Source organism: Marinobacter mobilis (assembly GCF_900106945.1).
In the GTDB taxonomy this organism is placed as follows: domain Bacteria; phylum Pseudomonadota; class Gammaproteobacteria; order Pseudomonadales; family Oleiphilaceae; genus Marinobacter; species Marinobacter mobilis.
Genome location: NZ_FNNE01000013.1, coordinates 1 through 57,671, shown reverse-complemented (window position 1 = coordinate 57,671; position 57,671 = coordinate 1). Strand labels below are relative to the sequence as shown.

The window sequence follows — 57,671 nt, the reverse complement described above, 5'->3', positions numbered from 1 at the left end:
CTCAAGCAACCAGCTGCCAGTTTTATGAACTCCGGCGCATTCTGGGGCAAAAAATTGCCCCAGTCATGCAACCGACACAAGCTTCCTACAAGGCATCGCCGGCTGAGTTCAAAGCAATCTCATATCAGCGTTTCTTCGATACCCAGGCCCAGACCATCTCGAATTCGATCGGTTCCTTGGCTTCACCGTCGTGAATAGTGACCGCCACTGTGGTGTCGCCTTTATCTTCAGTGCGCATGCGCAGCTTCTGTTCCTCGGTGAGGCGGGCCTCAACCCTCATGTCGCCTTTGGCGCGCTTGGTGTACTCGGCCTTGACGGTCTTGATCACCGGAACCTTGTCATCGGGGACGTTCAACCCGACCAGGATACCGGTGGCGGATTCCGCCAGTAGCATGGAGGCCACGGCATGCACACCACCAATGTGATTCTGTACCCGGCGTTTGTTGGCAAGGCTGATCACGCAATGACTGTCGTCCAGGGATTCGATACGAATGCCGGCCGTGCCGGTGAAAGGAATGGCTTTGCCGAAGAACAACGACAACGCACGAGACCGGGCAAAGTCCGGCAATTGGTTAATTTTGCTGACGATTCCTGCAAGACGATTGGTCGCGGCCACGGGATGTACTCTCCATATTTTTGACTGGCTAGCTTATAATCTGGCGCAGGACAATAACCCATTCGTCCATGGAAAGAAACGAAAGGGCAATGACGCCCCCGACAAGGCCGGTCTAAACTGCCAGTTACGCTGCAAAGCGGCCCAAGAGACATCTAATAATCAAAGGGATAAGAATATGAGTGACCTGAAAGCCAAATTCGACGAAGCCGTAAACTATATCCAGACCGCCGAGGGCGACTTCAAACCGTCCAACGAGCTGAAACTGGAGTTTTACGCCCTGTACAAGCAGGCGACAGAAGGCGATGTGAATGGTAAGCGTCCGGGCATGATGGATTTTGTTGGCCGCGCCAAGTACGACGCCTGGGAGCAGGTCAAAGGTCTGTCTTCCGACGAAGCCATGCAGCGTTACATCAACAACCTGGAAACGCTGAAAGGCTGATTCCTACCCTCCCGATAGCGGAACGCCGGCACTGCATCCGCTATCGGGATTCGTGATCTGAGTTTTGCGACATTCAAACGTTTGTCATATCATGCCGGCAACATAACAAGAACAATGTATCCGGAAGACTCTCCATGCACCCGATTGAAGCGTTGGAACATGCGCAGCCAGGCCTGTTTCAGCGAGTAACCCTGGCAATTCATAAACACCAGCTTAATCAGCGAACCGAGCAGACCTATCTGCACTGGATCACGCGTTTTATGCTGTTTCATGACCAGAAAAATGTTGAAACGCTGGAATGCGATGACCGTCAGAAGTTTCTCCATTACCTGAGCGAGCGTATTCAGCTGTCCCGGGCACGGCTGAACCAGGCCCGTCAGGCACTGACCTTTTTCTACGAAGACGTTCTGGAAAAGCCCAAAGCCGCCGCGACCGCGGCTGCCTGAGCAACGCGTTGGCGCTCAGCGTTCAGAGACGCTGGCGCCAAAGCTCCCGTAATTACGGTTGGTGGGAGGCTGGATGGCGTAGGTGTTGCCATGCACCTGACCGGGGATATTGCGGGGATTACTGAACCGGATATCGGCAGGAATTTCCGAACGACCCAGATCGGTACGGTTGTCGCTGGGCTGCAGGGCCAGGGGGTCGAGGTAAAAATCTTCATCCCCACCAGCCACCGGAACACCCGCCGCCGGAGCCGATAACCCACCCTCAATCACTGTGTCAGACAATGATTCCTCAGCCATCGACGCCAGTCCGATGGTGTGAACGGTGGAACGTTCCTGATACCCGAACGCGGGTTCACCCTCAGCCGATTCTTGTGCTGCGGTTACCATCGGCCCAGCCAGGAAGGCCAGCACCACCCCGAACCCCACTGTTTTGTATATGCAGTCCATACCCATCACTCCAGAAGCCCCAACGATCCCGATGGCGTGCGCGCCCGATGTCAGCCACAAACACGACCCGTCGACTCGACGCGACGGTTTTTGGACAGTCTATCGGCAAACCCGGCAGAGTGTTCACTTTATCGCCAGTTTTGTGACGATATTCACTGGGTATTCTGGGCCAACCTGCTGGTTTCAGGGCTGTATGGATGCTGACTGAATGGACCCTCAGTCACCAGCTGAGAGTCGCGTCCAGGTGCACCCGGCTATCGTCCTGAAATCGACCAAAGGTGCCGGTACGATTTCCGCTGAAGATATCGACCCCGCCCGACACCTCCCAGCGGGAGGTTAACCGGTAGCCCGCCGAGAGCTGGGTCAGCGCCTCCCGTTCCTGCACATCGTAAATGGCCAGCAATTCCAGGGTCAGGGTGTCATTCATCTGCTCATTGCGAATCAGCAGCGTCCATTGTTCCCGGTGCCGGTCCAGTCCGGCTTCGGCCTGATGGCGCCAGGTCTGAAACAGCTGGCTGCTGATCAGCAGGTCACCGGACACACTGTAATCCAGCCCCAACACATAGCTGGTTTCACGGGTGCTTTGCCAGCCCTGGTAATCCGCCAGCGCGTAGCGTTTGCGACTTTCGCTGCCCACTTCTCCCCGGAGGGTGATACTGCCAAAAGCCCGGGCTATGGTGGCCCCGAACAGGTGCGAGCGGTTGTAATGAAACGCGGTTGTGCGGGTCTCGGGGTCAATCTGAACCAGAGGGTCATCAACGTTGTGGAACAGGTAGTTGACGGTGATGTCCCAGCCATCCACGAAGGCGCTGGCGCGCACCCCGGCATCGCTCTGATGCCCTGAGCGGGGACGCTCAACCTGAAGCTGACCCTGCCCCTGGAAGGGGTCGTCGAACAGGGCGAAGGTAGCGCCGGGCAACATGGACTCTGTCACGGTACCGTCCGGCACCCAAACCAGCTGCAGGGTCCAGTCCGCCACCGGCGCCTCCACCAGCGCCGACCACAGCGGAATGCGGCGATCTTCCATATCCGGCAGGATAAACTCCCGGTAGGTCAGCGGGTTGATGACATCCAGCACCCGCAGACCATCGGCCTGGCCCCAGACAATCTGCTGGCGCCCGACCCTCACAAAGGCCTGCCCCAGGTAGTGATCCAGATACAGCTCCCGCAACTCCAGGTCCGTCAGGTCGTTGGGAAAGTAAGCGCGGGAATCCCGCGCCCGGAACGGTTGTGACGGCTGCCCCGGGTCCAACCTGTCTTCAATATCCACCCGAACCAGACCCTCAGCGGTCAGTTTGGCGCCGGAGTCGAAGCGCTGCACCCATTGCGGCTGCCAGGTGGCACTGTTCTCCTGCCAGTCGCCACTCGGGTAGCTGTAGGCCGACGCCAGCGTCAGCGTGGAAGACCACTCTGCCGCCGTCGCCGGATTTAGCCAGATCACCGCCACCCCGGCCAGACCTGGCCATCTTGCGATACGCATGTTCAGTAACCCCGCGTCAGGGCGTGAGTTTCAAAGAGCCTGGATGGCACCTCGGCGTGGTAGTCAGTATCGACGAACTGCATGCGGGTAATGTGGCCGGTCTTGTGGTTTTCGGCCTGGATATCCAGCACCGACCAGATGCCGTCAACCTGCTCAATGCGGGTGGCATGAACCGTCTTGAGATCATTACCGGCTTCATCCCAGAACTCCCACAACCGCGGCATCCAGATGGCGGAGTCAATCCGCAACAGAATCCGGCTGTAGCCCAGCTCAGCGGCGATGTCCGGCGTTCGCGGCACGGCTTCCACAACCCAGGTGTGATGGCCGTCTACCAGCTCTTCCCCACGAAGGGAGAAGTCGTAGTCCCGCGCTTCAATCTTGCTTTCCTTCTTGATCTCCTCGTAAGTGAAGTCAGTGCCCAGGAAGTAATCCCCGCGGTCCGACGCGGAGATCCGCCGCACCTTGCGCAGGGCGGGTAAATACAGCCACTGGTCGTCGTCCCGGTCCGCCTCCGGATAATCCCAGGTCAGGAACCCGGTGCCACCGACACTGGCGGGTTCGGTATAGAAGATCACCGTTTTCTTGGTCTCACCTTCATAGCGACGGAACGAGCGGGTTTGTTCCACCCGCTCGTTACCATGACGGTCCGTCAGGGTGAGCACCATGTCACGTCGCACCGTCTCGCCATCCTCACGGGCGTTCATCCGTTCGATGATCGTCATCACTTCCGGCCTTTCCCCAGCGGCATTCGCCAGTTGGATCGAACCGGCAATGGCGACCAGCAAGGCTACCCAGGCTGCGGTTTTCAGGAGGCTGCCGGACTGACCAAACAGGAAGGCCGGACGGAGAACGACCGCCAGGGCCGGTAACAACACCAGGCTGGCGACGAAGGCGATCGACACCGACAACGCCACCAGCAGGCCGAAGTTCACCAGCGGCGGCACCTGGCTGGTCATCAGCACGCCAAACCCCAGCGCCACCGCCAGCAGGTTGTACCACAGCGCCCTGCCGGTGGAGGCGAAGACCACGGTGATGCGCTCAGCCACCGTTGCCCCACCCTGAGCTGACAGTTCCTGCCTCAGCCGATCCAGGGTATGGATGGCGAAATCGACCCCCAGTCCAATGGCAATGGCGGCAAACATCGACGTACCCACACCAAGCCAGATGCCCTTCACAGCCATCACTGCGTAGATCACCAGAATCGCCAGCCCTACCGGCAACGCGGCCATGAAGCCAGCGGTCAATGAGCGGAACAGCAGTGCAGCCATGGCCAGCACCGCGAGGAACGAGATCAGCACACTGCTGAGGTGACTGGCGGCAATCCCGCCAATCCAGTGGTAATCAACATTAACCCGACCACTGAGATTGGCTTTTACCGCCCCGTCGAAATGGCTCTGCAGGTACTGCTCCACCACCGGCACCAGATCACGGGAAATCAGATAGGAGCCCGCCTGCAGGCTGGCACGCACCAACGCGGTCTGACGCGGGGAATCAATCCGGTTTTCGAAATCCGTGGGATCGGCCGACGCGCTGTACAGCAGGAACAGCTGGGCAATCAGGTTACCGTCGTCCGGAATCCGGAAATAGCGTTCGTCATCTTCATTGACCGCCTTGTTCATCTGCTTGATGTAATCAACGATCGACGTGGAGCCCGCAACGCCCGGCTGGGACTCAAGAAACCGTTGCAGCGCCTCAATCTGGCGTAACACGGCGGGATCATAAAGCCCTTCCGGAGTATCGGTCTCAATCACCACGTCCAGGTAATGGCTGCCGTCCATGCGCTGGTTGATTATCTGATCCGCCTGATAGATCGGCTCGTGGTGCTGGAAATTTTCAATCCGCTCCTCATTGACGACCACCCGGGTCGTGCCGACGACCGCCACCAGCATCACCAGTGCCCCAACCAACAGGGTGACCCGGGGCCGACGCAGGCTGGCAAGCGACAGCAGGCGCACGAGCAAAGAAGAGGACTGGCGGGCCGCCGGCGTCTGCAAGCGCCGGCTGGGGCGAAAGCGCAATACCGCCAGCAGCGCGGGAATGACCAGCAGGCTCAGCATCCACGCCACCACCACGGCCAGCGCTCCAAACACCCCGAAGTACTGCAATGGTGGCATGTCATTACTGGGATATAACGCCAGGAAACCTGCGGCGGTGGTCAGGGTGGTCAGGGTAACTGGCCGCCACATCCGCACCATGGTCTGGACTATACGGGCCCGGTGATCGGCAACCGGATTGTCGGAAGCCGGGGGTTCAGACAGGTAGTACTCGGAAAAAATGTGTACCGAATCCGCCACCGCAATACCGATCATGCAGACGATCAGGCCGTTGGTGATGACGTAGAATTCGACCCCCAGCCAGGCCATCACACCCAGGGTGGTTGCCACCGTGCCGGCCACCACCAGATTGGGAATCAGCGCCGCCCGTGGGGTCAGGAACGCCACCACCAGAATGATGGTGATGATCAGCCCTGCCAGCGGATTGAGCCGACGTGCGTCCTGATCGATATAGGACGACAAATACCCGGCAACCGCCCCCTCCCCTGCCACATGGAGCTGAACACCCGCGACAGCCGGTGCCTCTTGCACCAGTGCCATCACCCGCTGATAGGTAGCTTCAGCGTCGTGCTCATCGAGCAGCTCCGCGACGATCAGAGTCGTGGAACTGTCACGGGCAACCAGGCTGCCCTGGTACAGCGGAAAGTGAGCGATGCCCTCACGAATCCAATCCACATGAGCATCGCTCAGGGTGCCATCCAGGAACTTTTCCACCGCCATACCGGCCGCATCGCCCTCGATGTTGGATTCCGTGGCCAGACTGGTAATGCCGTCCGGATCGATATTGGCAACCGTCTTCAACCCTGTCGACAACCAACGTACCAGGGTCAGGGTTTCACTGTGGTAGACCCCGTCCTGGCGATCATCCACCACCGCAATCACGATCGGGTCCTTAAGATTAAAGCGCTCTTCCACGGCAATTCGATAGATCAGTGCGGGATTATCAGCACTGATGTAGGCATCGGCCTGCGTGTTCTTCTGCATACGACCCAGCTGGCTGCCCGCAGCTGCCACCAGCACAAGCGACAAGAGCAGGATCGGCCAGCGCCAGCGGACCACCTGAGTAAAAAACCGTGAGGCAAAGTCGTTGCCTGAATTCATAATTCACCTCCATAAGTGTATTTACACTTTATTAAGTATCAATTACGCCGCTATCGCTGGACAGAACCGCAGGGGTTTCCGATAATCGTGCATATACACTTTAATAGACCAGGGCCACACGTCATGACCGACGCCGCGACAACCTCCCCCGCCCCCATGGACATTGCCAGGCAATGTGCCGCCCTGCACTCGCGAGTGTTCTCCCGCCTGATTACCCGTCATTACAACAGCAGGCTGGCTGACCTTGGCCTGCGCATCACCCAGTTCACCGTGCTCAACGCCATCAAGGTGAGCCCGCCCGAGTCCATTCACCAGCTGGCAGAAACCCTGGGCATGGAGCGCACGTCGCTGCAGCGCACGGTGGAAATGCTGATCAACAAAGGGCTGGTGCAATCCGAGCCCAGCGGCCACAAGCGCTCCCTCGGGCTGACCCTCACCCCGCAGGGGGAAGAGCTCTACCAGCAGGCGGTGCAACGCTGGCAGCAGGCCCACGAAGAGTTCACCCGCCTGGTGGGGCAGGACAACTGGGATGCGGTAGCCGGGCAGCTGCACCAGCTCAGCAAGCAGGTCAAGACGACGCTGTAGCATACTCACCCTCCTCTCGCGGCCACGAAGAACTGTCCACGCAGTTTCCGGCAAACGCGGCCAGCCGCGCGATCACAGCGCTGTCCCGAAGAATGCGGTTATGGCCCAGTCCGCTGGTGTAAATGTGTTCCGACACCGGCAATGACGTCACCAGCTGCTCGGCACAGGTGAAGGGCACCTCCCGATCCTTGCGGTCATGAATCACCAGCGTCGGCACCTGGATCTGCCTGGCCCGCGCCGTTATGTCGAGCGCGGTCAATGGCAGGCCGACGGTCTCCTCCATCTGACGCAGGAAACGGCGCTCCGCCCTGGGGGATAATTTCATGAAGCGTGAAAAGCCTCGCAACAGGCCCTCAAACGTCGCGGGCCCGGACACCAGCGCCAGACGCTGGACACAGCTGTCATTAGAAACCACATAGGCCAGGGTGCCCGCTCCCATGGAGTGACCCACGGCGAGATCAATGGGGGCGTCGATATAATCGAGCGCAGCTTCAATGGCCTCGATAAAGCGGCCCGGATGGGATGCGCCCTGCGCGGAGGGGCCGTGGCCCGGAGGGTGAACCGCATAAAGGGTATAGTCAGCGGCCGGCAGCGCCTTCACCAGGGGCTCGAACAACCCCACACCCGATGACCAGCCATGGACCAGCAACACCCGCTGCGGCCCCCCCTGGCGAACCGACAGGTAACTACCACCGCCCAGATTCACCAACTCTTCGCCAAGGCTGACGCTGCGTTTACGCAACGCCTCCGGTACCCGCGGGGTGGTCATCAGACGGGTCGCCGTGCCCGCCGCCCGGGTCGGCAACAGCCGACTGTATGTTGCAAATGCCAATTGGAACGCCTGCAATCCGATCGCCATCATCGCCTCCAAGTGTATATACACTTTAGTGTCGGATAAAAATGCCGGAACGCCTCTCCAGATTGAGCAGAGAACAGCCCGGCATACCCTTGATACCATTAAAGTGTATATGCACTTTTAGTTTTCAACAAGCCCTGTTTCCGACTCTGATACACTGATCGCCATTTCCCATTCTCCTTTGGCCTGGACAGTCATGCGCGCAAAACTCATCACCCGTGACGGCTTTGAAGCCCTGAAAAAAGAGCTCGATTACCTGTGGCGGGAGCATCGCCCGGAAATCACCAAAAAGGTGCAGTGGGCGGCGAGCCTCGGCGACCGCAGTGAAAACGCCGACTATCAGTACAACAAGAAGCTGCTTCGCCAGATTGACCGACGGGTGCGCTATCTGCGCCGCACCCTGGCCGAACTGACGGTGGTGGACCATGCTCCGGAACAGGATGGTCGGGTGTTTTTCGGGGCCTGGGTGGACATTGAAAACGAAGACGGTGAGGCCAAGCGGTTCCGCATTGTCGGCTACGATGAGATCTTTGACCGCAAGGACTACATCTCCATCGATACCCCCATGGCACGGGCACTGCTGAAGAAACAGGTGGATGACGAAGTGGAAGTGCAGACGCCGAACGGCCCCGCCTACTGGGCCATTACCAACATCGAATACCCCAAGGACACCGGGGCCAATGACGACCATAAAAAAACCCCGTAAAACGGGGCAAGGCTAGCGCTATGCTGGAGGGCACCATGGCATCGACACAGGTCGATACCCGGTTATAGCCATTATCTCCCGCTGCGGTTACTGGCAAGTGGCCGGGTCATTAACGTTTGGACAGGGAGCTTCGGGCGCTGGCAGGAATTAGGTTGTGCACTCTAGATTTTACGACTAACGTCGAACACCCTAAGACTATTAACCGTTTGAATACACTGTCACAGGTACCTGACATGAACACCAAGAAACTCATCGATACTGCCCTCAACGGACTCGACAACCTGGGGTTCCAGCTCGACCAGCTGGGTATTACCGGTAAGGTCAACCGTCACAACCTGGCGGCTTTTGTGATGAACGAGCAGAAGCACCTGGAAGGTGAATGGGATAGCATTCAGGCCCGCATCGACCGTCGCCGGTCACAGGTCGAGGCTCTGGTGAGCAGCGTTGAAACCCGTGCTGATGCGATTCTGAGCCCAGTGCTGGCCCGTATCGAGCAACTGCGCGGCGCGGTTCGCGGCTGATCAGATCTGGGAACGGGGCGCCACCGAGCTGGCGTCACCGTCTCCCGCCGCTTCGGCCTCTGGCCGGGCCGGAGCCGATTTCAGGCGCCGGCTACCCTCCTGAAAGGCAGGCAACACCACTCTGACGGTCAACCCCGGATTGTCAGCACCTGGATTGCGATCACTCAGTTCGATACGGCCCTGGTGAATTTCTGCCACTGCGCTAACCAGACTCAGCCCCAGACCATTGCCTGGCAATGACCGGCTCTTGCCGACCCGATAGAAGCGCTGGAACACATTGTCTTTCTCATCGTCCGGAATGCCGATCCCGCTGTCACTGACCTCAAAGACCGTACCGGCCTCCTCGCGGTAGACAGCCACCCGGATATCGCCACTTTGCGGGGTGTACTTGATGGCGTTGTCGATCAGATTGCTGACCATCTGGAACAACAGGTCACGGTCGCCCTCAATCATCGCCTCATCGTCCAGTGACTGCTCGAAGAACTGGTGTTTGTCCTCCGCCACGGCCTCGTACAGCTCACAGGCATCGCTGACAAGCAGGGCCAGGGATACCGGCTTCATATCGGCAGCGTTACCGCGGGTCTCCAGACGGGCAATACGCAGCAGGGCATTGAACGTTGCCAGCAGCTGGTCTGCCTCAGCCACCGCCCGGCCCGCCTGGTCACGGGCCTCGTCATTATCCACCGACATCAGGGTGGTCTCGAGCTGGTTGCGCAGCCGGGTCAGGGGCGTCCGCAGGTCGTGGGCGATGCTGTCGGAAACATGGCGAATACCTTCCATCAGATAGACGATCCGATCCAGCATCTGGTTGAGGTTCTCCGCCAGCTGGTCGAAATCATCCCCGGTACCACGGGTGGGAATCCGCTGTGACAGGTGACCGTTCATGATCTTGCGGGAGGTGTTGTTGATCACTTCGATGCGACGGGTGGTACTGCGACTGATCATGAAACCACCCAGCAGCGCCAGCCCCAGGGTGATGCCCATGCCCCAGTTAATGGCAATTTCAATCACCCGTTTGAGGGCCGTGAGATCATCAATGTCGCGCCCCACCAGCAGCCGCAAGCCGCCTTGCACCTCGAAAATCCGGGCACGGGCCAGCCGCGGCTGACCAACCCAGCCAACCCGCTCATCCAGGGTGAAATTGATCCAGCCACTCTGCGACTGACTGCCCTCCGGCCATACCGTGAGGTTACCCGCCAGCTTCATGTAGTCTTCGGTGGTCACGAGGTACAGGGATTTGGCGTTCGGCTCCCGCGCAACCCGTTCGCGGATAATGGTGATCAGGCCATTGATACCCCGCCCACGGTATTGTTCCGCAAGTCCGGCGATTTCCGCTTCAATGGTTTCGTCGGTCTGGGCGGCCATAAAGCCGGCGGTACGCCAGTAAATGAATGCCAGCAACAGAAACACCGAGGTGGCAAACACCACCATATAGAGCAGCGCAAGCTGAAACGTCGATGTTCTGAGCTGGCTAAGCAGTTTCACAGGTCAGGCAGATTCCCGAAGCATGTAACCGGCGCCGCGGATGGTCTGCAGCAGGGGGGTTTCAAACTCTTTGTCGATCTTGGCGCGCAAGCGGCTGATATGCACGTCGATGACGTTGGTCTGGGGATCGAAATGGTAGTCCCAGACTTTTTCCAGCAGCATGGTGCGGGTGACAACCTGGCCAGCGTTGCGCATCAGGTATTCCAGCAGGCGGAATTCCCGCGGCTGAACGTCGATGTTCTGTCCGGCCCGCTTGACGGTTCGCGCCAGCAGATCCATTTCCAGATCAGCGACCCGCAATACCGTCTCGGTTTCCGCAGTCTGGCGGTTACGGCGAATCAACGACTCGATCCGCGCCAGCAGCTCGGTGAAGGAAAACGGCTTGGTCAGGTAATCATCACCACCGCCACGCAGCCCTTCGACCCGGTCGTCCACGTCACCCAGGGCGCTGAGAATCAGCACCGGCACCTGGTTTCCGGTGGCCCGTACGGTCTTGATGATCGAGAGGCCATCCATACCCGGTAGCATCCGGTCCACGATCATAATGTCGTAGTCCTCACTGGCCGCCATCATCATGCCTTCCTTGCCCTCCGCCGCATGATCTACGACGAAGTCGGACTCCTTCAGCCCTTTGATCAGGTAACTTGCTACATCCTGATCGTCTTCAATTACCAGAGCTTTCACCTAACAGCCTCCAGATTCAGGAATTTCTGAAAAACAGATGTCTGAAAACAGGGTACGGCCTGCCAGCAGCAACAGCCAGTTAACATCTTGTAAGAGGGTGTCGCCATTGGCGACGGTCAGTGACGATCCGCCCACTCCGCCAGCCAGCCCAGCCCCGCCCCGGTTTCACCGGCGGGCCGGTACTCGGCACTGACCCACCCTTTATAGGATAGGCGATCCAGTGCGGCGAAGACGTTGGTGAAGTTGATTTCTCCCGTGCCCGGCTCGTGGCGGCCCGGATTATCGGCAAACTGAATATGGCCAATCTGGGGCAACAGCTGACCCAGGGTCCGGATCAGGTCACCTTCCATGATCTGCATGTGGTACAGATCGTATTGCAGTTTGACATTGTCGGACCCCACCGCCTCAATCAGCGCCATCACCCGGGCCGAGGTATCAAGCAAGAACCCCGGCATATCCACCCGCGAGTTGATGGCTTCGACACACAGGGTGATACCTTCACGCTGCAGTTGCTCGTTAGCCCAGGTCACATTGGCGACCAGGGTGTCCCAGCCCTGTTGCCACGGCAGCGAAGCCGGCAGCAGCCCGGACAGGCAGTTCAACTGACGGCAATCCAGCGCCTGGGCGTAGCCAATGGCCTGCTCCACGCCTCGACGAAATTCATCAACCCGGTCTGGCAGGCAGGCAATACCCCGCTCTCCACCGTCCCAGTCTCCTGGCGGCAGATTGAAGAGCACCTGAGTCAGCCCCTGCTCCTGCAAGCGGCCTTTCAACTCGTCCCTGCGCCAGGCGTAGGGAAACAGGTACTCGACACCCTCGAAACCAGCGGCGCGAGCAGCGGCAAAGCGATCGAGGAAGTCCACCTCGTTGAACAGCATGGTCAGGTTGGCAGCGAATCTAGGCATGACGTTATTCCTTGCGGCCGGGGCCAATCGAACCCAAACGCGTTCCGTTAAGGTGTTCCAGTTCCAGCAGCAGTCCGCTGTGGTCGACTTCGCTGTGACCATTGGCCACCAGCGACAGATATTCGTTATGCACCTGTTGTGCCAGCGGCAGGGTCAGACCTTCAGCCCGGGCTTCATCGAGGATCATGCGCATGTCCTTGAGCTGGATCCGGGCCGGGGCACCCGGAGCAAAGTCCCGTTCGATCATGCGCTGGCCATGCTGCTCCAGAATCTTGCTGCCGGCAAAGCCCCCCAGCAACGCCTGCCGCACCGCCACCGGATCCGCCCCGCCCTTAGCGGCCAGTAACATGGCCTCAGACACCGCACCAATGGTAATCCCGACGATGGCCTGGTTGGCGAGCTTCGCCAACTGGCCGGCGCCGACCGGACCAATCCGGGTCACCGAGCCCATGGCTTCCAACACCGGCCGCACCTTGTCCAGATGGTCTTCACTGCCGCCCGCCATGATGCTGAGAGTGGCTGCCGCCGCACCACGGGTGCCACCGGATACCGGGGCATCAACAAAGCCTGCACCCCGGGCCGCAGCGCGCTCGGCGAGGCTCCGTGCCAGTGACGGCTGCACCGAACTCATGTCGACAACCACCGCTCCCGGGCGCAGATTGTCGATCCCACCCTGGTTGACCAGCACCTCGTTCACGACCTCACCGTTCTCCAGCATGGTAATGACGACATCCGCCTCACTGACAGCCTCCGCGGGGGTGGTCGCCAGCGCGGCCTGATCGGCAAAAGGCTCACACTTACTGGCGGTGCGATTCCACAGAGTCAGCTCAAAACCGGCCTTGAGCAGGTTGACGGTCATCGGCGCCCCCATCAGGCCAATGCCCAGAAAGGCAACGCGGAGCGGATGTGGTTTTGCGGCAGGGGTTGAGTCGGTCATTGGCCAGATTCTCCAGAGCTCATATCAGATAAGGCATTGTTTCGGTAACTGGTTGGGGCACGGCACATAAAAAAACGCCACCAGCCCATGGGGTCTGATGGCGTTTTACAGGCAGGAAACCGGCTACCCTCAGGCAACCTCGGTCATCTGTACCCGAATCTTCTTCATGGCGTTCTTTTCAAGCTGACGGATACGCTCCGCCGACACGCCATATTTGTCCGCAAGTTCATGCAAGGTGGACTTGCTGTCAGACAGCCAGCGTTCCCGCAGGATGTCCTGGCTGCGCTCGTCCAGATTGCCCAGAGCCTGCATCAGGCGACCGTTGGAATCCTCCGCCCAGTCCGACTGTTCCAGCAGCATCGCGGGATCGGCACGACGATCCTCCAGGTAATGAGCCGGAGCCTGATACGAGGAATCATCATCGTCGTCCATGGGACCATCAAATGAGGTGTCCTGAGATGCCAGGCGCCCTTCCATTTCGCGGACAACCTGCGGCTCCACACCCAGATCCTGGGCGACCGCCTTGAGCTCTTCGTGGTTCAACCAGGCCAGACGTTTTTTCTGGCTGCGCAAGTTGAAGAACAGCTTGCGCTGGGCCTTGGTGGTGGCCACCTTGACGATGCGCCAGTTGCGCAGGATGTACTCGTGGATCTCAGCCTTGATCCAGTGTACCGCAAACGATACCAGGCGCACGCCGTACTCGGGATTGAAGCGCTTGACCGCCTTCATCAGCCCGACGTTGCCTTCCTGGATCAGGTCCGCCTGGGGCAGGCCATAGCCGGAATAGCTGCGAGCGATGTGAATCACAAAACGCAGATGGGAGAGGACCAGTTGACGGGCTGCGTCGACATCACCTTCATAGTGAAGCCGTTCAGCCAGGTCACGTTCTTCATCGGCAGTAAGCACCGGAATCCGGCTTGTAGCCTGAATATAGGCTTCAAGATTAACACCCGGAACCAGTTTGTCTGCCAATTGTAGACTTGTACCCATGCTTTCCCTCCTAGTTAGGGACCTGCAAATATACCAATTCCTGATGAGACCGCCAAGGCCTCGAAAAGTTCCCGACAAACACAAATTAAATGTTTCAAAACAGTCGGTTAACTAAAAATTCGGCACTATTGCCGTTATTAAACCTACTCTGCCTCGTTACAATCGAACATACGGTGTTTCCGTAACGATGGCATCAACTCCCTGCCGGCACCCCCGGCTCAATGGCATCAAGGTGACGCTTTACCGCCACCCAGGCCCCCAGCCACCCCAGCACCATGGCCATCGCCAGCAACGCCAGGGCACCGTCAAAGGGTAACCCACTGAGCGTGAAATTGCTGTGATAAAGTGTCGCCAGGCGCTCAATGGGGCCGCTGAGCCACCACAGCGACAACCCCAGCAAAATCCAGGCGACCACCCCACCCCCGAGACCAAACCAGACCCCGGTGTAAAGGAAGGGACGTCGAACAAAAGCGTCGGTGCCCCCCACCAGCTTCGCCACCAGAATCTCGTCCCGGCGGCTTTCAATAGCCAGACGGATGGTGTTGCCAATCACCAGAACCACCGCGCCACCCAATAACAGGGCCAATACCCAGACGGCCCGCCCCAGCAACTGGGTCAGCACATTGAGTCGCTGCAACCAGCCCAGATCCACCTGTACCCGGGCCACCCCGGTCATCGCCTCCAGCTCAGCCGCCAGCACTTCCACCGCAGCAGCGGTGCGTCCGACTTCCGGCGGGGTCACCAGCAGGGTGTGCGGCAGCGGATTCTCATCAAGGTAATCCAGGGCGTCGGCGAGGCCAGAGGACGCACGGAATTCCGCCAGCGCGGAGTCCCGGTCGATCAGTTCAACACCTTCCACATCGGCCCGGCTCCCCACCTCCAGGCGCAGCCGTTGCGCCTGCTCCAGCGAGACATCATCGGCCAGGTAGGTGGTGATGCGAGCGCTACTCTCCCAGCCGGCACTGACCCCCTGCAGACTGCCCAGCAACAGCAGCAGGGCGACCGGCATGGCCAGCGCAACGCCCATCACCAGCCAGGTCATCAGACTGGCCACCGGGGCATGCCACAGTCGGAGAGCGCTCTCCCGGGCTACCTTGCGGTGGTGGGCCAGGTAACTTCCGGCAACATCACGGACTTCACTGCGGGACTGGGCGCCACCCCGACCCTGACGTGGACGACCAGCATCAGAGGCCATGATTCATCCCTCCTGTCAGCCGACCCTGCTCCAGGGTCAGGGTGCGCCGGCCCATGTCATGGATCAACGAAATATCGTGACTGGCGATCAGCACGGTGACACCGACCTGACTGAACTGCTCGAACAGATGCATGATGTCTGCCGAGAGTTTCGGGTCAAGGTTACCGGTCGGCTCATCCGCCAGCAGCAGGGGCGGCTTGTTGACCACCGCACGGGCGATACCCACCCGTTGCTGTTCACCGCCGGATAACTGCATCGGGTTCATTTTTTCCTTGCTGAGCAAGCCAACCTTGTCCAGTGCCGCCCGGACCCGGCGGCCAACATCCCGCGCAGGCACGCCCATCACTTCCAGCGGCAAGGCGACGTTATCAAATACCGTGCGATCGAACAGCAGCTGGTGGTTCTGAAACACGACCCCGATGTGGCGGCGAATATAGGGCACCTGGCGGCGGGGCATGTTGTTGAGCACCTGCCCACCAACCACCACGTTGCCCGCACTGGGGCGCTCCATCAACATGATGAGTTTCAGCAGCGTACTCTTGCCCGCACCGGAATGGCCGGTCAGGAACGCCAGCTCGCCCCGGTCGAGATGGAAATTCACCTGCTTGAGGGCGGTATGGTCGCTGCCGTAGCGTTTGGTGACCTGCTGAAACTCGATCATGGACGTTGGGTCTCGTTAGTCGGCAAACAGTGCCTCGACAAAGGTTTCCGCATCGAAGCTGCGCAGATCATCTACCTGCTCACCCACACCGATATAACGGATTGGCAACTGCAGCTGACGGGCGATGGCAAACACGATGCCCCCCTTGGCGGTACCATCGAGCTTGGTCAGTGTCACCCCGCTGACGCCGACCGCCTGCTGAAACACGGTGGCCTGGCTGAGCGCGTTCTGACCGGTGCCGGCATCCAGCACCAGCATGACTTCGTGAGGTGCGGACTCGTCCAGCTTCTTCATCACCCGGACCACCTTCTCCAGCTCACTCATCAGGTTGTCCTTGTTCTGCAGACGACCTGCGGTATCAGCGATTACCACATCAACACCCTTGGCCTGGGCCGACTGTACGGCATCGTAGATGACCGAGGCGCTGTCCGCACCGGTATGCTGGGCAACCACCGGCACCTGGTTACGATCGCCCCAGACCTGCAGCTGTTCTACAGCGGCGGCGCGGAAGGTATCGCCCGCGGCCAGCATCACTGAATGACCGTCACGCTGAAAGTGCTTGGCAAGCTTACCGATCGTGGTGGTCTTGCCCACCCCATTCACCCCAACCATCAGGATGACATAGGGCTTTTTGTCAGCATCAATTTTGAGGGGCCGCGCCACCGGGGTCAGAATGCCATCCAGCTCCTCCCGCAGGGCCGCCTGCAGCGCCGCCCCATCCTTGAGCTGGTTACGTTCAAGTTTGTCCGTCAGCGACTCGATGATCTCGGAGGTCGCGGTCACCCCGACATCCGCCATCAGCAGCATGGTTTCAATCTCTTCCAGCAGATCTTCGTCGATCTTCTTGCTGACGGAGAACAGGTCGGCCAGTCCCGCGGTCAGATTGGCCCGGGTTTTTCCGAGACCACTGCGGATTCGCTCAAAGACACTGAGCGCTGGTTCCTCAACCGCTGGCACCTCGGCCACAGCCGCTTCCGCCACCGGCTGTGGCTCGGGCTCCGCTCCGGCCGCTGCTTCCGGGCGCGGCTGCGGCTGTTTCTGCGGCACGGGCTCTGGACGGGGGATGCGCCGGCGGTTGGCGGCAATATCGCCCACAAACAACAACACAAGAAGGGCCAGGAGGCCTATGGAAATCCACTCTGCCGTCATAGTCTTACCATCAGTCTGGAATTGGCGGGGAAAATAAGAAGCGCTCATTCTAGCGGCAGCCAGCGGCAGCGTCCAAACCCATGACGTCTAATCCGCCGCTAACGTCCGTTTCCGCTACAGGCACGGGCCAGTTTTCGTTACCATGGCAGCGCCGGTGCCCGCGCACCGGAGTCTCGAATCCTGCCGTCCGGAGAACCAAATCATGGGCCGAAAACGTCAACCTGCCTCCCGCCCAGCCTCCCCGGCAAGCGGCGAACTGCGCATCATTGGCGGTGACTGGCGCAGCCGCAAGCTGCGTTTTCCCGATGCCGGCGGCGTCCGCCCCACCCCTGCCCGTACCCGTGAAACCCTGTTCAACTGGCTGTCTTTCCACCTGGCCGGACGGCGCTGCCTGGACCTGTTTGCCGGCAGCGGGGTATTGGGGCTGGAAGCGCTGTCCCGCGGTGCCGGAGAAGCGACTTTCGTCGACCACACCCCGGTCCTTGCCCAGGCCCTGCGGGAAAACCTGCGCCTGCTGCGCTGCGACCACGCCAACGTTGTCTGCACAGCGGTGGAGTCGTTTCTCTGCGACTCGCCGGCGCAACCGTATGACATCCTGTTTATGGACCCGCCCTTCCGGCAGGGCTGGTTGCAACGACTGTTCCCGCTGATCGCAGAAAATGCCTGGGTCGCGCCCGGTGGCTGGATCTATGTCGAACACGAAAGTGAGCTAACACCCCCACCGGTGCCCGACAGCTGGCAACTGCACCGGCAGAAAACCGCCGGCCAGGTGACCTACAATCTTTACCGGGTTGACGACCTCGGGGCATAAAAAAACCGCCGGTGTACGGCGGTTTTTTTTATTGAGCGCGTCCGCAGATCAAATCGCTGCCGGGCGCAGGGAGTAGGCCTTGAGATGAGCCGCAAACTCCTCCAGATAGCGGATGCCGCTGGCTTCCGCCTCACGGCACCATTCCATCAGCGCCTGGATCTTGTCCTGGGGCTTGAGGCCGCGACGACGCCACAGCTCCTGCAGTTCCTGGCTCTTGTCATAAATCTGCTTCAGCACCGCATTGTTTTCCAGCACCGTATCCAGATGAGCCTGCTCCTTCGGCTTGATCAGGGAGATCTCCCGTGACAGCAGCTGCTTGAGCTTGCGATAACGGGTCTTAAAGCCTTCTTCCAGTGCCGCCTTCTGCTGACGCAGCACCGGCTCCATTACCTGTTTGCGGTACTGGCGCATGATGTCAAAGCGGTTGTTGGCAATTGCCTGGATGGTTTCCACATCCACGCTCTGCTTGCCCGGAACGAAGTGGGCGATGGGACGATAACCCTTGGGCTTGGCCAGGCCGAACAGCTGGAACAGACGGATATAACCCCAGCCGATATCCACCTCGTACCAGCGACGGGACAGCTTGGACGAATTCGGGTAGGTGTGGTGATTGTTGTGCAGCTCCTCGCCGCCAATCAGGATGCCGATGGGCGAGATATTACGGGCGTTGTCGGCACACTCGAAGTTGCGATAGCCGATGTAGTGGCCGATACCGTTGACCACGCCAGCAGCCCAGACCGGAATCCACATCATCTGTACAGCCCAGATCCAGATCCCATTCACCCCGAACAGGGCCAGGTTAATGACCGCCAGCAAGGTGATCCCCCAGGTCTTGTGAGGGGTGTAGAGCTTGCGCTCAATCCAGTCTTCCGGGGTACGCTGACCGTAACGTTCAAGCGTCTCCGGAGTTGCGGCCTCGGCGTAGAGCTCCGCGCCTTCCAGCACAACTTTGCGGATACCCTTGATCACCGGGCTATGAGGATCTTCTTCCGTTTCGCATTTGGCGTGATGCTTGCGGTGAATGGCGGTCCATTCCTTGGTGTTCTGGGCAGTCGTCAGCCACAGCCAAAAACGGAAGAAGTGCGCCAGCAACGGATGCAGATCCAGGGAATTATGCGCCGAATGACGGTGCAGATAGAGCGTTACACTCACGATCGTGATGTGTGTAAGACCCAGGGTGACCAGAATGAGCTGCATCGCCGACAGGTCGAGAAGACCGTTGTACCACATACCAAATTACCTCAGTGAACCCAATCGGGAACCGGATTCCGGCCCCCTGATTTCGTGCCCCCACTTTAGCTTACAGGTGTACGCCAAACAAGCAGATTCCGGGGTCAAAATTGTTACCATTTACACCTATTAGTAAGATGTCGGCGCCCGGGAATGCCTCACATCACGCTATGGCAGCGGCAAACCCTTATGGTTCCGGCCAATTCCCTTCTGCCGCCACCGTTGACATTCTGTTGCCAAACTCCACAATCAGGCCACCATCCATCCTCAGGAGCTGCCGTGCCCGAGTTACCGGAAGTCGAAACCACCCGCCAGGGCATTGCTCCCCATTGCCAGGGGCAGACTGTGACCCGAGTGGAGGTCCGCAACCCCAACCTGCGCTGGCCGGTACCGGCTGAACTGGCAGCAGGGATGCAGCAACAGCCCATCCTGGCGGTCGAACGCCGCGCCAAGTATCTGCTGCTGTCCTTCCCCACCGGCACTGCCATTGTACACCTCGGCATGTCCGGCAGTCTGCGGGTGATTACCGACGATACCCCGGCGCAGACCCACGACCATGTCGAGGTGGAACTCAGCTCCGGCGTCCGGCTCCGCTACAACGATCCCCGCCGCTTTGGCTGCTGGCTGTGGACAGAAACTCCCGAAAGCCATCCGTTGCTGACCTCGCTCGGCCCGGAACCACTGGCCTCGGAGTTTGACGGCAATTACCTGTTTCACCTGTCCCGTCACCGCAAAACCCCGGTCAAATCCTTCCTTATGGACAATCACGTGGTTGTCGGGGTCGGCAACATCTACGCCAACGAATCCCTGTTCAAGGCCGGCATCCACCCTCGCCGGCCCGCCGGCCGTATTAGCCGTGACCGCTACCAGCGGCTCGCCGAACACGTCAAGGAAACCCTCGCCGCAGCCATTCTTCAAGGCGGCACTACCCTCAAGGACTTCGTCAACAGCGACGGCAAACCGGGTTACTTCGCCCAGTCCCTGCTGGTTTATGGCCGCGGCGGCCAGCCCTGCGAAAGCTGCGGCACCCCCCTCAAGGAAATCCGGATGAACCAGCGAACCACCGTCTACTGCCCCCGCTGCCAGCGCTGACTCTGTGACAGGGGTTGTGAAAATCCGTTTGAAAATACGCAAATATGATTCATAGTTAAGACTACGTTCAAACAGGACCAGTGCCGGGTCATTCCCTAGAGCAAAACCCGGCACATCATGTTGTGCCCGCCCTCGTCAATGGCGGGCAAAGTCAATTCCAGGAGACACATAATGCCCGCAACCCTTTCCCGTATCCTGACCACCACCGTGGCCGTCTGCATGCTCGCCTTTGCGTCCGCTGGTCATGCCAATACCATCAACGATGCGCCGTCAGCCCTGGAAATGACCGCCGACGCTGTCATTGCCCGCCCGCTGCTGCTGGCCACCACCGTTGTGGGGACGGCAGTCTACATCGTTTCCCTGCCCTTCTCGCTGCTCGGCGGTAACGCCGGCGAGGCCGGTGAAGTACTGGTGCTTGGCCCCGCAAAGTCGACCTTTTTACGCTGTCTGGGCTGTGATTCTTCCGGGCGCCGTCAGGGCGGCCCGGCCAACGAGAGCAACTGAAGCCGGTACCGGAACACACCAGCACCGCTCCGCATCCGTACAAACCGGAGTTGCGTCACAGGCAGTTCTGCGGCAGCCTGAAGACATCATGTCTTCAGGCTGTTTTTGTTTATGGTTAACTGGTCGCAACTCGATACACTGTTCCTCGATATGGACGGTACCCTGCTGGACCTTCATTTCGACTCCCATTTCTGGCTCGAACACCTGCCCCTGCGTTACGCTGAACACCACGCGCTGACCCCAGAGCAGGCCCGCGCCAGGCTGCTTCCCATGATCCAGGCCGAACAGGGCACCCTGAACTGGTACTGCACCGATTACTGGAGCGAGCGGCTTAACCTTGATATCACCCGCCTCAAGGCCGAAGTCAGCGACCGCATCAGTTACCGCCCTTACGTACCCGAGTTCCTCAGCGCAGTGAAGGCGTCCGGGCGACGCGCGGTGATTGTCACCAACTGTCACCCGGATCCGCTGGCACTCAAGCTGCAGCGAACCGGTCTGGATCAGCGTGTTGACCGGATCATTTCCAGTCACACTCTGGGCAAGCCCAAGGAAGATCCCCAGTTCTGGCAGGATCTGCAACACCTGGAACGCTTCCGCCCGGACACCACCCTGATGGTGGACGACAGCCTGCCGGTGCTTCAGAGCGCCCGCGATGCGGGTATTGGCCAGTGTCTGGCCGTGCTGGCGCCGGACAGCCAGCAACCGGCTCGGGAAGACAGTGCCGGCATGCCCGCAATCCACCACTTTGACGAAGTGCTGCCCCACCTGCAGCAAAGCCCCCGCCTGCCATCCTGAAATCGATACGGTTATAATGAAGACGCACGCACATCAGGTGGGAGACATGACCGCATCAACCCCGGAAGAGCTGCGGGTAAGACTGGACAAGTGGCTATGGGCCGCCCGTTTCTACAAGACCCGCTCCCTCGCCAAAGAGGCCATCGAAGGTGGCAAGGTTCATTACAACAATCAACGCTGCAAACCCGGACGGCTGGTTGAACCCGGCGCCCGGCTGACGTTGCGCCTGGGCTGGCAGGAACGCATTGTGATTGTGGACCAGCTCAGTGACCGGCGCCGGGGGGCCCCGGAAGCACAGATGCTCTACCACGAAACCGAAGAGAGCATCAAAAAGGCCGAAGACACCGCCTGGCAGCGCAAGACCATGCAGGCTGCGCAATTACCACCGGCGCGACGACCCTCCAAAAAGGACCGCCGGAACATCCAGCGCTTCCGCGAACAGAACGGCCTGTAACCCGATCCGGGCGGGCCGGACTGCCAGCACCACAGAATTGCCTTATCAGCACGCATTTAGGAGACAGCAACACATGGCGTCCCAGGACCAGTTCCAACGCTTTATTTTTGAACACAGCCAGATCCGCGGAGCCTGGGTACAACTTGTCGACAGCTACAATGAAATCGGCAACCAGGCCCCCTATCCTGCCTCGGTTCGCCAACTGCTGGGACAGACCCTGGTGGCCAGCGTACTGATGAGCAGCACCCTGAAGTTTGAAGGCAGGCTGTCGCTGCAGGCCCAGGGCGAAGGCCCGTTGCGCACACTGATGGCTGAGTGCAGCCACGACCGCAACATTCGTGGGCTTGCCAGGTTCGACGCCCCCGCCGCCGCTGCCAACGGCCTCAACGAACTGCTCGGCGATGGCCGCATGGCCATCACCATCACTCCGGAACAGGGCCAGCGTTATCAAGGCGTGGTCCCACGGGAAGCCGATTCCCTGGCGGGCTGTCTTGAGGAGTACTTTGATCGCTCCGAACAGATTGCCACCACCCTGATTCTGTTCGCTGACGAACGCCGCAGTGCCGGCCTGTTGCTGCAGCGCCTGCCAGGCAGCAGCGACACCGACAACGAATTGTGGGAACGGATCAATCACCTGGCCGCCACGGTGACCGAGGAAGAGTTGCTGGGGCTCGACAGCGAAGTGATCCTGAACCGCCTGTTCCACGAAGAGGAAGTGCGGATATTCGAGCCCGACCCGGTCGCCTTCAATTGCAGCTGCTCCCGCGAGCGCACGCTCGGGGCACTCAAGTCCATCGGCAAGGACGAATGCTACAGCATCATCGAGGAGCAGGGTGCGATCGAGATGGACTGCCAGTTCTGCCACGCCCACTACCAGTTCAACCGTAACGACATTGATCACCTGTTCACCGGCCACTCTCTTCACTGAGACCGCCGGTTGGCCGGAAACCCGCTGTTGGCAGGGCTTTCCGGCCTGTCGTTTTTTTCAGGCATCTCTGGCATAATAGCGCGCCTGAATTGACCCGATTGTTCAGATTTCCGCCAATCACTCCGGCCTCCTGCAGGTCCGGACTGGCATTCCGGACAATCAATGTAGACACCCTGAGGGCGAGGTCGAAGTGAGCAACACTTATACTGATCTGAGTTCAGCACGACTGGTCGAGCTGGCACTGGAAAGAGGCGAAGGCCAACTGGCTGCCAATGGTTCGCTGGTGGTCAAGACCGGCAAGCGTACTGGCCGTTCTCCCATGGACCGCTTCATTGTTGAGGAGCCCAGCACCGCGGATGCGATCCACTGGGGCCCCATCAACCGTCCGTTCGACGCTGACAAGTTCGACGCCCTCTGGGATCGGGTTGAAGCCTACATCGCCGAGAAGGAACAGTTCCTGTCTCACGTTCATGTCGGCTCCGATCCCGAGCACTACCTGCCGGTTCGCATGACCACAGAAACTGCCTGGCAGAACCTGTTTGGTCGCAACCTGTTTATCCGTCCGGAGAACTACAACAGCTCCGACAAGCAGGAGTGGCAGATCCTCAACGCCGCCAACTTCGAGTGTGTGCCCGAGCGTGATGGCACCAACAGCGACGGCTGCGTGATTATCAACTTTGCCAAGCGCAAGGTTCTGCTGGCAGGCATGCACTACGCCGGCGAAATGAAGAAGGCCATGTTCTCCGTGCAGAACTTCCTGCTGCCAGAGAAAGACGTGCTGCCGATGCACTGCTCCGCCAACGTTGGCGAGAACGGCGAAACCTGTCTGTTCTTCGGTCTGTCCGGCACCGGCAAAACCACCCTGTCCGCTGATCCCGATCGTTTCCTGATCGGTGACGACGAGCACGGCTGGGGTCCGGGCACCGTGTTCAACATCGAAGGTGGCTGCTACGCCAAGTGCATCGACCTGAGCCAGAAGAACGAACCGATCATCTGGGATGCCATCCGTTTCGGCGCCATTGTTGAAAACGTCATGATCGACGAGGAAAGCCGCGAGCCGGATTACACCGACGTGTCGCTGACCGAAAACTCACGCTGCGCCTACCCTCTGGAGCACGTTGAGAAGCGTGTTCTGGAAAACCGTGCCGGTGAGCCGTCACACATCGTGTTCCTGACTTGCGACATGACCGGCGTCCTGCCTCCGGTATCGATCCTCAGCAAGGAAGCGGCTGCCTATCACTTCCTCAGCGGCTACACTGCGCTGGTAGGCTCCACCGAGATGGGCTCTTCATCCAAGCTGAAATCCACCTTCTCTACCTGCTTCGGCGCTCCGTTCTTCCCGCGTCCGGCTGGCGTTTACGCCGAGCTGCTGATGAAGCGAATGGAAGAGTTCGGTAGCAAGGTCTTCCTGGTCAACACTGGGTGGACCGGTGGTCCCCACGGTGTTGGTGAGCGTTTCAGCATTCCGACCACCCGGGCCATTATCAGCGGTATTCAGAATGGCGACCTGGACGATGCTGAAACCGAGCACTTGCCACTGCTGAACCTCGAGGTCCCGCTGACCGTTCCGGGCGTCGACAGCAAGCTGCTCAACCCGCGTAACACCTGGCAGAGCACCGAAGAGTACGATGCCAAGGCACGTGAACTGATTGCCCAGTTCGTCGACAACTTCGACAAGTTCGACGTTTCCGGCTCCATCATCACGGCAGGCCCAAGCCTGTCCTGATAGGGACCAGACGTCAAAAAGGCAGCCCCAGGGCTGCCTTTTTTTGTGGCTCCGAAACCGCCAGCGAAGGCAGGATCAAGACACAAAAAAGGCGCGGAAACCGCGCCTTTTTATCACCGCCTGGACCGGCTTAGTTCGCGTAGAACAGCAAGGGCACAAAGGCCACCAGCACCAGCGAGACACCCATGGCAATCAGCGGCATGATGATACGCTCATGGCGCTGATAGAAGGTCCCACTCTCCTGCTGGGCCGCCACCACCTCTGCTTCCCCCACCACCTGGCGGGTCAGCAGGTGGTTCAGTGCCACCGGCGGACTCAGATAACCCAGTTCAAACGCCACCAGGGTAACCATCCAGAAATGAATCGGGTGGATGCCACTGGAATAGGCAATGGTTGCCACCGTCGCGGACACCAGAATCACCGCCCCGAAAGCATCCATGATCATTCCCAGGATCACCAGGATCACCACCATCAGAAGCATCGCAGACCAGGCGCTGTCAAACGACTGCGGAAAACTCTCCATGATATGAGATCGCTCGATCACTCCACCAATACTGACCGACAGCCCCAACAACAGTAACAGAGCACCAATTTCAGCCGTGGTGTCGTTGGTCGCTCCACGTACGCTGCGCTCCAGCCCCTGGTGGTTGATCTCCAGGCCATCGCGATCACGCTCCGTGCGCCCTTTCAGGCTGATATGCTCGTACAACAGGATGGCAAACAGGATCACCGGCAACAGCCGCGGCGCAGAAAACTCATCCATACGCACATCCAGGCCCCAGCGGTAGAACATCACCACGCCGGCAATCACCAGTACATAAGGAATCAGCGGACGCAGCGCCGCCAGCATCGCCGGCAGGGCATCATTCACCGGGGCCAGGTTGAACTGGCTTTGCCGATTCACCGTCAGCGCCACCGCGGTAAACATGGCCGCAGTTAACGCGAACACCCAAATCCCCCAGCCGAACAGCTCGTCGGTGGTGACCTCGCGGTTCAGGTAGGCAATCACCACCACCAGCAGGCAGGGCCGGATCACCACACCCAGGGAACCGGACATGGCGGTAGCCGCCAGCGCCAACTGACGCCGGGCACCCGCAGCCCGCAGCTCATTGTATATTACGGCACCTGCGGCGATGACAAAGATTCCGGACGCACCGGTATAGGCCGTTGGTACTACCGCCACCAGAACGGCGACCACGGCCAGCAGCTCCGGCGGCATCCGCCAGGGCCGGAACACGTTGAAGACCAGAGTCGCCAGACGGGTCTGCTTGAGCATCATGCCGACCCAGACATAAAGTCCAACATTGAGGAACATGTCGGCCAGTTCCATCATCTTGCCCAGGTAAATCCCAATGCCCGCAGCGTGACCGATCATCGAGAAATAGGTGCCTGAGATCAGACACATCACGGTATACAGCGGCACCGCCAGCAGGGCCTTGTTGAGGCTTCCACCCGGTGCCAGCCCTTCGGGCACGCGAATCAGCCGGTACAGGCTGGCTATGGTCAGCGCGCCAAACCCGACGATCCACAGATTGTGCAGCAGCAGCTCTTCCGAAGACACGGCTGCGTCAGCGCCGAGCGTGTTGGCGCGAAAGATCAGGCTCGAGCCCAGCAACATGGCATTGGCGACGGTCTGCAGGGTCAGCGACACCTTGTGATCCAGTACTGTCTCCATGGCCCGCATCGCAATGTGATGGCGGGTCAGCGTCGCTGTCACCGCACACAACATGACCAGAATGACCAGAATATAACGCTGGGATTCCAGCCCGAAGGCAATCAGATCGGCGATGAACAGCTCCACCGCCCGATAAGCACGGACCCCGGGCGTGAGTTTGTCCCTGACCTCCAGATAACTGGCATGACTGGCCTGACATTCCGCGACCGAACGCTCAATGGAACGGCGGACATCGGCCGGATCCTTCTCCATCGCACCCAGCAGATCCGCCATCGCCCCCAGGTCACTGCCCTTGGCCATCTCCGCCGCCACGGCTGCGTCAATATCACGATTGGGATTACAGGTGGGCTCCACCGGGTCGGAGCGCAGCTTGTAGTAACCGCTCCACAACTGCTCGCCGCCCCGCAGCATCTGGTTATGAATATCACTGGAGGTGGAGAACAGCACAACCGCCAGTAACAGCAGGCAGGCTGGCAGAGAAGAGGACCATTCCCTCAGGCTACGTCCGCCCGCGCGGGCAGACGAGCCTTCGGTGTTCAGGGTATCAACGGACATATCTGGCGCTCGTGGGTCCATGGCTTACAGCAGGTCGTCCAGGCTCATGACTTCGGCGGCTTCCGGCTCTTCATCCCAGAAGCTGCCGAGCTTGCCCAAAGGCGTACGGTGGCCGGTGTTCTCAACCCACATACGGTCGGAAATCGCCACGATGAGCTGGGTCGCCATAGCGTCCACCATTCTCCACTCTTCATTCGAGGGCGTGGCCTTGATGGAATCGGCGTGCTGACGAATCACGCCTCGCAGCATCTCGTCATCACCCTTGTTCATCGCCGCCAATGCGTGGAACACATGGCTCAGACGCACACCCGCCTCTTCGCCCTGAAGGTCCGCAGCCGCGAGACGCTCAAAGGCATTCTCGCCCTGAGGCAACGCTCCGGGAATCATCGCCCAGACGGTTGCCCGCAGCGCCATCGGCGCCCCCCACCACTTGTCGTTATTCAGGCAGCTGGTGGCCCGGGACACGATGGAGCCGACGTTCTTCGGCACACCGATGGCGGACGTGGACTGAATCTCGGCATTCAATGCCTGGAGGCCGGACAGCAGCCCCGCCATATAGATAAACTCGTCCATGTCAGTGTCGAAGTCCGGGCATTCACTTTCATCCGGATTCCCGTAAAAGGTGTTATGGTGCTTCCAGGCCTGAAAATAACGCTGGGCTGCCAGCGCATAGGCCCGCTTCTTCTGGATCATGGCATCTTCGGCGACTTCCGCCTCCAGAGCACGCATCGCCATCAGGCTATCAAGCTCAAACTCCCGCGCCTGCTCATCCATGCAGCCCCCGGCCGTCAGGTACAGCATGACCGCCAGCTGATCCGGATTGGTCGTCACCCGACCAAAGGACATCAACAAAGGCGAGGTTGCCTCGCTCATTGCACAGCTCATCGCCAGATCACTGCTTTCGAGCACATACGGAACGGTATGCTTCCTGGCAAACCCCTCCATGACGTCCCCGGTGGTTTTGTAAATCATATGGTTGGCGACGCCACAGCCGCTCAGTGCCAGGCTGGCTGCAACCCCTGCCGCCAGCCCTCGACACCGACTCAACACCTGACCCGAACGCTGGACGAATCCCTGGATACCCGTCATATCACCTGCCACCCTTTCATTTTTGTTGTCAACGCCCATCACCGGCGAGCCCACCACCAAATGTTACGTATTGTAAATTGGTGGTGATTATCCCCTGAAACAGGCCTATGTTGTGAGATCAACGCCTCAAACCGGGCGCTGACCCTGATCTCGTCCCCACTGGCAATTGACTTTACCGGGGAAAGCACTAAATCTGTGTCTGACGGAGCGGCCTGTAGCCGCCCCAAGCACTGAAAAACAACAAGGAGCACTCGATGCGCAAACCAGAACTCGCCGCGGCGATCGCAGAACAGACCGGCCTGAGCAAAGAAAAGGCCAGTGAAGTGATTACTGCCTTTACCGACCAGGTATCCGCCGCCACCGCACGCGGGGATGATGTCACCCTGATCGGCTTTGGTACCTTCAATGTACGCACCCGCGGCGCTCGCACCGGGCGTAATCCCCAGACCGGCGCGACCATCGAGATTCCGGCCAGTAAAACCGTCGGCTTCAAGGCCGGCAAGTCCCTCAAGGACTCCATCAAGTAATCGAACAGGGGCCCGCACGCGGGCCCCTTTCAACCTGAGACGATCAGGACGAACACTCGGCGCGGGTACCGTCCACCCGGCAACGAATTGCCTTCATCAGGCGAATCGCACGCTCGTCGTAGACTCCGTCAGCCAGCAGTGACAGACGCACTTCCTGCAACATCCGGTCGTATTCCGCAACATCGTCCTCTGGCGGCATCATCCAGATGTCTTCAGGGATTTCCGACTCCGCCTGAGCAATGATCTGATAGGCTTCATCGAGACGCTTGATCGACTCGTTGCGGACGACCTGTCCGGCATTGTCAGGGAATCGATCACGATGAATGATGACCTGGAAATTCATGTACGCCAGCGCATAACGGAATACGCCACCACCAGAGCCCACGCCCTTGTACAGCTCCAGCGGGGTATAGGCGACGGCAGGGGCATAGGCCAGGTCGACACTGCCGTTGTTGAACTTACCAGCGAAGTTGGCGGAGTTGGAACCCACCACCGATGCGCCAACGTGGCGTACCATGCGCAGTGAAGCTTCGTCAAAATCCAGAGTGGCAATTTTCTTGCCCTGCAACTCTTCTACGGTATCAATGGACCGGTCGCGGGTGTGGAGATACACCGCGCCCCCCGGGAAGACACCGGCCACTTCATAATCGCCTTCAATCAGGAACGGACGGGCATTAGGCTGCGCCAGTGTGTTGTAGAGCAGGCGCATTTCCGCCTCACCCGGCACCGCGCCCATGGCTTCCAGACTGCCGGTAAAACGGTTGAATTCCCGCGCCCGGGTGCCGGTGAGCAACACCGCGTCACACTGGCCAGCCTTGAAGTCCTCGGCCGCCACCTTTTCATCGGTGTAGGCCCGCAGGTTGAGCATCACCCCTTCACGGAGGGCAACAGGCTGAAAGGTCTTGGTGATTGCAAACAGTGGTCCGTTGGCACCGACCGGGTCAAACACACAGAAACTGCGTTCCAGGGGTTCCTGGGTTGATTGGGCCATAGCAGGCAATGCAAGGCTGGCCAACAGCGCGGACGCTGCCACCACCCTGCGTAGGGGGTTTCGAGATTTCACGGGGAATGACTCCTGATTATTTTTGTTGGCTGCTGGGTAGCCATCTAACTCGTCGGTCGCCGATACCAGCGCGCCCAGCATATCCTTCAGATCCAGCCTAGATTGGCAGTGTCTAGAATACGTTGGCACAGGTGCCTGGTATCAAGGGCGTTTGAGCAAAAGAGAAGGAACTGTGATGAATTCGACAGGGGCTTCGCCACCCCTGCCTCATTCTCCCTTGCCGGGTCAGTCGCCGCCTGGCCCCCAGGCCTCGACACCGGCACACAAGGTGTGACGCACCACACCCTTGAGCGGGCAATGGCGGATGGGGGCATGTTTGCCGGCAGACAACAGGGAATCATCCCCTGCCTGCCAGCTCGCGTCAGCATCAAAAACACACAGGTCCGCCCGCTGGCCAACGGCCAGGGAGGCCGTTTCTCCCAACACCGCCGCAGGTCCGGAGGTCAGCGCCACAACCAGTTGGGACAGCGTGAGCTCGCCATCCGCCACCAGCTCCAACCCCATCGACAACACACTTTCAATCGTGGACAGCCCTGGCTCGGTAGCACCCAGCGGCGCCTGCTTGGCTGCTGAATCGTGAGGCTGATGCTGACTGACAATCGCCCCGATAACACCGTCTCTGACACCAGCCAGCAGCCCCTGGCGATCCGCCTCAGTGCGCAGCGGGGGACGGACATGGAAGCGGCTGTCAAAGCCGGCCAGAGCATCCTCGGTAAACAACAGCTGGTGCATGGCCACATCGGCACTGACCGCCACGCCGCGGCGCTGGGCATCCGCCACCATTTCCACTGAGCGGGCACAGGACAGCTGGTTGAGATGCAGGCGGACGCCGGTTTCCTCCGCCAGCAGCAACAGCTCCATGACTGCGGTGGTTTCCGCCACCTCCGGGATGCCCAGCAGCCCCAGCCGGGAGGTCACCAGACCGTCATGAGCATAGCCATCAGCCGCCAGCGCCTGATTGACCGGCGCCAGCATCAGGGTCAGATCAAACGTACGGGCGTAGGCCATGCAGCGCCTCAGGATCCGGGCGTTACGAAGCTGGGCCCCGCCATTGCTGAGCGCAACACAACCGGCCCGGGTCAGGCCGGCCATATCACTGAGCAGCTCACCCTCAAGCCCCCGGGTCACAGCGCCCAGAGGCAGAATCCGGATTGGCGACTGTCTGCCCGCCACGTCACGAATCAGGTTGGTCACCGCACTGGAGTCGTTAACCGGAGAGGTATCCGGAGACGCACACACCGTGGTGTATCCGCCACGCGCAGCAGCCAGGGATTCCGAAGCAATGTTGCCCTTCTGGCCATTACCGGGCTCACGCAGGTTGCAGTTGAGATCGATAAAGCCCGGCGCGACCAGACACCCGCTGGCATCGATCACCCGATCAACATCGCCAATCTCTGCATCGGCACCCACCGCAGCAATATGCCCACCCTGCAGTAACAGGGTCGTGACCGCCGAGCCATCGTGTTCACCATCCAGCAAGCGCCCATGAATAATCCGAACTGTCGTTTGCTGATCCGACATTAGCCCTGCTCTCCTGCTACCTGAGTCCGCTCCGAAACCTGTCCGCTCATGGCCATCGACATCACTGCCATGCGCACTGCAATACCATTGGTGACCTGATTGAGAATGACCGATTGGGGGCCGTCTGCCACCGCCGACTCTATCTCGACGCCACGGTTGATCGGCCCGGGATGCATCACCAGGCACCCAGGCCTCGCCAGCGCCAGCTTGTCCTGGCTCAGCCCGTAGAGGCGGTAGAACTCTCGCTCACTGGGCAGCAGCGCCCCTTCCATGCGCTCTTTCTGCAGCCGCAGCATGATCACCACATCAAGATCCTGCATGCCGCGCACCATGTCGTATTCGACCTTGCAGCCCAGACTTTCGACATCGGCCGGCAACAGCGTGCCCGGAGCAATCACCCGCACCTCTTCTGCCCCCAGGGCATTGAGGGCACGGATCTGTGAACGGGCAACACGGGAATGAAGAATATCGCCGACGATCGCCACCTTAAGCCCTTCAAACGCCCCCTTGTGCTGGCGAATGGTGAGCATGTCGAGCATGGCCTGGGTCGGATGGGCATGACGTCCGTCACCGGCGTTGATGATCGCCACCCCGGGCGTCACCGACTCGGCGATGAAATGAGGCGCCCCACTCTGGGAATGGCGCACGACAAACATGTCGCTGGCCATGGCCTCCAGGTTCAGCAGGGTATCGGACAGGGATTCGCCCTTGGAGGTCGCCGACGTGCTGATGTCGAGATTCAGCACATCCGCCGACAACCGCTTGGCCGCCAACTCGAAGGTGCTGCGGGTACGGGTACTGGACTCGAAGAACAGGTTGACCACGGTCTTACCCCGCAGCAGCGGTACCTTCTTGATCGTGCGTTCCCCGACTTCGATGAAGGAATCGGCCGTATCGAGAATTTCGGTCAGCAGGGCCCGGTCAAGGCCGTCGAGTGTCAGAAAATGCTTGAGCTGGCCGTTTCCGGTCAGCTGCAGGGATTGCGAGGAGGGGTCGTTTGCCGTCATCAGAGTGCCTGTGTCAGTTCTGTCTTGCACCGATTTGCCGGAGCGGGTGTCATTCGGTTTCCCGCATTTCAATGTGCAACGGGTCGGGACCGCGCAGCTTGACGCGCTGGGTTTCCTTCAGGGTCAGCACCTGCGCCACGACATCCGGCTGGATGGGGAGTTCCCGGTTGCCCAGGTCAATCAGCGTGGCGAGGATAATACTCGCTGGTCGGCCATAATCGAAGATTTCATTCATCGCCGCACGAATGGTGCGACCGCTCATGATCACGTCATCCACCAGCACGATATCCCGGCCTTCGGTTTCAAAGGGCAGATGGGACGGCTTAACCCGGGGATTGAGACCAATGCGGCTGAAATCATCACGGTAAAACGAAATATCGAGTTCACCGAAAGGCTCCGTCAGCCCCAGCCGCTTTTTAAGAGCATCGGCAATCCAGACGCCGCCGGTACGGATACCGATCAGCGTCGGCGACTCAATACCCCGGCGAGTCATCTGCTCGCGCAGGCCGGACTCGAGCTGGTCCAGTAATTGGTCCATGTTGAGCAATGCCGTCATTCCATCCTCACTTCTACGCTATCGTTAACCCGGCCTGCTGGCCGGGGTGTCAGGGGCTTGACTGCTGGTTGAACCAGGTTTCGAGGATCAATACCGCAGCCAGATCATCCACCCCATGGCGACCGAAGTCCTGATGGCCATGGGCCGCCATCACTTCGCCCTTGGCCTCGAAACTGGTCAGCCGCTCATCGGCCATCTCTACCGGCAGGTGAAAACGCCCGTGCAGGCGTTTGCCGAACTTGCGGGCGCGGGCACACATGTCGTTCTCACTGCCATCCATATTCAGCGGCAGGCCGACCACCAACAGATCCGGTCGCCACTCTTCGAGCAGGGCGGCGATCCGGTCCCAGTCCGGCTTACCGTCACGGGCCGGCAACATGGTCAGCGGGCGGGCCGTTCCCAGCAATTGCTGGCCAAACGCCACCCCAATGCGGCGGGTGCCGAAATCAAACGCCAGGACCTGGCGGGCAACCGATTCAGGCATGGCCAATGGACTCACTCAGTTGATTCAGATCGATTCCCATGTCAGTCAACACGGTCTGATAGAGGTCTTGCCAGGAGGTGGCAAACAGCAGGTCGGTTTTGGCCGGACAGGTCAGCCAGGAGTTGCTGGCCAGCTCTTCTTCCAGCTGCCCCTCACCCCAGCCGGAATAGCCCAGAGCCACCCGAAAGTCCTGCGGGCCCTGGCCACGGCCAATGTCTTCCAGAATATCGCGGGAGGTGGTCAGGGCGACCCCCTCGCTGATTACCGAGGTACTCTGCCAGTGGCTACCGGGACCGTGCAGCACAAAGTCTCGTTCCGGCTGCCCCGGACCACCGAGAAATACCGGCAGGTCCAGTTCCTTGCCATCCATCCCCAGCTGCTCAAGGATCTCCCCAAGCCCGATATCCAACGGCCGGTTCAGCACCAGCCCCAACGCACCTTCCGAGGAGTGCTCGCACAGATAGATCACGGACCCGTGGAACCGCGGATCGGCCAGGTACGGGGAAGCGATCAGGAAATGATCGCGCAGGTTGTCGGCAGAGCGGTTGGCAGTCATCCGGATGTCAGACCTTTGGGCTGGAAGGACCAGGTACGGATAATCTCGATTTCATCGGTCTGCTCCTGCATCCTTTCGGTAAATGCCTGGAACGGTGCGGCCATGCGTACAATTTGGATGGCGGCATCATCCAGCACCGAATAACCCGACGACTCCAGAATCTCCACTCTCTTTATGGTGCCATCCTTGCGCAACAAGACCAACATCCGTAACTGGCCATAGATGCTGTTCTGACGCGCTTCCTGAGGATAGTTCATATTGCCGACCCGATTGATCTTGTCGACCCAGTTCTGAACATACCAGGCATTATCGGAACTCAGCGTGGATGCGGCGGTCACCCGCAACACCCGTGGCCGGCGGGCATAGGCCTGCTGCTGGGCAGAAAAGCGCGCCTCCAGGCTGGCGATTTCCAGACTTCGCTCCATCAGGCTCCGGCGTTCCTGCACCGGCAACGGTTCGTCAAACGTCTCCGCCATGTCCGGATCGGCCGCCGGTCGGCTGCGGCCTTCCGTACGGACCAGCTGACGCTCGCTACGCTGAGCCGGGGCCACCCGCGATGGCGGCTCCGGCTGCACCGGCTGATCACCCACCTCATTCACCGGCGTCGGTTGCGGACTGGTCAGCTCACGAGCCTCGGCCTCGGTGCCACTGCCCTGCTGACTGGTCTGCGCGAGAAAGTCGGCGTCATCCGGCGCTTCCTGGTCATCAAACTGCGCCAGTGTGATTTCCATGGTTTGCGCCGATGTCCGGGGCGTTTCCGGTGCAAAAGTGATTCCCAGCACCAGTGCGGCATGCACCGCCAACGCCAGAAACAGCATAAATGAAAAGCGATCAAAGTCGCTGACCTGGGCTGTCATGCCTGCCAACTGTCCTGAAATCCGTTTGAACCCATTGTGTTTCCGACCCCGCTCAGCCCAGCCGCCGCTCGATGGCATCCATCAACTGGCCGGCAATGTCGATACCAAAGGCCGCATCCAGTTCACGGATACAGGTGGGGCTGGTGACATTGATCTCTGTGAGGTAGTCGCCAATCACATCCAGACCAACGAAAATCAGGCCTTTCTCCCTGATCACCGGCGCCACCCGGGCACAGATCTCACGGTCACGAGCGGTCAGTTCGCGGCCCTCGCCACGACCACCCGCGGCAAGATTGCCCCGGTTCTCACCGTGGGAGGGAATACGCGCCAACGCGTAGGGCACCGGCTCACCATCAATCAGCAGGATGCGCTTGTCACCATCGCTGATCTCAGGAATGAATTTCTGCGCCATGGCCTGGTGCTCACCATGATTGGTCAGGGTTTCGATGATAACCCCCAGGTTGGCGTCCTGCTCCCGAACCCGGAAAATGGATCGCCCCCCCATTCCATCGACCGGTTTCATGATCACATCACCGTGCTCGGCGTGGAAATCCCGCAGGCGCTGAGCCGAACGGGTCACGATCAGTGGCGGTGTGCAGTCCTCGAACTGGGTGGCAAACAGCTTCTCATTACAGTCCCGCAGCGCCGCCGGCGGGTTCACCACCAGCGCGCCCTGCTGCTCGGCGGCCCCGAGGATGTAGGTGGCCATCAGAAACTCCCGGTCCACCGGAGGATCCTTGCGCATCAGGATGACATCCAGGTCGCCCAGCGCACGATCCTGGCTGGCACCGAAGCTGAACCAGCTCTCCGGATCATGGTGCACCGTGAGATCGCGGGTATGGGCCCGGGCCTGGCCACCCGCCATATACAGATCCTTCTGCTCCATGTATTCCAGCTGCCAGCCCCGCTGCTGGGCAGCCCAAAGCATCGCCAGTGAACTGTCTTTCTTGTACTGGATCGCCTCAATGGGATCCATCACGATTCCGAGTCGAACGGTCATATAACCTCTTACATACAAATGTTCCAAAACAGGAACCGGTCAGCAGAGCGTAAACCGGGATTGCTGCTATGCTGAGAAATCAGGTGACCCTGATACTGCCGCAACGGATCTCCGGCTGTCGGCTCAGGCGGAGTATTTCCTGGCCAGGATTCAGGCGTTTCCTAGATGGTAGTGTACCCGTGAATTGAATGCACCCGGTCAATACGTTTGGCTATGGCGTGAACCCGGGCGCAGGAGTACATTTAGTCACAAACTTATGCTTTTTCTCCGGCCATCGATACTCTATAAATAAGCGTGGTTTATAGAACACCCTTAAATAGTGTGTTAAAACCCGGTCCCAAAATAATGACTTTCTAGAGCGCAAGGCAGTTGGACAATGGATGACAACTTCGAAAATCTGAAGATCATGGTAATTGACGACAGCAAGACCATCCGTCGCACCGCCGAAACCCTTCTCAAAAAGGTCGGCTGTGAGGTTATCACTGCGACTGACGGCTTTGACGCTCTCGCCAAGATCGCCGATTCCCAGCCCAACATCATTTTCGTTGATATCATGATGCCCCGGCTCGATGGCTATCAGACCTGCGCCCTGATCAAGAACAATTCCGCCTTCAAGAAAACCCCTGTGATCATGCTGTCCAGCAAGGACGGTTTGTTTGACAAGGCGAAAGGCCGGATTGTTGGTTCAGACCAGTACCTGACCAAGCCGTTCAGCAAAGACGAACTGCTTAACACCATTCGTCAGTATGTCCCGCAAGCGGAACAATAAGCCGACTGACGCAAGAAACACTTTGAGGAAAACATGGCCCGCATTCTGATCGTTGACGACTCCCCCACCGAGGTTAAGAAAATCTCAAGCATCCTTGAGAAACATAGCCACGAAGTGATGACCGCAGATAACGGCGCGGATGGCGTCGCCAAAGCCCGTTCTGAAACTCCGGACCTGGTGTTGATGGATGTAGTCATGCCCGGCCTCAACGGTTTCCAGGCAACCCGCCAGCTGACCCGCGCACCGGAAACCGCGTCCATTCCGGTCGTCATCGTCACCACCAAGGACCAGGAAACCGACCGTGTCTGGGGAACTCGCCAGGGCGCCAAGGGCTACCTCGTCAAGCCGGTAAATGAAGACGACTTGATCAAGACGATCAACAGTCTCATCGCCTGATTCCCCAAAAAAACGGAGTAAGCATGTCCGCCCAGGCCGCCCCCTTTGCCGTTCTGACGGATATCGCCCAGCGCAGCCGCTCCATGGCGGCGGGCCTGCCAGAGCAACAGGAAGCCATCGAGTTATGGAATGGCATCGGTTTCGTTCTGGCCGGAAAGCGCTATGTCGCCCCAATGGGTGAGGTTGTCGAACTTCTCCACGTCCCCCGTTATACCCATATTCCGGGGGTTCGTTCCTTCATGCTGGGTGCAGCCAATGTCCGTGGCCGTCTGCTGCCACTGGTTGATCTGGCCCATTTCTTTGACCTGCCCCGCAGTTCCCGCAGCATGCGGGAACGTCGGGTGCTGGTGATCGAACAGGACGACGTTTTCAGCGGCCTGGTCGTCGACGGCGTGCTGGGTATGCAGTATTTCTCCAGCGACAGCTTCCGCGATCGGGACGACGACGTCCCCCCCGTCGTTCAGCCCTTTGTCCATGGCGGCTATGAACGAAACGAAGAAATCTGGAACGTGTTCTCGACCGTCTCGCTGGTGGAAGACGAACGCTTTCTTGACGTTGCCCAGTGGTGATGGCGATGGCAGGAACATCACCCTTCAAGCTTGCAAAACCCAGAACCCAAACTTGCCAAACGAAAGGCCGGGAGCCAGAAAATGAAGAATAGAGCCGGAAGTATCGGCATGGGACAGGGAGGCAACAAAACTGTTGCTGGCCTGATCACAGCGCTGATCGCATTGACCGTCCTGCTCGTTGTGGTCCTGTTCATTATCAACAGGGACAGCCAACACGATCAGGAATACATCACTTATGCCTCCGAGCTGAGGGTACTTTCCCAGGAGATCGCCAAGAACGCCACCGAGGCGGCTGGCGGTACCGAGGAAGCCTTCGATCAGTTGCGGCGCTCCCGTGACGAGTTCGCCCAGCTCTGGGGCTATATGGTCAACGGTAATGCCGATACCGGCCTGCCTGAAAGCGAGATGGCAGCGGAGAGTGGCGTTCAGCTGAAGTGGGACGCGGTACGATCCAACGCCGACAGCATCCTCTCCACCCAGGAGGCGGTACTGGGTCTGCACCAGGTCGCACAGACCCTGAACGAAACCATCCCGCAGCTGCAGGTGGAATACGACGACATCGTCCAGATCCTGCTCGACAACAACGCCCCGGCCGAGCAGATCTCCCTGGCCCAGCGCCAGTCACTGCTGGCCGAACGGATTGTCCGCTCAGTCAACAACGTATTGTCCGGTGACGAAGATGCGGTTATCGCCGCTGACCGTTTCGGTCGTGATGCCAGCCTGTTTGGACGGGTTCTGCAGGGTCAGGTTGAAGGCAACCCGGCCATGGGCATCTCACGGGTTAACGATGAAGATGCGATCTACGGCCTTGAAGCCGTAGACGAGCTGTTCGAGTTTGTATCCCAGAACGTAGACGCCATCCTTGATGCTTCTCCCGACCTCTTCAAGGTGCGTACTGCCGCCAGCGACATTTTCCAGAACTCACAGGCCCTGTTGGACGATATTTCCCTGCTGGCTGATGCCCTGCGTGACCAGTCCAGCTCTCGCTTGATCAGCCCAACCCTGGCCTTCGCCATTCTGGCCGCCATGGTCGGTATCGTGGTACTGATCGGTGTCACCATCTACCGTGAAGCCCAGGAACGCCTGAGCACCACCCAGGAACAGAACGAACAGAACCAGAACGCGATCCTGCGACTGCTGGACGAACTCGCCGACCTCGCGGACGGTGACCTGACCACCGAGGCAACGGTAACCGAGGACTTCACCGGTGCTATCGCCGACTCCATCAACTACGCGATCGACCAGATGCGTGGACTGGTACAGGCAATCCGGGGCACTGCAGTACGGGTATCCTCAGCGGCCCAGGAAACCCAGGCGACGGCGATGCACCTCGCCGACGCGTCTGAGCATCAGGCCCAGGAAATCGCCGGAGCCTCCGCGGCGGTGAACGAGATGGCGGTGTCCATCGACCAGGTCTCCTCCAACGCCGCCGAATCCTCTGCGGTTGCGGAGCGCTCGGTTGCGATCGCCAAGAAAGGCGCGGAAGTGGTACAGAACACCATCCGCGGCATGGATAACATCCGTGAGCAGATCCAGGAAACCTCCAAGCGGATCAAGCGACTGGGTGAGTCTTCCCAGGAAATCGGTGACATCGTATCGTTGATCAACGACATCGCCGACCAGACCAACATCCTGTCCCTGAACGCAGCGATCCAGGCCTCCATGGCCGGTGACGCGGGCCGGGGCTTCGCGGTGGTTGCGGACGAAGTTCAGCGACTGGCGGAACGTTCCTCTGCAGCGACCAAGCAGATTGAAGCACTGGTTAAGACGATCCAGTCCGATACCAACGAGGCCGTTATCTCCATGGAGCACACCACCGCCGAGGTGGTCCGCGGTGCCCGACTGGCACAGGATGCGGGTATTGCTCTGGAGGAAATCGAAAACGTATCGATGAACCTCGCGGAACTGATCCAGAACATTTCCAACGCGGCGCGTCAGCAATCGTCGTCTGCCGCCCACATTTCCAACACGATGAACGTCATCCAGGAAATCACTTCGCAAACTTCCTCCGGTACCAATGCGACTGCGAAGTCCATCGGTAACCTGGCAGAGATGGCATCCGAGCTGCGGTCTTCGGTTGCCGGCTTCACCCTGCCGGAAGAAGAAGCCGCATTCAGCGAAGAAGAAGACATGGAGGACGTACCGGTGGTCAGCTAACCACCGGTGAGGCACATGACCGTTCATGGCTGAAGCACCCGACAACCTGTCATCCGCCAACGGCATCTGGTCCGTTCGTCGGCTCCCGGCGATGGATGAGGCGCAGTTCAACCAGTGGCAGACACTGCTTGAACACCGGACAGGCATTACCCTGGTGGCGGAACGCAAGTCGTTCCTGGAAACCAACCTGGGCATACGGATGCGGGAAATTGGGTGCAGCAGCTATCAGGCCTACTACGAGAAAGTGGTGTCCAGCCCGGAAGCCATTGTTGAGTGGTCGACCCTCGTGGATCGGCTCACGGTGCAGGAAACCCGGTTTTTTCGCGACCCGGATGCCTGCAAACTGGTTTCGGACTACATCCTGACCCGGCCCAGGGAGGCCTTGCGAAAACGCCCCCTGGAAGTCTGGAGTGTTGGCTGTTCCACCGGCGAGGAGCCCTACACCCTGGCCATGCTGCTTAACGAAAGCATGAGCCAGCTGGCGCTGCCGCCACTGTTCGGAATCACCGGCTCAGACATCAGTAAGCCGGCGATCGACAAGGGACAGCGAGGCCTGTTCAATGCCCGCAAGCTTGAGGCTATGGATGAACGGTTAAAGGCCCGGTATTTCCGGCCAGCGGAACGGAACTCCGTCGAAATAATTAAAAGCATTCGTGAACGGGTGTGTTTCACCAGGCTCAATGTCCTGGACCTGAAGCAGGCACCGATGCACGGAATGAACATTATCTTCTGCCAGAACCTGCTGATTTATTTCCGCCGCTGGCGGCGGCGAGAAATTGTCAAGCGACTTGCAGAGCGACTGGCGCCCGGGGGACTTCTCGTCCTTGGCCAGGGAGAGTTGACCGACTGGCAACCTCCCGGCCTGCAACGAGTTCCCTCGGAGAAGGTACTGGCGTGGATTCGACGCCAGTCTGACGAAGAATAACCGGAGTGGTTATGGGCAATCACCATGACAGCATAGCCCTGGATTGGGTTCGGGGTGAGATACAAGAAACGCTGATTCAGGGTCAACAGGCGCTGGAGGGCTTCGTGGAGAACCGCGACGATACCGCTCGCCTGCGTTTCTGCCTGAACTACCTCCATCAGGTCCACGGCACCTTACAGATGGTGGAGCTCTACGGTGCAGCGCTGCTCACCGAGGAGATGGAGAAGCTCACCCAGGCTATCCTCAACGAGACGGTCGCCAGCGTTGACGAAGCTGTGGAAGTATTGATGGAAGCAATCCTTCAGCTTCCCCAGTACCTCGAACACCTGGCCAGCAGCAAGGATGACTTCCCGCTGGTGCTGCTGCCATTGCTCAATGACCTGCGCGCCGCCCGCGGCGAATCGCTGCTGTCAGACACCTCGCTGTTCAAACCGGACCTGAGCCCCGCCCAGAAACGGGCCCCGGCCAATGCGTCACAACGGCTGCAGGACCCGAAGGTGCTGGGCCACATCCGCAAGCTGCGCCAGATGTACCAGTTCGCGCTGGCCGGTATTGTTCGCGAAGAAGACCTGCACGCCCATTTAGATTACCTGCAGAAGGTCATTCAGCGGTTGATCAAACTGTGCCTGAACAGTCCCCGGGAACAGCTGTGGATTGCCGCCGGCGCCTTTATCGAATCGATTCAGAGCGGCGACAACCCGGTCAACACGGCGGTCAAATCGATCCTCCGTACCCTCGACAGCGAACTCAAGCGCCTGATCGATGAGCACATCGACATACTCCAGCAGCCGGTTCCTCAGGCTCTGTTCAAGCACTTGCTCTACTACGTCGCACGGGCCCGGGATCTGAACACCCCCTACGCCAGCCGGTTGCGTGCTGACTATAAACTCGACGAAGCACTGCCCTCCGACGACGACGTCAGTGCCGCCCGCAGCCGTGTGGCCGGCCCCGGCCGCGAAGCGATTCATTCGGTGGTCAGTGCGCTCAACGAAGAACTCGCCAAGCTCAAGGACCAGCTCGACCTGTTCGTACGTGCCGAATACCGCAGCAATCAGGAGCTCGAAGACCTGCAACCGGGCCTGCGTCAGGTTGCCAATACCCTCGCAGTCCTCGGTCTGGGTATTCCGCGACAGGTCGTGAGCGAGCAGATCGACACTATTGCCCAGCTGGTTAACCAGACCGAGGCGGTGGACGATGGCACCCTGATGGATATTGCCGGCGCCCTGCTCTACATCGAAGCAAGCCTGGCCGGGCTCGACAGCGACCACCCCGTCGAGCCAGAAGAACCCCAGGAAGATGGCAAGCCTCGCCTTGGCATCCAGGAACTCAGCGATGCCAGCAATGCCCTGCTGCGGGAATCCCGAAACACCCTGGAGCAGGTCAAGACCGCCGTCGTCAACTTCCTTGCCTCCCAGTGGGACCAGCGTGAAATTGAACACGTACCCGGACTCCTGCACAGCATTTGCGGTGGCCTGCGACTGATCCCCCTGAACCGGGTTGCCGATATTCTGGACGCGGCCGAACGTTATATCAGTCAGGTGCTGCTGAGTGCCGAACATGCGCCGGAATGGAACCAGATGGAGCCGCTGGCCGATACCATCACCAGTATCGAATACTATCTGGAGCAGGTCGCCGACGGTGTCACCAGCGATTCCATCCTGGATGTGGCGGAACGCAGTCTTGAAGTGCTGGGTTTCCCGGCAGGCGCCGAGCCCACCTGGCAACATCCGCAAACCGCCGCGGAGGCGCCCACTGCTCCGCTCGAAAGCCCCGAGCCTGTTGCCGACACGGAAAAAGCGTCCGATGACGAACTGCTGGACGATGAAATTCTCGAGATTTTCGTCGAAGAAGCTTCCGAGGTCCTGGAAACCATCCACGAATACTTCCCTCGCCTGTATCAGGATCACGACGACCGTGAAGCGCTGACCGAAGTTCGGCGGGCGTTCCACACCCTCAAGGGCAGTGGCCGGATGGTCAATGCCAAGAGTCTGGGCGAACTGGCCTGGGCCGTTGAGAATCTGCTGAACCGGGTGATCGAGCAGACCGTCAAACCGAACGACGACCTGTTCTCGCTGGTCAGCAACGTGAATGACCGCATTCCGCAGCTGATCGAAGAATTCCGCCATGGCAAGGCTGATGGCGACGTCAGTGACCTGATCGCCCGCGCAGAAGCCCTGGCCACGACCAGCAAAGTGAGCACCTTCAACGAGCCTGAGCCTGAGCCCGAACCAGCGCCAGAAATCACCGATTCCGCTGACGCTCTCAGCCAGCCGGACACCGAAGAGCTGCCGGTTCTGGAAGTGACCGGCGAAGAGGCAAACCTCGAACCTGAGCCGCTGCCGACGGTAACCACCCGGGAAGAGCCGGAGGCCGACGACGATCTGATCGATGATGAGATCCTCGAGATTTTTGTCGAGGAAGCAGGCGAGGTGCTCGACACCATCCGCCAGTACCTGCCGATGCTGGTTCGCCAGTTCGATGACCGCAGTGCCCTGGCGGAAGTCCGCCGCGCCTTTCATACCCTCAAGGGCAGTGGCCGGATGGTCGGCGCCCTGGTGGTTGGCGAACTGTCCTGGTCGATCGAGAACATGCTCAACCGGGTGATTGATGGCTCCATCCTGATGAACGAAACCATAGGCACGCTGCTTCAGGACGTGACAGCAGTGTTGCCTGACCTTGTCAGGGACTTCGAGCAACGACAGCCAGCCTCTCTTGACCCGGCGCCCCTGGAAGCCCGGGCCAATGCCATCGCCAGTGGCGACATCCCCGACACCCGGGCGATGCCGGAACAGGAAGAACCCGAATACATCATTGATATCGACGTCGGCAGCGATCTGGATATCGATGACAGTGATGACAACGTCGATTCTGTCCTGCTGGATATTTTTGAAAGCGAGACAGAGACACACCTGCAGACCCTGCGCGCGTTCCTCGACAACGCCGGTGACAAGGCCAGCGCAGCCTACACTGACGATGTGTCACGTGCCCTGCACACGCTTAAAGGCAGTGCTCACACCGCCTCCATTGCCCCGATTGCCAACGTCATCACGCCGCTGGAGCGGTACGTCAAGGATGCCCGCGCCGCCGGACTGAAGGCGGACCGGGACGTCCTCGCCCTGATGGCCGACGCCTGCCGGTTTCTCAACCAGGGTCTGGCCCAGCTGCGTGAGGATCCACAGGCCACCCTCGCGGGGACGGAAGAGTACCTGCAACGCCTGAACGACGTCGCTGCGCGCTCCCTGGGACGTCGCGACGACGCCGAGACCAAAACAAGCGAAGCCCTACCCAACCCGCACCTGGTGCAGCTGTTCCTCAGTGAAGGGCTCGACACCCTGCTGGATGCCGACCGCATCCTCGACCAGTGGATTGAGACCCCAACAGAGAACCAGCCGCTGGACATGCTTGGCCATGAGCTTCAGCAACTGGCTTCTGGTGGAGACCAGGCCGGGCTTAACGATGTATCCGATCTCGCCCGGCTGCTGGCCGAATTGTACGCAGCAATGAAGGACGTCGCCGTTGCAGGCGACCTGCAGCTCATCGACACCCTTCGGGCAGGCCATGAACAACTGATCAATATGATGGATCAGATTGCTGCAGGTCTGGCGGCCAAACCTGACAATGCCTTGAACGAGGCACTGCAGGCGCTGCTCGAGGCGCCCCTTGCGCCCGAAGCGACCGCCGCAGAAGACGCGTTCGGTGAGACATTCGGCGGGGAACTCGAGGCCATTGACCGCGGCTTTGAGCTTGAACTTGACGAGATGGAAGCCGAACCGGCGGAACCGCCACAGCGGATGGAGGTCGACGAGGAAGACGATCAGGAACTGGCGGAGATTTTCCTGGAAGAGGCCCGCGAACTGGTCGACAACACCGCAGAAACCCTCCACCAGTGGAGTGAGAACCCAGACACCCCGGCGCTGCTGCAGTCATTACAGCGGGACTTGCACACGCTCAAGGGCGGAGCCCGACTGTCCGACATCCCCGCCATCGGAGATCTCGCTCACGAGCTTGAGACCCTGTTTGAAGGCCTGACCGACGAACGCCTGGCCGTTAACGACCGCCTTTCGGACCTGCTGTTCCGCAGCCATGACCGACTCACGAGCATGGTCGACGCACTTGAGCAGAAACAGCCTCCACGTCCAGCACCCGATTTGATCGCCGAGATTCACGCCTACATCGAGGGTGATCAGGAAGCAGTCACCGCCGCCGAGGTACCGGAAGAGGACATCGAACTTCCGACCATCACCGAGGCATTCGTTGACGAAGCCGCCGAGATAGCAGAACCGGATCTGGGCGTTGAGCCGGACGAATCCGAGGCTGACTCCGGCGCCGGCGAAATTGCCGAGGACTCGGTAGCTCAGGCACCTGACTTCGGCGAAGAAAGTTCCATGGCCGATCTGGATCCGGAACTGGCTGAGATCTTCCTCGAAGAGGCCGGGGAAATCATCGACACCACCAGCGAGCAGCTGCACCAGTGGCAAAACAACCCTGAACAGCCCGAGCTGGTTAAAGAGCTGCAGCGGGAACTGCACACCCTCAAAGGGGGTGCCCGCATGGCCGATATCAACGCCATCGCCGATATCGCCCATGAAATGGAAACCCTGTTTGAACGTATTGCCGACGGCCGTATCGCTGCCACCGATGCGCGTACTGAACTGGCGCTGCGTGCCCATGATCAGCTCGCGGCACTGGTTGAAGCGATTGCCGACAGCGGCCACTGCCCCTCGGTGCCCGGTCTGGTTCAGGAACTGCATGCGGCCTGCAGTGACGGTCAGGCGGAAACCACGGAAACCGAACCGCAAATGGCGGTCACCGAGCCCGACGTCGATGAGACCGTCGTTCCCGAGCCCGAGGCCACGATCGAAGAGGCCGCCATTCCGGAGCCCGAGGCAGACAGCCTCGACCTGAGCGAACTGGAACAGGGCATCAGCGAGATGCTGACGCCTGGTCAGGACGACATACTGACGGAGTCTGAGGAGAACGCCGACACACCAGCAAACCTGTTGGCCGAGCAGGATCCTGAGCTGGTTGGCATTTTCCTCGAAGAAGCCTATGACCTGATCAACTCCACCGGCAGTGCGCTCCATGCCTGGAGCGAAGATCCGGCCAGCCGCGACATTGCTGCGGAGCTGCAGCGGGATGTGCATACCCTCAAGGGGGGTGCCCGCATGGCCGGCGTTGCGGCCATTGGCGACCTCACGCACGTACTGGAAGACCTGTTCGAGAAAATCGCCGAAGGTCAGATAGCCGCAACGCCACAGATGGTCGAGCTGCTGTTTGCCTGCCACGACCGCCTTGCCCAGATGGTGGAACAGGTTGCGACCCAGAAACCCTGTCCCCCTGCCCATGAGCTGGAGGCAGAGGTCAAGGCCATCCTCAGCGGAACGCCCGCCGGGCCACAGGCGTCGGCCGTCGCAATCGAAGATGTCGATGTGCCCGCCATGGCAGCCGAAAGCACCGATAGCAGTGATGACCTGGTCGGCGTATTCCTCGATGAAGGCCTGGAGATCCATGCCGCCATCGACGAGTGTCTGTCGCAGTGGAAAGCCGCGCCCGACGAGCTTACTGGCATAACCCAGCTGCAACAGGAACTGCACACCCTCAAAGGTGGCGCCCGTCTCGCCGATGCCGATGTCTTTGCCGAACTGGCAGAGCACTGGGAAAGCCTGCTCGATTCTCTGGTTCGGGGCAGTGGCAACCAAACCACGGTTCTGGCCCTGAGCGAACGCGCAAACGATGCCTTGCAGAAAATGCTCAACGGCGTTGAAGAGGGCGAGAAGCCTGTCGTCGATCCGACACTGCTGGCTGACATCAAAGCCGCCGAAGCGAGCGCGGAAAGAGCTGCCAGCGAAGCCGATACGTCAGCGTCTGCCGAGCCGGTGGACCAGGAAGTGATCGAGATCTTCCTTGAGGAAGCCGCCGAGCTGGTGGATCAACTCGAACACCTGCTGGCCGACTGGCAGAAAGATCCTGGCAGTCATCATTTCAATCAGGAAGCCCAGCGTGTTCTGCATACCCTCAAGGGTGGTGCCCGCCTGGCCCAGCTGAAATCCCTGGGGGATCGCTCCCATGGTCTGGAGACCCGGCTGATCGACCTCGGTGGCAATTTGCCGAACGCCGATGCCTGGCAGGCCATTACCGCCGATTACGACGGCATCGTCGCGCAACTTGCCGAGGTCAAGGGTCAGTTCGAGACCGGCCTGACTCCGGCTCAGCCAGCCGAACCGGCAAAGCCCGAAAACACGCTGGAAACTCCGCGGCCGTCGGCACCGATCACGCCAGCACCCGCGCCGGAGCAAGCCGCACCACTCCCCGCGGCGGCCGAGCCTGCTGAAGCGCCGGTACAGCAGCCCAAACCGGCACGCCAGCCCGTCAAGAAAGCCGCGGCCAGCACCCGCACGGGTACCCAGGAATCCATCCGGGTCTCGGCGCCGCTGTTGGACGAACTCGTCAACCTGGCCGGTGAGACCAGTATTACCCGTGGCCGCCTGGAACAACAGACCAGCGACTTCAGCTATACCCTCGACGAAATGGCCGCGACCATTGAGCGACTGCGAGAGCAGTTGCGGCGCATGGACATCGAAACCGAGGCGCAGATTCTGTTCCGTACCGAGCGTGAACATGGCCCGGATTACGGGGAAGACTTCGATCCCCTGGAAATGGACCGCTATTCGTCCATTCAGCAGCTGTCCCGGGCCCTCAGCGAGTCCTCGTCTGACCTTGCCGACTTGCGGGAAACCCTGTCAGACCGGATCCGTGATACCGAAACCCTGCTGGTACAGCAGTCGCGGATCAATACCGAGCTGCAGGAAGGTCTGATGAAGACCCGCATGATCCCGTTCGCATCCATGGTGCCGCGCCTGCGGCGGATCGTGCGACAGATCAGCGGCGAGCTGGGCAAGAAGGTGGAATTCGATGTCCGTAACCCGGAAGGGGAAATGGACCGTAACATTCTCGAGCGCATGATTGCCCCGCTTGAGCACATGCTGCGTAATGCCCTTGACCATGGCATCGAAATGCCGGATGAGCGCAAGGCCGCAGGCAAGCCGGAAGCCGGGGAGATTACGCTCTCGCTGACCCGCGAAGGCGGTGATGTGGTGCTGCGGATGATCGACGATGGCAAGGGCATCCCGATCCCGGTCATCCGCGACAAGGCCATCCGTCAGGGCATGCTGCGGGAAGATGAAGACCTGACCGACCGTGAGGTGCTGCAGTTCATCCTCCAGCCAGGCTTCTCGACCGCCCAGAAGGTGACCCAGATCTCTGGCCGTGGCGTAGGTATGGACGTGGTGGCCAGCGAAATCAAACAGCTCGGTGGCGCGCTCGATATCGACTCCGCCCTCGGCCAGGGCACGACGTTCACCGTCCGCCTGCCGTTCACCGTATCCGTCAACCGTGCGTTGATGGTGACCACCGGCGAAGATTTCTACGCCATTCCGCTCAATACCATCGAGGGTATCGTTCGGGTCAGCACTTACGAACTCGAGGAATACTACAAGCCGGATGCACCGCTGTACGAGTACGCTGGCCAGCAGTACCGCCTGCAGTATCTTGGCAGCCTGTTGCACAGTGAACACCAGCCCAAACTGCAGGGTCAGGCGCTGCCGCTGCCGGTGATTCTGGTGCGCGGTGCCGAGCAGCCCATGGCCCTGCAAGTGGACAGTCTGCTGGGCAGCCGGGAAATCGTGGTGAAATCCCTCGGTCCCCAGTTCAGCTCCGTGCGCGGGGTTTCCGGAGCTACCATTCTCGGTGACGGTAATGTGGTGGTGATCCTCGATCTTCCGGCCATGATCCGTTCCGACATTCTGTCCGAGCGTCAGCGCCAGGCCAGACTGCAGGGCGCCCAGGACTCGGTACGCCGGGAAGAGCGGGCAACCATTGTCATGGTGGTGGATGACTCGGTGACGGTGCGCAAGGTCACCTCACGCCTGCTGGAACGCAACGGTATGGAAGTGGTCACCGCCAAAGATGGCCTCGATGCCGTGGCCCAGCTGCAGGATCACCGTCCGGACATCATTCTGCTGGATATCGAAATGCCGCGAATGGACGGTTTCGAAGTCGCCAGCTTTGTCCGTCACGACGAGACCCTGCGGGATACACCGATCTGTATGATCACCTCCCGGACCGGTCAGAAGCACCGCGACCGCGCCTTGTCCATTGGCGTGAACGAGTATCTTGGCAAGCCGTTCCAGGAAGCCGAGCTGCTGGCAACCATTGAACGGCTGACCGGTGACAACTGATGGCCGGAAGCGCTGGCCGGCCGGCGGTCGGCATCGTTTCTGACGATGTCCTGCAACGACACCGGCTCCAGGAGGCGGTGTCCCGCTTCGGCCTGAATGCCAGCTTCAGCGGCGACCCGGAACGCCTGGAGGGCTACCCCCAGGTACCGGAGGCGGAAATCTGGCTGGTGACCCTCGAGGATGAGGCCGACCACCCCGACCTGTTCGAATTCCTGCTCGAACACACCAACGTACCGGTGCTGTTCGGGGTCGCTCCGGCCCCCAAGCCCGGCACCACCGACTACTTCCGCTGGGAACGGCGGCTTCAGGACAAGCTGGAACAGAATCTTGGCACCCTGGAGCAGCTCGATTCTGCCGACAGCCTCGAACAACTGGCCGCCACCGAGGCATCGGAAGCCCCCGAGCTGCCCCGGTGGGTGAGCCCGGCCGCTGCCGACCAGCCGGCACAGGATATCTGGATACTGGGCGCCTCCCTGGGCGGTCCGGCTGCGGTCAAGGCCTTTCTGGATCACCTCCCTGCCGGGCTGCCGGTGGGGTTCATCTACGCCCAGCACATTGATGGCAACTTTACCGACGTGCTGACCCGGGTGCTTGGTCGCCACGCCCATTACCAGCTCAAACACGCCAGCGAAGGTATCACGGTCAACAACGGCGACGTGGTTTTGCTGCCGGTTGAGCACGAATGGTACATCGCCAGCGATGGCCGCCTTGCCCGTAAGGATACCCCGTGGCCCGGGCTGTATGGGCCCTCCATCGATCAGGTGCTGCTCAACGTCGGCGATCATTATGGTGCCCGCTGCAACGCAATCCTGTTTTCGGGCATGGGCAGTGACGGCGCCATTGCCGCCCCGCTGCTGAAAGCCCACGGCAGTCGCATCTGGGTACAGGACAGCGCCAGCTGCGCCAACAGCTCGATGCCGGATTCGATCGCCGCCACCGGTTGCACCAGTTTTATCGGAACGCCTGAGCAGCTGGCCAGAGAACTTGTCAAAACCATTGAGGAATCCTGCCTGCTCAAGCGCAAGCAGCAACGGGATTCCGCCTGAGGAACAGAACCATGAGCGAAACCAGCCAGATCCTCCCCTGCGTAATGATCCCGATGACCGGACAGCAGCTGCTGCTGCCAAACGTATCCATTGCCGAAATCATCGATTACGCCAGTGTGGAGCCACGGAGCGACGCGCCCCAGTGGTTGCTGGGGGATATTCAGTGGCGCGGACTGACCCTTCCGGTCATCTCCTACGATGCGGCCAATGGCATCAAGGCCGGTGTTCCGGCCGGCAGTCGCGGTCGGGTGGCCGTGCTCAATACCATCGGCGAGCACCACAACACGCTGCCGTTCCTGGCAATCGTCACCCAAGGTATTCCCAGCCAGGCCCGGGTAGCCAGCGAACAGGTGCAGGAGCGGGAAGGCGAGACCGGCCCGGCGGATCTCATGCTGGTCGAGGTCGATGGCGAAAGTGCCCGCATCCCCAACCTTGAATACCTGGAATCCCTTGCCCTGCAGGCTCACCGGGGCTGACAACGGGCCCGGTGACGGCGACGGAAGCGAATGTTATAATGTTGCATTATTTTCCGGATTCTCCCTGCCATGTCCGACAGCGCCCTGCCTTACCGTCCGCACAATCACTCCGTCTGCGTCCAGCAGGCGCTGGCCGATGCCCGTGACATTTGCCAGAACCAACGGGCGCGCCTGACCCCGACCCGGGAGCGGGTACTGGAGCTGATCTGGCAATCCCACAAGCCACTGGGCGCCTACGATCTGCTGGCAGCGCTGGCTGAAGACGGCCACAACGCGGCGCCCCCCACAGTCTACCGGGCCCTCGATTTCCTGCTGCAGTATGGCCTGGTTCACCGAATCGCCTCGCTCAATGCCTTTATCGGCTGCACCCACGCCGGTCACCATCACACCAGTGTGTTTCTGATCTGCCGCCAGTGCCGCAATGCCCTTGAGCTGGCGGCCCCTGCGGTGGAGCAGGCAGTACAGCAAGCGGCCGCGGCCGAAGGGTTCACGCCCCGGGAAACGACCATAGAAATCGCCGGAGAGTGCCCTACCTGCAAGGCGGCAGAACATGCCTGAACGCTTGGTTACCCTTAACAACGTGAGTGTCCGCTTCGACGGCCCACCGGTGATCGATGGCATCAACCTGACGGTCAATCGTGGCGACATTGTTACCATCATTGGCCCCAACGGCGCCGGCAAGACTACGTTGATCAAATCCGTATTGGGGCTGCAACGGGTCTCCAGTGGCAACATCTGGCTCAAGCCCGGCGTGCGGATCGGTTACGTACCTCAGCATTTGGTACTGCAGCCAACCCTGCCACTGAGCGTGCGCCGCTTCATGATGTTGACCGGAGAGGCCGGGGACCGCTGCCAGCAGGCCCTCACCCGTACCGGTGTCGGTCACCTCGTCGATGCTTCGATTCACCACCTCTCCGGTGGCGAGAAGCAACGGGTACTGATCGCCCGGGCGCTGGCCCGTAACCCGGAACTGCTGGTGCTGGATGAGCCCGCCCAGGGCGTGGATATCAATGGTCAGGCGGCCCTCTACGAGCTGATCCGCAGCCTTCGCGACGAGCTCCACTGCGGCGTCATCATGATTTCCCATGATTTGCATCTGGTCATGGCCGCCACTGATCAGGTCATCTGCCTCAACCAACATGTTTGCTGTAGCGGCCGCCCGGAAGACATCTCGGCCGACCCTGCCTTTATCGAAACCTTCGGTCAGCAGGTCGCCGAGAGTCTGGCGGTCTATCACCATCACCACAATCATCAGCACAACCTTCATGGCGACGTCGTCGCCGGCGATGCTGACCACCGCCAGCATGAGGGATGCAGTGGCCATGGCGCTCATTGATTCAATTCTCGATGATTTTTTCTGGCGCGCACTGATCGGCGGCCTTGGGGTCGCTCTGGTGGCCGGGCCGCTGGGCTGTTTCGTGGTCTGGCGGCGTATGGCCTATTTCGGGGATACCCTGGCCCACTCCGCGCTGCTCGGCATTGCCCTGGGCTTCCTGTTCCAGCTGCCCCTCAACCTCGCCATTGCCGGCACCTGTGTCAGCCTTGCCGTCGTATTGGTGATGCTGGCCCGCAGCCGCACCCTGGCCACCGATACCCTGCTCGGTATTCTTGCCCACAGCGCCCTCGCCATCGGTCTGGTCACCCTGAGCTTCATGCCTGAGGTCCGCATCGACCTCAGTGGCTACCTCTTCGGCGACCTGCTGGCGATCAGCCGTGATGATCTGGCCTGGATCTATGGCGGCGCGGCAGTCATCCTGGTGCTGTTACAGCGGCTCTGGCGCGGCCTGCTGATGGCCACGATCCACGAGGAGCTGGCACGGGTGGAAGGATTCCCGGTCGAACGGCTACGCCTGGTACTGATGCTGATGTTCTCCCTGGTCATCGCCGTGGCCATGAAAATCGTCGGCGTGCTGCTGATCACCGCACTGCTGATCATTCCCGCCGCCACGGCCAGAAGGCTGGCCACCACCCCGGAACGGATGGTGCTGCTGGCCATGGGCATTGGCATGGTCGCGATATCCGGCGGTCTTGGCCTGTCCTGGTTTGCTGACAGCCCCGCCGGGCCATCGGTGGTCGTAGCCGCCTTCACCATGTTCCTGCTGACCTACAGTCTGGTCCGGCAACCCCGCAGCTGAAGCGGCCGCGGCGATCCACCTTCCCTGATTCGCCGACGTGGACTAAAGTGAAGCTGAGGCCGGACAGGCCTTCGCTTCCAGCCAGCCGGAGATCACCATGCCCCGCGCGCTCCAACAAGGATCCCGTTCCCTGCGTCGCCTGCTCCTCCTCCCGGGCTTGCCACTGCTGGTGTTGGTGGTCATCGTGATCGCTACAGCGTGGCTGGCCCAGACCGCCAGTACCGAGGGCCGTAGTCTGACCACCCAGCTGCTGACCACCCGCCAGCTGGGCCATGCAGCCCGTTTCGAAGCCCACTTCTCGCTGCTCGTTGAAAGCGCCAGGCGCATGGCCGCCAGCCGTATCGACACCCCCATGCAGTTTCGCCAACAGGCCAACGCCTTTCTCAGCCAGCACCCGGATCTGTTGGGGGTCGAGCTGATTCGCCGGGTTCCCGGATCCCAACGTCTTCAGGTCGAACAGCGGATCTCCGAGGAACTCGGCCAGCCGATGCAGTTCCGCCAATGGCAACAACTGATGACAGGCAGCCCCATCGAAGCCAGGGACGACTATCTGGTGGTCCGCTGGAGCACGGCCCGCAGCGATATGGAAGACAGCGGCAGTGGTATTGGCCCGGGCTTACTGGCCACCTCGGTACCGCAGTGGCCTCGCGAACTGGAGAACGCGTTGGTCCAGCAAATGGTGACCACAACGCCGCTGTCCACCGTGGAGAGCGGTGGGGTCAACGGCCACAGCCTGCGCATCTTCGTGCCCATCAACCGTGAAGACGTCGTCAGCATTGCCATGGCCCCATCACACTGGCTGGGTGGTCTGTTCGGTGCCTATCAGGATCCACGGATACGTTTTACCGTGCACGATCTCAACCAGCACAACAAGATACCGTTGTACGTGTCACCAGCGGAGGGGGCCGTCGTCGCCGAGCGGGCCCTTCGCTCGGAAGTCGCCGCAGGAAACCGCCACTGGATGATCACCACCTTTCCCACCAGGGAACTGTACCAGCAGGCGAATGCCCGCACCGTGAGGCAGTTGTGGCTGGCCGGGGCCGGCTTTGCCGTTGCCGCCAGCTCATTACTGGCCATGACGCTGCTGGCGCGACGGTTTTACCAGCGGCGGCTGGCACTGTCCAACGATCAACAGGCGCGACTCGATACCCGCCGGAAGAATCTGGAAGTGGAAAAATCCATTCTGCGTCAGGCGCTGGAGGACTCGGGACACCGAACCCGAGACCTGATCGCCCTGGCGGGAGGGCTCATCGCCGAACTGGATGAGAAGGGGCAAACCGGTTTTGTTTCTGAGCAGATCAGCGAGGTATTGGGCATACCCCCTTCGTTACTGGTCGATCAGCCTTTTGAAGCCCGGGTCGCGCCCGACAGTCTGGAATCCTTTCACTCCACCCTGGCCGCCGCCCGCGAATCCCGGGCCGTTGAACGGGCCGACCTGAACCTCCTCAGCGAGGACAACCACTGTCTGCCCGTTACCCTGCGGGTGAAGACCGTCACCGATCCGGTACATGGCTGCACCGGATTCCGCCTGAGTGTGATCCCCAGGCAGTAACGGGGCGCTCAGCTCAACGGCTTGTGGCTACCATCGCAAAACGGTGGCGTTGCCGTCTGCTTGCAGCCGCAAAACCACAGCCATTCTTCTTTCTCAGCGCGAAACCGGACCGGACGGAACGAAGTACCACGGTGGGAACCGTCACAGAACGGCTGGGATTCACTGCGGCCACAGGCACACCAGAAATAGTCCTTGCCAGCCTCAACCTTCACCGCGCAGGGTGTCGTTCTTGCAATCCGGGCTTCTGTTGACTCTGTCATCGTGATCTCCTGCTGGGTCTGCACAGTATAGCGGCACGGCCTAAGCGGCCATGCCGGGGTCATCAATGCTTGCCGTCCAGCGGACGCACAACGTCCTTCAGACGGCCACTTTCCACCAGTTCCAGAAACTCATCTCCAAGCCGCTGACTTTCCGTCACCGCCGCCCGCCAGGCTTTCTCACGACCGGCATCGTCATCCATGTAACGTTCAAAATCCTTACGGTCCGGCAATTTACGATCAGGCAACGACTCCAGATAAGCCTTCGAGGGGGCTACCAGCAGCACATCCTGCAGGCGGGTGGCATCGCCCCGCCGCCAGGGCAGCGATTTGTCAAACCAGCCGGGAATGACCTTGTCGGTAAAGTGGGGGTACAACACGATGCCAGGCTGCTCATAAGGCAGGTCCAGGTGGTAGTCCAGCAGCCCACCGTCACGGTACACCCCTTCCGGGGCACCGGGAATGTGGCTAACGCCAGACATCACCATGGGAATTGAGGCCGAGGCCAGCAAGGCCGGAATCAGGTTGTCACGGGTCAGCTCGACCTGGTGACTGGGAAAGTCCACCAGTTTGGCCACCGGGGTAGCCAGACGTCGGTCGTGGATGATGCCTCGCTCCATGAATCGGCCCAGGTGACGACGGCTGACCATATTGGCACTGATCGCCGTCATCAGCCCGAGAGCCAGACGGCCACGACTGTCGTGCTGTAACAATCCGCGACTGCGTACCACGACAATATTCAGGCGATAGTAGGGGTGATTGAGCAGGTATTCTTCTCGCCCTGCCAACAGCTGTTCGAGAAATGCCACGCTTTTACGGGTGATATCCGCGATGCTGCTGCCCTTGGCGAAACGCTGGCTGGTGTAAAGTTCCGCCAGCCGCGCCAGCTGCTCTTTGGGATCCTCCCCGGAGGCGATGGCGGCAAATCGCCAGCTGCCGATCGAAGCACCAATCAGTGCCCGCTCCTGGGGAGCACGCAACAGCCAGTCTCCGAAAATGGCCTGATCCAGGCCGGTCAGTCCCAGCGCCTTGGGGCCACCGGCGGCACCGGGCACCACGTGGACATCTTCCGGCACCAACGGCTTTTGCTGCAGGCGCTGCAAAGCCCTGCGGCCCGCGAGAACGGTTAACGCCGGGGGGCGGGTGTGTATCGCTGTCATCTGACTTCCTCCGTGACAAGTGGCGAGTGTAACCAACCGGCCGGACCACTACCACTTTCCCTTGTCATTTGAGGCCGCCCTGCCCGGTCAGAAAAAGTGGCCAATTTCAGGGTCATGGCAAGGAGATGCAGCGACCTTCCTGCAACATGCTAGACTGAGCAGAAGTGGATATAAAACTATAATAAACCAAGGATTGGCAGGACTTATCGTGACACCGGAACCGAACGCACCGAAAGCCGTAGCGACCAACCCCAGCCTGGTTGTGCTCGGTTTTCGCCATCAGATTGTCTACCACCTGCATTTCTGGGCGCTGGTAGCGGTGTCACCGCTTGTCCTGGTGCAATGGAATCAGGGCCATTACCTGCTGTCCGTGATTCTCTCATTGTTCTGCCTCAATGCCGTGCTGGTCATCGCGTGTCTGCGCTGGTGGAAAATCTATTTTCTGAACGGCTGGCCGTTTGTGCTGCTGGCCATCCTGTCCTCGACCTACTCGACCCACATTAATGGGCACGCAGGCCTTTACTGGGCATACCCGGCGGCGGCGGCGGTTTTCTTCCTGTTGCCGCTGCGGCCTGCGACGGTCTGCAACGTCCTGTTCGTGACCACCATGTCGGCGATTTCCTTCCGGCGCTTTCCGGAAGCCGACTTTTGGCGCATCACCTTTTCGCTGGGACTCACCTGCGTGTTTTCGATGGTCTTTGCCTGGCTGGTGGGGCGTCTCAAGAAAGAACTGGTCCAGATCGCCACCACCGACCCGCTGACCGGCTGCCTCAACCGGTCCCAGCTGGCGGACATACTCAACAACCAGATCCAGATGCGCGAACGATACGAGCGGGTATCCAGCGTCGTGCTGCTGGATCTTGATCACTTCAAGAATATCAACGACCGCTGGGGCCACGTCACCGGTGACCGGGTACTCAGAGAAGCGACGAAACGGGTACAGGCGCGGCTGCGGGAAAGCGACCAGATGTTCCGCATCGGCGGCGAAGAGTTCATGCTGGTGCTGCCGGAAACCCGTCAGCGGGATGCCGAGCAACTAACCCAGCAATTACTCGTTAACATCGCCACTGCGCCCTTCGAGGACGACATCAGGATGACCGCCAGTGCCGGCGTGACCGAGGTAAAAAAGGGCGATACCTGGTCTGCCTGGCTGAACCGTGCCGACCAGGCCCTGTACCTGGCCAAAAACCGGGGCCGCAACTGTTTGGTCAGTGGCCAGGATAGCGACCCCGGGCGGAAAGCTGCCGCACCCGGTTTATCCTGATCCCCGGTTAATGATGGCTGCGAAAGGCCTGGTACGCGGTGAACACCTGTTGCGGAGCCTCATAGTGAGGGTAGTGCCCGACCCGCGGCAATCCACAAGCGTCGGCGTTACTCACCAGCTCCTGGTAACGACGGGCCATGGCCACGCCGGAAATGGGATCAGTCCGGCCAAAAATGACCGCCGTGGGCATCTCTGCCCGGAGCAAGGCTCCGACCCAGCGGTTGCGGTGGCAGCGGCGCTCTTCCATGAAACGGATCAGGCGATGGAGAATGCCGCGGCCGTTGTTGTAGGTCAGCAAATACCAGAAGTTGTCGAGTTCGGCCTGGGACGGCCAGTGACAGCCACCGAACAGACGCCGGAACTGGACATCGAAGGTCCGCCGGGACATGCCCCGACTCACCAGCCCGCCGATGGGACCACTTAACAGGCGTTGTACCAGCAAGGGCCGGTGAACTTCCGGAAACAGCGCGCCGTTCAGGAAACAGACGCTGGCAATGGTAAACCCAAGCCGCCCCTCCTGCTGGCGAGCCAGCAGTTCCTGAGCCACACTGCAGCCGTAATCGTGGACCATCAGGTGGACCCGTTTCAGCCCCAGCCCTTCCAGCCAGCCCTGGTGCAGATCAGCCTGGTCATCAATGCTGTACCGGCGATTGGCCGGTTTGTCGGAAAACCCGAAGCCCAGCATGTCCAGCGCCATCACCCGGTAGTGCGGCGTCAGGTATGGCCAAAGCCGGCTCCAGTCCCAGCTGGCGGTGGGGTAGCCATGAATCAGGACCAGCGCCTCACCCTGCCCCTCCATGCGACTGAATATGGCATGACCATCGTAGTTGAACCATTGCCCCTTCTGTTGCCAAGCCTCCAGGGTGATTTCCCGCGACAATACCGTCGGTTTGTCTAGCGCAACGGGACTCTCCTGTTCCATCGGTTTCCCTCGTCTGAAAAGGTGTAAATGGCAACTGTAGTTCAAAGGTAGCACTTACGTCATCCTTTGGTCGCAATTTGCGATTCACCTCTCGGTGATGCCTGCAACTACCCATTCAG

General features: G+C 60.1%; 53 protein-coding genes. 26 read left to right on the top strand and 27 right to left on the bottom strand.

Annotation, left to right across the window (positions count from 1 at the left end; translation table 11 throughout):
- Positions 1-124 precede the first annotated feature (124 nt).
- Positions 125-616 carry a DUF4442 domain-containing protein gene (locus BLV11_RS17310; RefSeq protein ID WP_091817428.1) on the bottom strand — a complete coding sequence of 164 codons (492 nt, stop codon included), beginning with the start codon at positions 614-616 and terminating at the stop codon, positions 125-127.
- 175 nt (positions 617-791) lie between these two features.
- On the opposite strand from BLV11_RS17310, the gene BLV11_RS17305 reads away from it, so the two are divergent.
- Positions 792-1,055, top strand: coding sequence for an acyl-CoA-binding protein (locus BLV11_RS17305; protein WP_091817425.1), 264 nt, complete (start codon positions 792-794; stop codon positions 1,053-1,055).
- Between the two features lie 134 nt (positions 1,056-1,189).
- On the top strand, positions 1,190-1,501 hold the full coding sequence (locus tag BLV11_RS17300; RefSeq protein WP_091817422.1) for a site-specific integrase: 312 nt from the start codon (positions 1,190-1,192) through the stop codon (positions 1,499-1,501).
- A gap of 15 nt (positions 1,502-1,516) precedes the next feature.
- Here the strand turns inward: BLV11_RS17300 and BLV11_RS17295 are convergent, their stop codons facing one another.
- The 3 genes from BLV11_RS17295 to BLV11_RS17285 all read right to left on the bottom strand — a co-directional run bounded on the left by BLV11_RS17295 (position 1,517) and on the right by BLV11_RS17285 (position 6,583).
- Positions 1,517-1,948 carry a hypothetical protein gene (locus BLV11_RS17295; RefSeq protein ID WP_245726064.1) on the bottom strand — a complete coding sequence of 144 codons (432 nt, stop codon included), beginning with the start codon at positions 1,946-1,948 and terminating at the stop codon, positions 1,517-1,519.
- Between the two features lie 220 nt (positions 1,949-2,168).
- Complete coding sequence (locus tag BLV11_RS17290) at positions 2,169-3,428, bottom strand: DUF1302 family protein (protein ID WP_245726063.1); 1,260 nt, start codon at positions 3,426-3,428, stop codon at positions 2,169-2,171.
- Between the two features lie 2 nt (positions 3,429-3,430).
- Positions 3,431-6,583, bottom strand: coding sequence for an outer membrane lipoprotein-sorting protein (locus tag BLV11_RS17285; protein ID WP_091817419.1), 3,153 nt, complete (start codon positions 6,581-6,583; stop codon positions 3,431-3,433).
- 123 nt (positions 6,584-6,706) lie between these two features.
- Here BLV11_RS17285 and BLV11_RS17280 point away from each other — a divergent pair, with 123 nt between their 5' ends.
- Positions 6,707-7,168, top strand: a complete 462-nt coding sequence (locus tag BLV11_RS17280; protein ID WP_091817416.1) for a MarR family winged helix-turn-helix transcriptional regulator — start codon at positions 6,707-6,709, stop codon at positions 7,166-7,168.
- Here the strand turns inward: BLV11_RS17280 and BLV11_RS17275 are convergent.
- Entirely contained in the window at positions 7,152-8,000 is an 849-nt protein-coding gene (locus tag BLV11_RS17275) for an alpha/beta fold hydrolase (RefSeq protein WP_245726062.1), read from the bottom strand. The two genes, BLV11_RS17280 and BLV11_RS17275, sit on opposite strands and share 17 nt — an antisense overlap.
- Positions 8,001-8,220: 220 nt before the next feature.
- Between BLV11_RS17275 and greB the strand changes: the two genes are divergently transcribed.
- Together greB and BLV11_RS17265 are read left to right on the top strand one after the other, a co-directional pair.
- Positions 8,221-8,730: a transcription elongation factor GreB gene (greB, locus tag BLV11_RS17270; protein WP_091817413.1), complete on the top strand. Its 510-nt coding sequence runs from the start codon at positions 8,221-8,223 to the stop codon at positions 8,728-8,730.
- 233 nt (positions 8,731-8,963) lie between these two features.
- Positions 8,964-9,251: a hypothetical protein gene (locus BLV11_RS17265; RefSeq protein ID WP_091817410.1), complete on the top strand. Its 288-nt coding sequence runs from the start codon at positions 8,964-8,966 to the stop codon at positions 9,249-9,251.
- Here the strand turns inward: BLV11_RS17265 and BLV11_RS17260 are convergent, their stop codons facing one another.
- From BLV11_RS17260 to ftsY, 8 genes are all read right to left on the bottom strand, one after another.
- Positions 9,252-10,736 carry a HAMP domain-containing sensor histidine kinase gene (locus BLV11_RS17260; RefSeq protein ID WP_091817407.1) on the bottom strand — a complete coding sequence of 495 codons (1,485 nt, stop codon included), beginning with the start codon at positions 10,734-10,736 and terminating at the stop codon, positions 9,252-9,254.
- A gap of 3 nt (positions 10,737-10,739) precedes the next feature.
- Positions 10,740-11,420: a winged helix-turn-helix domain-containing protein gene (locus BLV11_RS17255; protein ID WP_091817403.1), complete on the bottom strand. Its 681-nt coding sequence runs from the start codon at positions 11,418-11,420 to the stop codon at positions 10,740-10,742.
- Positions 11,421-11,536: 116 nt separating this feature from the next.
- Positions 11,537-12,325, bottom strand: a complete 789-nt coding sequence (gene hyi, locus BLV11_RS17250) for a hydroxypyruvate isomerase (RefSeq protein WP_091817399.1) — start codon at positions 12,323-12,325, stop codon at positions 11,537-11,539.
- 4 nt (positions 12,326-12,329) lie between these two features.
- Entirely contained in the window at positions 12,330-13,262 is a 933-nt protein-coding gene (locus BLV11_RS17245) for an NAD(P)-dependent oxidoreductase (protein ID WP_091817396.1), read from the bottom strand.
- A 129-nt stretch (positions 13,263-13,391) separates the two neighbouring features.
- Positions 13,392-14,252, bottom strand: a complete 861-nt coding sequence (rpoH, locus tag BLV11_RS17240; RefSeq protein ID WP_091817393.1) for an RNA polymerase sigma factor RpoH — start codon at positions 14,250-14,252, stop codon at positions 13,392-13,394.
- 193 nt (positions 14,253-14,445) lie between these two features.
- A complete protein-coding gene (gene ftsX, locus BLV11_RS17235) occupies positions 14,446-15,447 on the bottom strand; it encodes a permease-like cell division protein FtsX (RefSeq protein WP_091817389.1) in 1,002 nt (333 codons plus the stop codon).
- Positions 15,437-16,108 (bottom strand): cell division ATP-binding protein FtsE, encoded by a 672-nt coding sequence (ftsE, locus tag BLV11_RS17230; protein WP_091817386.1) that lies wholly within the window; start codon positions 16,106-16,108, stop codon positions 15,437-15,439. Before ftsE ends, ftsX begins: the two co-directional genes overlap by 11 nt.
- A gap of 15 nt (positions 16,109-16,123) precedes the next feature.
- The gene (gene ftsY, locus BLV11_RS17225) at positions 16,124-17,257 is read right to left on the bottom strand and encodes a signal recognition particle-docking protein FtsY (RefSeq protein ID WP_091817382.1); all 1,134 of its coding nucleotides are present in this window, start codon (positions 17,255-17,257) and stop codon (positions 16,124-16,126) included.
- A gap of 202 nt (positions 17,258-17,459) precedes the next feature.
- Here ftsY and rsmD point away from each other — a divergent pair, with 202 nt between their 5' ends.
- Positions 17,460-18,068 carry a 16S rRNA (guanine(966)-N(2))-methyltransferase RsmD gene (gene rsmD, locus BLV11_RS17220; RefSeq protein WP_091817379.1) on the top strand — a complete coding sequence of 203 codons (609 nt, stop codon included), beginning with the start codon at positions 17,460-17,462 and terminating at the stop codon, positions 18,066-18,068.
- 48 nt (positions 18,069-18,116) lie between these two features.
- Here the strand turns inward: rsmD and BLV11_RS17215 are convergent, their stop codons facing one another.
- Complete coding sequence (locus tag BLV11_RS17215; protein WP_091817376.1) at positions 18,117-19,298, bottom strand: DesA family fatty acid desaturase; 1,182 nt, start codon at positions 19,296-19,298, stop codon at positions 18,117-18,119.
- Between the two features lie 279 nt (positions 19,299-19,577).
- On the opposite strand from BLV11_RS17215, the gene mutM reads away from it, so the two are divergent.
- The 6 genes from mutM to BLV11_RS17185 all read left to right on the top strand — a co-directional run bounded on the left by mutM (position 19,578) and on the right by BLV11_RS17185 (position 24,797).
- Positions 19,578-20,390 (top strand): bifunctional DNA-formamidopyrimidine glycosylase/DNA-(apurinic or apyrimidinic site) lyase, encoded by an 813-nt coding sequence (gene mutM, locus BLV11_RS17210; RefSeq protein WP_091817373.1) that lies wholly within the window; start codon positions 19,578-19,580, stop codon positions 20,388-20,390.
- A gap of 171 nt (positions 20,391-20,561) precedes the next feature.
- On the top strand, positions 20,562-20,894 hold the full coding sequence (locus BLV11_RS17205) for a hypothetical protein (protein WP_091817370.1): 333 nt from the start codon (positions 20,562-20,564) through the stop codon (positions 20,892-20,894).
- Between the two features lie 111 nt (positions 20,895-21,005).
- Entirely contained in the window at positions 21,006-21,689 is a 684-nt protein-coding gene (gene yrfG / locus BLV11_RS17200; RefSeq protein WP_091817367.1) for a GMP/IMP nucleotidase, read from the top strand.
- Positions 21,690-21,735: 46 nt separating this feature from the next.
- On the top strand, positions 21,736-22,143 hold the full coding sequence (gene hslR, locus BLV11_RS17195) for a ribosome-associated heat shock protein Hsp15 (protein WP_091817364.1): 408 nt from the start codon (positions 21,736-21,738) through the stop codon (positions 22,141-22,143).
- 73 nt (positions 22,144-22,216) lie between these two features.
- Positions 22,217-23,071, top strand: coding sequence for an Hsp33 family molecular chaperone HslO (hslO, locus tag BLV11_RS17190; RefSeq protein ID WP_091817360.1), 855 nt, complete (start codon positions 22,217-22,219; stop codon positions 23,069-23,071).
- Positions 23,072-23,261: 190 nt separating this feature from the next.
- Positions 23,262-24,797: a phosphoenolpyruvate carboxykinase gene (locus BLV11_RS17185; protein WP_091817357.1), complete on the top strand. Its 1,536-nt coding sequence runs from the start codon at positions 23,262-23,264 to the stop codon at positions 24,795-24,797.
- Between the two features lie 130 nt (positions 24,798-24,927).
- Here the strand turns inward: BLV11_RS17185 and BLV11_RS17180 are convergent, their stop codons facing one another.
- Complete coding sequence (locus tag BLV11_RS17180; protein WP_091817355.1) at positions 24,928-27,027, bottom strand: TRAP transporter large permease subunit; 2,100 nt, start codon at positions 27,025-27,027, stop codon at positions 24,928-24,930.
- Positions 27,028-27,051: 24 nt separating this feature from the next.
- Positions 27,052-28,116, bottom strand: coding sequence for a hypothetical protein (locus BLV11_RS17175; protein WP_091817508.1), 1,065 nt, complete (start codon positions 28,114-28,116; stop codon positions 27,052-27,054).
- Between the two features lie 254 nt (positions 28,117-28,370).
- Between BLV11_RS17175 and BLV11_RS17170 the strand changes: the two genes are divergently transcribed.
- A complete protein-coding gene (locus tag BLV11_RS17170) occupies positions 28,371-28,643 on the top strand; it encodes an HU family DNA-binding protein (protein WP_091817352.1) in 273 nt (90 codons plus the stop codon).
- Between the two features lie 43 nt (positions 28,644-28,686).
- Here the strand turns inward: BLV11_RS17170 and BLV11_RS17165 are convergent, their stop codons facing one another.
- The 8 genes from BLV11_RS17165 to gshB form a co-directional block, all read right to left on the bottom strand.
- Complete coding sequence (locus BLV11_RS17165; RefSeq protein ID WP_245726065.1) at positions 28,687-29,634, bottom strand: putative solute-binding protein; 948 nt, start codon at positions 29,632-29,634, stop codon at positions 28,687-28,689.
- 297 nt (positions 29,635-29,931) lie between these two features.
- Positions 29,932-31,227 carry a dihydroorotase gene (locus BLV11_RS17160; protein WP_091817349.1) on the bottom strand — a complete coding sequence of 432 codons (1,296 nt, stop codon included), beginning with the start codon at positions 31,225-31,227 and terminating at the stop codon, positions 29,932-29,934.
- The gene (locus BLV11_RS17155) at positions 31,227-32,234 is read right to left on the bottom strand and encodes an aspartate carbamoyltransferase catalytic subunit (protein WP_091817346.1); all 1,008 of its coding nucleotides are present in this window, start codon (positions 32,232-32,234) and stop codon (positions 31,227-31,229) included. Before BLV11_RS17155 ends, BLV11_RS17160 begins: the two co-directional genes overlap by 1 nt.
- A 49-nt stretch (positions 32,235-32,283) precedes the next feature.
- Complete coding sequence (gene pyrR / locus BLV11_RS17150; RefSeq protein WP_091817343.1) at positions 32,284-32,790, bottom strand: bifunctional pyr operon transcriptional regulator/uracil phosphoribosyltransferase PyrR; 507 nt, start codon at positions 32,788-32,790, stop codon at positions 32,284-32,286.
- A gap of 49 nt (positions 32,791-32,839) precedes the next feature.
- Positions 32,840-33,274 carry a Holliday junction resolvase RuvX gene (gene ruvX / locus BLV11_RS17145; RefSeq protein ID WP_091817339.1) on the bottom strand — a complete coding sequence of 145 codons (435 nt, stop codon included), beginning with the start codon at positions 33,272-33,274 and terminating at the stop codon, positions 32,840-32,842.
- Positions 33,267-33,830: a YqgE/AlgH family protein gene (locus tag BLV11_RS17140; protein ID WP_175528377.1), complete on the bottom strand. Its 564-nt coding sequence runs from the start codon at positions 33,828-33,830 to the stop codon at positions 33,267-33,269. The genes ruvX and BLV11_RS17140 overlap by 8 nt, the downstream gene beginning before the upstream one ends.
- Entirely contained in the window at positions 33,827-34,687 is an 861-nt protein-coding gene (locus BLV11_RS17135) for an energy transducer TonB (protein WP_091812563.1), read from the bottom strand. Before BLV11_RS17135 ends, BLV11_RS17140 begins: the two co-directional genes overlap by 4 nt.
- Before the next feature lie 52 nt (positions 34,688-34,739).
- Complete coding sequence (gshB, locus tag BLV11_RS17130) at positions 34,740-35,687, bottom strand: glutathione synthase (RefSeq protein WP_091812562.1); 948 nt, start codon at positions 35,685-35,687, stop codon at positions 34,740-34,742.
- A 376-nt stretch (positions 35,688-36,063) separates the two neighbouring features.
- Here gshB and pilG point away from each other — a divergent pair, with 376 nt between their 5' ends.
- The 12 genes from pilG (at position 36,064) to BLV11_RS17070 (ending at position 53,949) form a co-directional block, all read left to right on the top strand.
- Positions 36,064-36,456, top strand: coding sequence for a twitching motility response regulator PilG (pilG, locus tag BLV11_RS17125; RefSeq protein WP_091812561.1), 393 nt, complete (start codon positions 36,064-36,066; stop codon positions 36,454-36,456).
- 33 nt (positions 36,457-36,489) lie between these two features.
- Positions 36,490-36,852: a twitching motility response regulator PilH gene (gene pilH, locus BLV11_RS17120; RefSeq protein WP_091812560.1), complete on the top strand. Its 363-nt coding sequence runs from the start codon at positions 36,490-36,492 to the stop codon at positions 36,850-36,852.
- A 23-nt stretch (positions 36,853-36,875) separates the two neighbouring features.
- Positions 36,876-37,421: a chemotaxis protein CheW gene (locus tag BLV11_RS17115; protein ID WP_091812559.1), complete on the top strand. Its 546-nt coding sequence runs from the start codon at positions 36,876-36,878 to the stop codon at positions 37,419-37,421.
- A gap of 81 nt (positions 37,422-37,502) precedes the next feature.
- On the top strand, positions 37,503-39,578 hold the full coding sequence (locus BLV11_RS17110; protein WP_175528310.1) for a methyl-accepting chemotaxis protein: 2,076 nt from the start codon (positions 37,503-37,505) through the stop codon (positions 39,576-39,578).
- Between the two features lie 25 nt (positions 39,579-39,603).
- Positions 39,604-40,503: a CheR family methyltransferase gene (locus BLV11_RS17105; RefSeq protein WP_091812557.1), complete on the top strand. Its 900-nt coding sequence runs from the start codon at positions 39,604-39,606 to the stop codon at positions 40,501-40,503.
- Positions 40,504-40,514: 11 nt separating this feature from the next.
- Positions 40,515-48,740 (top strand): Hpt domain-containing protein, encoded by an 8,226-nt coding sequence (locus BLV11_RS17100; RefSeq protein ID WP_091812556.1) that lies wholly within the window; start codon positions 40,515-40,517, stop codon positions 48,738-48,740.
- On the top strand, positions 48,740-49,786 hold the full coding sequence (locus BLV11_RS17095) for a chemotaxis protein CheB (RefSeq protein ID WP_091812555.1): 1,047 nt from the start codon (positions 48,740-48,742) through the stop codon (positions 49,784-49,786). The genes BLV11_RS17100 and BLV11_RS17095 overlap by 1 nt, the downstream gene beginning before the upstream one ends.
- Positions 49,787-49,797: 11 nt before the next feature.
- Positions 49,798-50,262: a chemotaxis protein CheW gene (locus tag BLV11_RS17090; protein WP_091812554.1), complete on the top strand. Its 465-nt coding sequence runs from the start codon at positions 49,798-49,800 to the stop codon at positions 50,260-50,262.
- A gap of 69 nt (positions 50,263-50,331) precedes the next feature.
- Positions 50,332-50,820 (top strand): Fur family transcriptional regulator, encoded by a 489-nt coding sequence (locus BLV11_RS17085; protein WP_091812553.1) that lies wholly within the window; start codon positions 50,332-50,334, stop codon positions 50,818-50,820.
- Positions 50,813-51,598, top strand: coding sequence for a zinc ABC transporter ATP-binding protein ZnuC (znuC, locus tag BLV11_RS17080; protein WP_091812552.1), 786 nt, complete (start codon positions 50,813-50,815; stop codon positions 51,596-51,598). The genes BLV11_RS17085 and znuC overlap by 8 nt, the downstream gene beginning before the upstream one ends.
- Positions 51,585-52,397 (top strand): zinc ABC transporter permease subunit ZnuB, encoded by an 813-nt coding sequence (gene znuB / locus BLV11_RS17075; RefSeq protein WP_091812588.1) that lies wholly within the window; start codon positions 51,585-51,587, stop codon positions 52,395-52,397. The genes znuC and znuB overlap by 14 nt, the downstream gene beginning before the upstream one ends.
- Before the next feature lie 97 nt (positions 52,398-52,494).
- On the top strand, positions 52,495-53,949 hold the full coding sequence (locus BLV11_RS17070) for a CHASE domain-containing protein (protein WP_091812551.1): 1,455 nt from the start codon (positions 52,495-52,497) through the stop codon (positions 53,947-53,949).
- An 8-nt stretch (positions 53,950-53,957) separates the two neighbouring features.
- Here the strand turns inward: BLV11_RS17070 and BLV11_RS17065 are convergent, their stop codons facing one another.
- Both BLV11_RS17065 and BLV11_RS17060 read right to left on the bottom strand, forming a co-directional pair.
- Positions 53,958-54,209, bottom strand: a complete 252-nt coding sequence (locus tag BLV11_RS17065) for a CDGSH iron-sulfur domain-containing protein (protein ID WP_091812550.1) — start codon at positions 54,207-54,209, stop codon at positions 53,958-53,960.
- Between the two features lie 62 nt (positions 54,210-54,271).
- Positions 54,272-55,366 carry a patatin-like phospholipase family protein gene (locus BLV11_RS17060; protein WP_091812549.1) on the bottom strand — a complete coding sequence of 365 codons (1,095 nt, stop codon included), beginning with the start codon at positions 55,364-55,366 and terminating at the stop codon, positions 54,272-54,274.
- Positions 55,367-55,574: 208 nt separating this feature from the next.
- Between BLV11_RS17060 and BLV11_RS17055 the strand changes: the two genes are divergently transcribed.
- On the top strand, positions 55,575-56,630 hold the full coding sequence (locus tag BLV11_RS17055; protein WP_091812548.1) for a GGDEF domain-containing protein: 1,056 nt from the start codon (positions 55,575-55,577) through the stop codon (positions 56,628-56,630).
- A 7-nt stretch (positions 56,631-56,637) separates the two neighbouring features.
- Here BLV11_RS17055 and BLV11_RS17050 read toward each other — a convergent pair whose 3' ends face one another.
- The gene (locus BLV11_RS17050) at positions 56,638-57,552 is read right to left on the bottom strand and encodes an alpha/beta fold hydrolase (protein ID WP_091812547.1); all 915 of its coding nucleotides are present in this window, start codon (positions 57,550-57,552) and stop codon (positions 56,638-56,640) included.
- Between the last annotated feature and the right edge of the window lie 119 nt (positions 57,553-57,671).

What these genes read in the sequence shown, in the direction of transcription:
- BLV11_RS17305 (WP_091817425.1), top strand. Translation starts at nt 792, where the DNA reads ATGAGTGACCTGAAAGCCAAATTCGACGAAGCCGTAAACTATATCCAG.
- BLV11_RS17300 (WP_091817422.1), top strand. Translation starts at nt 1,190, where the DNA reads ATGCACCCGATTGAAGCGTTGGAACATGCGCAGCCAGGCCTGTTTCAG.
- BLV11_RS17295 (WP_245726064.1), bottom strand. Translation starts at nt 1,948, where the DNA reads ATGGACTGCATATACAAAACAGTGGGGTTCGGGGTGGTGCTGGCCTTC.
- BLV11_RS17290 (WP_245726063.1), bottom strand. Translation starts at nt 3,428, where the DNA reads ATGCGTATCGCAAGATGGCCAGGTCTGGCCGGGGTGGCGGTGATCTGG.
- BLV11_RS17285 (WP_091817419.1), bottom strand. Translation starts at nt 6,583, where the DNA reads ATGAATTCAGGCAACGACTTTGCCTCACGGTTTTTTACTCAGGTGGTC.
- BLV11_RS17280 (WP_091817416.1), top strand. Translation starts at nt 6,707, where the DNA reads ATGACCGACGCCGCGACAACCTCCCCCGCCCCCATGGACATTGCCAGG.
- greB (WP_091817413.1), top strand. Translation starts at nt 8,221, where the DNA reads ATGCGCGCAAAACTCATCACCCGTGACGGCTTTGAAGCCCTGAAAAAA.
- BLV11_RS17265 (WP_091817410.1), top strand. Translation starts at nt 8,964, where the DNA reads ATGAACACCAAGAAACTCATCGATACTGCCCTCAACGGACTCGACAAC.
- hyi (WP_091817399.1), bottom strand. Translation starts at nt 12,325, where the DNA reads ATGCCTAGATTCGCTGCCAACCTGACCATGCTGTTCAACGAGGTGGAC.
- BLV11_RS17245 (WP_091817396.1), bottom strand. Translation starts at nt 13,262, where the DNA reads ATGACCGACTCAACCCCTGCCGCAAAACCACATCCGCTCCGCGTTGCC.
- rpoH (WP_091817393.1), bottom strand. Translation starts at nt 14,252, where the DNA reads ATGGGTACAAGTCTACAATTGGCAGACAAACTGGTTCCGGGTGTTAAT.
- ftsX (WP_091817389.1), bottom strand. Translation starts at nt 15,447, where the DNA reads ATGGCCTCTGATGCTGGTCGTCCACGTCAGGGTCGGGGTGGCGCCCAG.
- ftsE (WP_091817386.1), bottom strand. Translation starts at nt 16,108, where the DNA reads ATGATCGAGTTTCAGCAGGTCACCAAACGCTACGGCAGCGACCATACC.
- ftsY (WP_091817382.1), bottom strand. Translation starts at nt 17,257, where the DNA reads ATGACGGCAGAGTGGATTTCCATAGGCCTCCTGGCCCTTCTTGTGTTG.
- rsmD (WP_091817379.1), top strand. Translation starts at nt 17,460, where the DNA reads ATGGGCCGAAAACGTCAACCTGCCTCCCGCCCAGCCTCCCCGGCAAGC.
- BLV11_RS17215 (WP_091817376.1), bottom strand. Translation starts at nt 19,298, where the DNA reads ATGTGGTACAACGGTCTTCTCGACCTGTCGGCGATGCAGCTCATTCTG.
- BLV11_RS17205 (WP_091817370.1), top strand. Translation starts at nt 20,562, where the DNA reads ATGCCCGCAACCCTTTCCCGTATCCTGACCACCACCGTGGCCGTCTGC.
- yrfG (WP_091817367.1), top strand. Translation starts at nt 21,006, where the DNA reads ATGGTTAACTGGTCGCAACTCGATACACTGTTCCTCGATATGGACGGT.
- hslR (WP_091817364.1), top strand. Translation starts at nt 21,736, where the DNA reads ATGACCGCATCAACCCCGGAAGAGCTGCGGGTAAGACTGGACAAGTGG.
- hslO (WP_091817360.1), top strand. Translation starts at nt 22,217, where the DNA reads ATGGCGTCCCAGGACCAGTTCCAACGCTTTATTTTTGAACACAGCCAG.
- BLV11_RS17180 (WP_091817355.1), bottom strand. Translation starts at nt 27,027, where the DNA reads ATGTCCGTTGATACCCTGAACACCGAAGGCTCGTCTGCCCGCGCGGGC.
- BLV11_RS17175 (WP_091817508.1), bottom strand. Translation starts at nt 28,116, where the DNA reads ATGACGGGTATCCAGGGATTCGTCCAGCGTTCGGGTCAGGTGTTGAGT.
- BLV11_RS17170 (WP_091817352.1), top strand. Translation starts at nt 28,371, where the DNA reads ATGCGCAAACCAGAACTCGCCGCGGCGATCGCAGAACAGACCGGCCTG.
- BLV11_RS17165 (WP_245726065.1), bottom strand. Translation starts at nt 29,634, where the DNA reads ATGGCCCAATCAACCCAGGAACCCCTGGAACGCAGTTTCTGTGTGTTT.
- BLV11_RS17160 (WP_091817349.1), bottom strand. Translation starts at nt 31,227, where the DNA reads ATGTCGGATCAGCAAACGACAGTTCGGATTATTCATGGGCGCTTGCTG.
- BLV11_RS17155 (WP_091817346.1), bottom strand. Translation starts at nt 32,234, where the DNA reads ATGACGGCAAACGACCCCTCCTCGCAATCCCTGCAGCTGACCGGAAAC.
- pyrR (WP_091817343.1), bottom strand. Translation starts at nt 32,790, where the DNA reads ATGACGGCATTGCTCAACATGGACCAATTACTGGACCAGCTCGAGTCC.
- ruvX (WP_091817339.1), bottom strand. Translation starts at nt 33,274, where the DNA reads ATGCCTGAATCGGTTGCCCGCCAGGTCCTGGCGTTTGATTTCGGCACC.
- BLV11_RS17140 (WP_175528377.1), bottom strand. Translation starts at nt 33,830, where the DNA reads ATGACTGCCAACCGCTCTGCCGACAACCTGCGCGATCATTTCCTGATC.
- BLV11_RS17135 (WP_091812563.1), bottom strand. Translation starts at nt 34,687, where the DNA reads ATGACAGCCCAGGTCAGCGACTTTGATCGCTTTTCATTTATGCTGTTT.
- gshB (WP_091812562.1), bottom strand. Translation starts at nt 35,687, where the DNA reads ATGACCGTTCGACTCGGAATCGTGATGGATCCCATTGAGGCGATCCAG.
- pilG (WP_091812561.1), top strand. Translation starts at nt 36,064, where the DNA reads ATGGATGACAACTTCGAAAATCTGAAGATCATGGTAATTGACGACAGC.
- pilH (WP_091812560.1), top strand. Translation starts at nt 36,490, where the DNA reads ATGGCCCGCATTCTGATCGTTGACGACTCCCCCACCGAGGTTAAGAAA.
- BLV11_RS17115 (WP_091812559.1), top strand. Translation starts at nt 36,876, where the DNA reads ATGTCCGCCCAGGCCGCCCCCTTTGCCGTTCTGACGGATATCGCCCAG.
- BLV11_RS17110 (WP_175528310.1), top strand. Translation starts at nt 37,503, where the DNA reads ATGAAGAATAGAGCCGGAAGTATCGGCATGGGACAGGGAGGCAACAAA.
- BLV11_RS17105 (WP_091812557.1), top strand. Translation starts at nt 39,604, where the DNA reads ATGGCTGAAGCACCCGACAACCTGTCATCCGCCAACGGCATCTGGTCC.
- BLV11_RS17100 (WP_091812556.1), top strand. Translation starts at nt 40,515, where the DNA reads ATGGGCAATCACCATGACAGCATAGCCCTGGATTGGGTTCGGGGTGAG.
- BLV11_RS17095 (WP_091812555.1), top strand. Translation starts at nt 48,740, where the DNA reads ATGGCCGGAAGCGCTGGCCGGCCGGCGGTCGGCATCGTTTCTGACGAT.
- BLV11_RS17090 (WP_091812554.1), top strand. Translation starts at nt 49,798, where the DNA reads ATGAGCGAAACCAGCCAGATCCTCCCCTGCGTAATGATCCCGATGACC.
- BLV11_RS17085 (WP_091812553.1), top strand. Translation starts at nt 50,332, where the DNA reads ATGTCCGACAGCGCCCTGCCTTACCGTCCGCACAATCACTCCGTCTGC.
- znuC (WP_091812552.1), top strand. Translation starts at nt 50,813, where the DNA reads ATGCCTGAACGCTTGGTTACCCTTAACAACGTGAGTGTCCGCTTCGAC.
- znuB (WP_091812588.1), top strand. Translation starts at nt 51,585, where the DNA reads ATGGCGCTCATTGATTCAATTCTCGATGATTTTTTCTGGCGCGCACTG.
- BLV11_RS17070 (WP_091812551.1), top strand. Translation starts at nt 52,495, where the DNA reads ATGCCCCGCGCGCTCCAACAAGGATCCCGTTCCCTGCGTCGCCTGCTC.
- BLV11_RS17065 (WP_091812550.1), bottom strand. Translation starts at nt 54,209, where the DNA reads ATGACAGAGTCAACAGAAGCCCGGATTGCAAGAACGACACCCTGCGCG.
- BLV11_RS17060 (WP_091812549.1), bottom strand. Translation starts at nt 55,366, where the DNA reads ATGACAGCGATACACACCCGCCCCCCGGCGTTAACCGTTCTCGCGGGC.
- BLV11_RS17050 (WP_091812547.1), bottom strand. Translation starts at nt 57,552, where the DNA reads ATGGAACAGGAGAGTCCCGTTGCGCTAGACAAACCGACGGTATTGTCG.